Source organism: Candidatus Saccharimonadales bacterium (assembly GCA_035945435.1).
Classification (GTDB): Bacteria; Patescibacteriota; Saccharimonadia; order Saccharimonadales; family DASZAF01; genus DASZAF01.
In genome coordinates, this window is the sequence record DASZAF010000031.1 from 1 (window position 1) to 57671 (window position 57671).

Here is a 57671-nt window from a genome sequence, read left to right on the forward strand (position 1 = left end):
CTATCTACGCGACAACCTAGCGGGTGACACTGAACTACTTCGTCAGCGAGGACTTCACTTCGCGATCGTCGACGAGGTCGACTCAATCTTGATCGATGAAGCCAGAACCCCGCTTATCATCTCAGCCCCGTCACCTCGCACTCCTGAGAACTACCAGACGTTTGCACGTATCGCTAAGCGCTTAGTTCCTGATGACTATATCTTGGATGAGAAGAGGAAGCAGGTTGCCCTAAGTGACGTCGGTGTCGAGAAGGTTCAGAAGATTCTCGGTGTCGAGAACCTCTTTGCTCCTGAAAACGTTCACTTGGTCTACCATATGGACCAGTCTCTACGCGCCCAGACACTCTTTAAGCTCGACAAAGACTACGTTGTTGACTCATCTGGCGAGGTCATCATTGTTGATGAATTCACCGGGCGTTTACTGCATGGCCGGCGCTACAACGAAGGACTGCACCAGGCTATTGAGGCTAAAGAGAACGTCGAGATTAAGCAGGAGTCAATGACTCTTGCGACCATCAGCTTCCAGAACTACTTCAGGATGTACGGTAAGCTGGCCGGCATGACTGGAACGGCTATGACTGAAGCCGAGGAGTTTCAGCAGATCTATGACGTTGAAGTGGTCGCTATCCCGCCGAACCGGCCTGTTGTCCGCGATGATCGATCCGATAAGATGTTCAGAAGTGAACAAGGTAAGTTCAAGGCTCTTATCGAAGAAGTCGGGCGGCTACATAAAGAAGGGCGTCCGGTCCTTCTTGGTACCGTCTCTATCGAAAAAAACGAACTACTCAGCAGTCTTCTTACTAAGGCAGGTATCAAACATGAGGTTCTTAATGCCAAGAACAATGAGCATGAAGCGCTGATTGTTGCTAAAGCCGGCCAAAAAGGGGCCGTCACCCTCGCCACCAACATTGCAGGACGTGGTACGGATATCATTCTAGGGAAGGGTGTTAAAGAACTCGGTGGCCTCGTTGTTATCGGCTCTGAGCGACACGAATCCCGCCGCATCGATAACCAGTTACGCGGTCGTTGTGGACGTCAGGGTGATCCAGGTATGACCCAGTTCTACGTCTCGGCCGAAGACGACCTTCTGCGAATCTTCCAGGGTGATCGAATTGCCTCGCTAATGGGACGGCTTAAAATTGCCGAAGATATGCCGATTCAGAACAGAGCATTCTCAAGAACGCTTGAAGCTGCCCAGAAGAAAGTCGAAGGCTTCAACTTTGATACTCGAAAACACGTCGTTCAGTACGACAACGTCATCAACCGTCATCGCAAGGCAATCTACAGTACTCGACAGGAGATTCTCAAGAGCGAGGACATCAGCCCGCTCGTTAAAGACCTTATTGAGGAAGAAGTGCGCTCGCGAACAACTATCAGCCCGAAGCAGAACCGGCAATTTGCCGAAGAGTTTGAGGCGGTCATCCCGCTTGATAAGAGGGTAATCAAGAAAATCGCCGATGCCTCACCGGAAAAGGCACGTATAGAGTTGGCGATTAGGTCCGCAAATAACCTCTACAATGAGCGCGAGAAAGACTTCACATCTGAGCGTATTCACAGGGTTGAGCGTGAAGTTTACATGACCGTTCTCGACCAGCTTTGGATGCGTCACCTTGAGAACATGGAGCACCTCCGAGAAGGCATTGGCCTTCGTGGCTATGGTCAGAGAGATCCACTTGTTGAATACCGAACTGAGGCACAGCGCCTCTACGAGGCACTTCAGGGTGTCCTTCGTATGGAGGTCATTCGAGCGGTCTATCACATTCAAAAGAGCGAGGTTATCAAGGCCGAAGAGGAAGCCTTCGAAACCGAGCTGACAAAGGCGGCGGCCGGTGCTATAGACGTCGGTGTTAATGAAGTTGGTCAACCCACGCAGCATGCTGATTTCGAAAATCCAAACACTGTCATTTCTCAACAGAAGAAGACCATTCGCAAGAAACGAAAGATTCAGCGTCAAAACCGCAAGAAGAACACGAGAAAGCACTAAAGAAACAATGAAGCATTCAGTCGAAGAAGTCGTCCTGACAAATGGAATGCGTGGTTTGTTAGTGGATGTTCCCGATGCAACAGTTATGAGCTTTCGCTTTCACCTGAGGGCAGGCGATTACTTCGCACCGATTGACCAATACGAGTCGGCTCACATCATGGAACATATGGTGCTTGGGGCTAACGAACGCTTTCGGACCTCTCGCAAATTTAATGCAGAGTTCCAAAAGAATGGTGCATACAACAATGCGATGACCGGCTACGTCTCGATGTATTATGTGGCCGAATGCGCCGACTTCGAGTGGGAGCGCATTCTTGAGCTGCTAGTTCTATCTATTAGTAAACCCTATTTTACTCAGGAAGAGTTCAAAGCAGAATATGGCAACGTACATGAAGAACTGACTGGTTTTCTAAACAACCACAACAGAGTTCTTTTCAGTGAACTGAACAAAGCCTTCGACCCGACTGGCAGACTGAAGACTGATGCAGATCGTCTTGAGTTGATGAAGAATGTCGATACGGCCGCTGTTAAGACACACTACAAGAAGACTCATCGCAGCGACAACTTCCGATTTGTTATTGCTGGCAACATGAAGGGCCGTCGAAAACAGATCGAGCGACTGTTAGAGAGTGCAGACCTTGAGAGAGGGGAGCGTTTTGCTTTCCCAGGCGATACCATCAGATCGCTCGATTCGGCTCTCTACGTCGAGCGCAAAGAAGTTAAAAACCTCTCATTTGATCTGAGCACCTTTAAGATGGAGCGCATTAGCGAAGAAGAGCAGTACGCCCTACACCTAGTTGATACGATGCTGACAGCAACCCTTCACTCGCTAATCCTTGGTGAGGCGCGCGAACGTGGCCTGGCATACTACGTTTGGTCTACATTTGATATGGGCAGCAACAACACTTCCTGGGATTTTGGAGCGGAAGTTAGCAAGAAGAATATTGAACAACTTTTTGATATCATGACGTTCCAGCTTCGTAAGATTCTCGATGGTGATATTGATAAAGACGATATCGAGATGGCTAAACAATACCGACTTGGTGCCTTCCAAATGGGCGCGCAAACTGTCGGTAGTTTTGTGAGAAGCTATGGTTCACGCTACTTCTACGATGAAACAATCACCGACTATGACAACATTCCCGATCACATCAAGGCCGTCACCAAGACGCAGATGGTTAAAGTGGTCCAGGAGATGTTTGAAGACGATGTCTGGGGACTTGGCGTGCTTGGTAGTTGCGGTACCGAATACGCCGAAAAGCTGAGAGAGAAACTTCAAATCCTGTGGAGGTAGGTCTCGTGGAGAGCGTACAGCGCCAGGTTGAAGAGCTGTCAGGGAAGATTAGGGAAGCCATTGTCACTGCTAAGATTGGTCAGCTAGAGCAAGAGGACGAGCAACTCACTAAAGAGGCCAGTGACCCTCAGTTTTGGAACGACTCACTACGAGCGCAGGAGGTAACGAGACGACAGGTTAAACTGAAGACCCTGATTGAGCCGCTTCGACAGCTTGAAAAGGATGTCAATGATTTGAAGGAGTTGGCCCGGCTTGGTGATGCTTCGATGACCGAAGAGCTCGTAGGCCAAATCGGAGAACTCGAGAACCGATACTCAGAGATGCAACTGGCTGTCAGTCTGTCGGGTCAATACGATGATCACGATGCAGTAGTTGAGCTTAGAGCTGGCGCAGGTGGGACTGATGCTCAGGATTGGACTAAAATGTTAGAGCGTATGTATCTTCGTTGGGCCCAAGCTCATAAGATGAAGACCGAGATAGTTGATAAGTCCGCGGGTGAAGAGGCGGGCATTAAGAGTGAGTCGATCGTTATAAGCGGTCAGAATGCCTATGGTTTATTGAAGGGTGAGCATGGTGTACATCGTTTAGTGCGCCTAAGCCCGTTTAACGCAGACCATCTCAGACAAACCTCGTTTGCTATGGTGGAAGTACTACCACAAATCGACCGCCCTGAAGAGCTACCACTCGATGAAAAGGATCTTAAGATTGACGTCTTTCGGGCCGGTGGCCATGGGGGCCAGTCGGTTAATACAACGGATTCTGCTGTCAGGGTCACTCACGTCCCGACCGGGATTGTTGTCACGATCCAAAATGAGCGTTCCCAACTTCAAAATAAGGAAACTGCCTTAAAGATTCTACGTTCAAGACTGGCGCAACTTCAGCTTGTTCAGCACAAGGAGAGAATCGATGAGTTGAAAGGTCCGAACCAATCTGCGGAGTGGGGGAATCAGATACGTTCGTACGTCCTTCACCCGTACACTTTAGTAAAAGATAACCGCACTAAGCATGAAGAACACGATGCGCAGCGTGTTCTCGATGGTGATCTTGATCCGTTCATTAATAGCTATCTCACGAGCAGCACCAAGTAGACCTCCGTTAGCGTGATACAATGCGATTAAGCATGACAGAAAGGACGGATTCTTAAATGCAGACTAGCCTTGACCCTAAAGATTTTCAGACCTTTGTCTATAAGTCCTTTCAGTTTGATGATGGCTGTCATAGTCTTCAACTGCACTACGCGCTTGAAGGTAGCGGGCAACGTCTGAACTTTACTGAAAGTATAGGCATTCCCTCAGAAGATGGACCCTTCGTGAGTGATAAGTCGATATGGGATGGGGCGGATCGATTAGGTCGCCTTCTATTCATAGCCTGTGGCCTTAGCTACTTCAACCTTGCGGCCCCCAGAAACGTGCGCGTCGAAGTCCCGATCAGCGGTGTAGAAAATCAGTTTTTAACAACTCTTTTCTCCAAAGGGCTGACTGAGTTTGCCTATTCGAATAACTTGCCAAATGCCCTCCATCCAACTATAGAAGCTAGCCAGAGAATTGATCCGAAACCTGTTAAGTTAGCCAACGTGCTTAAAAAGAGTGATACACCAGTAGTTATGATAGGGGGTGGCAAGGACTCTATTGTGACCATTGAATCGCTACGAAGCTCCGGTCACGACAAGCAACTTCTTTTCTCGGTTAACACATTTGCACCGATGCAAAGAACAGCCGAGGTGGCTAGTTTTCCATACATACATGCAAAACGAACCCTAAGTCCTAATCTCTTTGAGCTCGACGAGACACAGCTCTACAAAAGACGACATGTCCCAGTGACCATCATCGTCTCATTGGTGGGCGTACTTACGGGTATCCTCAACGGCCACAGCACTGTTATTCTCTCTAATGAGCGCTCCGCTTCTGTCGGTAACGTCACTTGGGAAGGAGTCGAGGTTAACCACCAGTGGGCGAAGAGCCTAGAGGCCGAAAAACTACTGACCGATACACTCAAACAAGTCGTTTCGCTCGACATTTCGTGTTTCTCGCTGCTCAGACCGCTATCAGAGCTACGGATTGCGCGCCAATTTGCAAAGTTAACACAGTACCACGCAGTCTTTACGAGCTGTAACCGCTCATTTCGTCTTGACCCATCACAACGTTTCCACGATTGGTGTGACAATTGCGATAAATGTAGATTCGTTTTCCTAGCTCTCGCCCCCTACTTAAGTAAGGAAGAGCTGCTTGGCATTTTCGGCAAAGACCTACTGGCTGATCCGAGCCAGCTACGTGGGTATCAAGAGCTACTCGGTATTGTTGGCCATAAGCCACTCGAGTGCGTTGGCGAGCTCGAAGAGACTCGTTTGGCTCTCGAGCTAGCCAAAAAGACAGGGAACTGGGATAACGTTGCAACTTTCAACCAGCTTTTGAAAGACCTCCCTGAGAGCGTCATGCCGACCAAGACACAAGTGGCCGAAGTCTTTGAGACCTCATCATCACACCTGATTCCCGGACAGTTTCAGGGAGCATTAGATGAAATTGAGTGATCTCGCCGGTAAGAAATTTGCAATCTGGGGAGTGATCCGCGAGGGTACCATCATGGCTAACGTGGCTGATAAAGCTGGGGCTATCGTTAGTCTTGTTTCCGACAAACGAGGGGATTCCACACCGGATGAGCTGACCCTAGAAAGTGGTAAAAAGCTAACTGTCCAGAAGGGGAGTGATGCACTATCCGCTTTGCTTGATGCTGATATTGTCTGCAAATCACCCGGGATTACCATGCATCACCCATTTGTCGACAAGATTAAGGCCAAGAATATTCCGCTTACATCTGCTACCAAGCTGTGGCTTGATGAATATACAGACAAAACAATAGCCGTGACTGGCAGCAAGGGCAAAAGTACAACCGCTAGTCTACTCGCGCATCTTATGGAGCGTCTAGGCTTTGACGTCCAACTCGGCGGCAATATCGGCGTACCTCTCTTTGCGCTACCCAAAGGACATCGCTGGTATATAGCAGAACTTTCCAGCCATCAGACGTACGACATTGACAGATCACCATGGGGTGCCGTCTTTACGGCTCTCTTCCCGGAAAATCTCGACTGGTATACCAGTGTCGAAGAGTACTACAGCGCCAAGCTTAACCTAGCTGCCCATAAGCCACACTTCGTGGTGGCAAACGGAGATAACAGCGAACTACATAGACGACTGCCGGCTGCGATCACGGCACGAGTCGAGTGGGTCCCGTCGAACCAGCTTAAAGTAGATGAGAATGGCGCAGTTGTTTTTAAGGATGCAATACTGATACCTTCAGATAAGATTCCTCTTCTTGGCCGCCACAACCAGATCAATCTCTGCCTCTGTCTTCGTGTGCTTGAGATGCTCGATGTTGATCTGCGGGAAAACAGAGACCGATTGGCCAAAGCGGTAGCCGAGTTCGCACCGCTTGCATACAGGCTACATCCGATCTCACAGAAAACTGGGTTGCGATGGGTTGATGATGGTCTATCGACGAGTCCAGAAGCTACGATCGCAGCCCTAGAAACCTTCCCTAGAGAAGAGGTAACAGTCCTAGTCGGTGGGCATGACAGGGGGCTCGACTATACATCTTTGAAGAAGTATCTGTCGGAACGAAACCAGCCGGTCACAGTCCTTACCATACCTGATACCGGCGATGCGATTGCTGAGCTCTTAATGGATCTACCAAAACATACGATTACGAGATGCTCTTCACTAGAGGAGGCCGTCAAAAAAGCTGCCGAGGTGACACCAAAGAACGGCGTGGTACTTCTTTCGCCAGGGGCGGCAAGCTTTGGACGATTCAAAGACTACGAGGCACGCTCGGCGGCCTTTAAGAAATATATTGACGAGCTTTGACTTTTAACAGAGGTGTATTGCGCGTGTTATCCCTAAAACCTTATGGTAAAATAGTCAGGTGATCTTACTAGACCGTGTGACCAAGATATATGGTAAAAACATTACGGCCTTAAATCGAGTAAGCATACATATAGAACCACGCGAATTCGTAATCATAGTGGGGACTAGTGGGGCAGGAAAGTCAACTTTCCTGAAATTGCTTACTCGAGAAGAGAAGCCTACTTCCGGCAAAATCGTTGTCGGCGGTATTGACTATGACACGCTTAAAAACAGAGAGATACCCCTCTTGCGACGCAAGATAGGTACGGTCTTTCAGGACTTTAAGTTGCTACCGAACCGAACGGTCTTCGAGAACGTCGCCTTTGCTCTCGAAATCGCAGGGATGAGCAATCGGGAGATTAAACACACTGTTCCGAAGGTTCTTGATCTCGTCGGTTTGGTTGGTAAGGAGAGTAACTTCCCAGATGAACTCTCTGGTGGTGAGCGACAAAGAGTGGCGATTGCTCGGGCCGTTGTCCGCCAGCCGAAGATTCTGCTAGCAGACGAACCAACAGGTAACCTTGACCCAAAGCATGCTTGGGATATCGTCCGTATTCTCGAGAAGATCAATAAGTATGGGACGACTGTTGTCCTCACTACTCACAATCAGGATATCGTCAACAAACTCAAGAGGCGGGTGATAACCATCAGCCACGGCAAGGTTGTTAAAGACCAAGCTAGGGGGAGTTACACGCAGCAATGAGGCGTTCGTTCATCACTTTTCTGAGGATCGTACATACTGGAGCTAAAAGCTTGCTTCGCAACTCGTGGCTTTCAACGGCGGCGACGGCAATCATGGCAGTTACCCTGACAATTATTGTTCTAACATTCGTCGCCAACATGACGTTTAACGGCCTGATCCAATCATTCACCAGCAAGATAGATGTTGCAGTTTATCTCAACGACAACATTACACCTCAGCAGCTGGCAGGCTTCGAGAAGGAACTAAGAGCATCACCCAACGTCGCTTCGGTCTCCTACACCAGTAAGGCTCAGGCTCTGGCATCCTGGGAGAAAGCGAATTCCAACAATCTTAGTCTCCAAAACGCTCTGTCACAGGTTAGCAATCCTCTGCCAGCATCGATCCAAGTAACACCTAAAGATCCGAATCAGCTTCAGAGTATTGCCAATATAGTTGGCGAGCCTGCCAACCTAAATCTCCAGTCAGGAGAACCATCCTATTCGGGTGTACGTAAGCAGGCTATTAACAGAATCGTCTCAATAGCTCACTTCATCAGGATCGTCGGTATAGGGGCAAGTGCGGTTTTTGCTATCATTTCCATCCTGATCATCTTTAATACCATCAGAATGGCCATCTTCAATCGACGCGACGAGATTGAGATCATGAAGCTTATCGGCGCGAGTAAGTGGTATATCCGCGGGCCATTCATCGTCGAAGCTGCACTCTATGGTGTGATTGCGGGTGCTATAACGCTCGCTTTTACCATGGGGCTTCTTGATACGCAGGTGCCTAATATCGCAACGTATATACCGCAGATCAGTAGCACCAGCCACTATTTCTCAATACATCGGATCTGGATCATGCTAGCTGTTATTGGTGTCGGTATGTTGATAGGTATTCTCTCGTCTCTACTAGCTACACAGCGGTATCTAAAGATGCATGCCACACCGACTCGTCGCCGTTTTCTTGGACGCCGGCTGAGTGCGACCACTACTCGAGACGCCTAAAGCTTCTTGCCCTAGCTTGACTGGGGTAGACAGGATAGCCTATAATAAATGAGCACATGCTTCACTTGTTAGCAAGCGTAAAAAACAAACCCAAAAAATCTCTTCTCAACCAGATTAGGCACATAAGAGGGTACGGAGGGATACTCTTGGCTTTTGTCCTCGCTTTTTCACTTCCTGTGGCAGTCTATGCAGATCAATTTGATACACAGATCCAACAACTCCAGCAACAACAATCACAGGCTCAGTCCCAATCTGACCAGCTTGGACAAGAAGCGGGTAATATCCAGGCTCAGATAGATACACTAGAGAATCAGATCGCATCAGTGCAGGCTCAGATTGATGCTAATACGGCCCAATATAACAGTCTGACACAGCAGATTGCTGCTGCTCAAGCTGAGCTTCACAAGCAACAGGGGATCCTCGGGGCTGACATCAAGGCGATGTACCTACAAGGTCAAACTTCGACCATCGAGATGCTGGCTTCCAGTCAGAATTTAAGCTCGTTCCTTAATCAACAGCAGTACACCAGCGTTGTTAAAGACGAGATCGTGACAACGATGGGTAAGATTCGCCAACTTAGGGAGAAGCTATCCAGCCAGCAGCAACAAGTAACAATCTTACTCAATCAGCAGAAGCAGCTAGATGCAACATTGGCTGGTCAGGAGTCGCAGGCAAATGCGGACTTGGCAGCGACCAATCAGCAGAAGGCTCAGTTTGATGCAAGTGTCGCCAATCTCTCGGGTCAGATAGCTACGCTACGAGCCGAGCAGGCTGCAGCACTCGCCGCGGCGATGGGCTCGGGTGGCTCAAGCCCTGTCGGCGGAGTCATTACGTATACTGGTCTGAGCGGTAACGTCTCTGCTTGCGGAGGGGGCTACCCAGCCGTCTACTGCAACGCGCCGCATGACTCACTCGTTGACCAATGGGGCCTCTATAACAGAGAGTGCGTCTCCTATGTTGCTTGGGCCGAACAGTATGAATATGGCCATCAGGTCCCTGACTTTAACGGAGCCGGTAATGCTGACCAGTGGATTGGGACTTTAGCTGCCGACGGTGACGCTTATGCCGATGGCAACCCGACTGTTGGAGCAGCAGTGTACATGCCGATCGGTGGTGTCGGCCATATGGCGCTTGTTAATTCGGTATTTTCACAGAACGGTCAGACTTGGGTCTACGTCAGTCAATATAACTTTGATATGAATTTAAGTGGTGACTATAGCACTATGGACGTTGAGGTAACGCCGAATCTCCAGTTCATCCACTTCACGCACTAGAATTAGTGATTACGCAGTCTGTGCTTTGTTTTCTCAGCTAACTTCCAAGCTCGATATAAACCCATCTTGAGGGGTAAGTCATAAGTCGGCTGATAGCTTTTGACTTCGCCACCGAAACGGAGTTTGAATTCGGTGACACCCTGCAGGCCGGGATAGTTAGGGCTACCTATTCCCAAGAAATCATATGAAACGACCCCATCATCTTTGAGAGCTCGCATAATCTCAATATGCAACAGGTACGGAGCGCTCTCCTGACGAGCCGCTTCATTACTCGCTCCGTAGTAGTATGTACCGTGACGTCCGTAGATAGTAACGATAGCCCAAGCAATTGGGGTATCATTCTGAAAAGCTGCGTAAAAACGAACGTGTTCACCAAGATCTCCGAGCATAGAAGTGTATGTGGCAATAGGGTGGGCGAAAAACTGGTCTCGGGCCGCGGTTTCTCTCATGATTGCGTGGTACGGTTCAAAATGAGAGCTTGCCTCGTGAGTAGGTACTTCACGGATCGTAATACCCGCTTTCTGGGCTTTTCTCATCCCTCGCCGGGCGCCTTGGGACATACTGGCAAGTATCGTATCGAAATCTTGGGTAAGATCGACGACTGTCGTTCGCTCGAGGAGTGACTTTGAGTAAGCTGGCCTAACGCCGCCTTCTTTTGCCGGCAAGCTAAGGCGGATAAAGAGAGATGACTGGTTGACCTCGCGATTGACCAGCTGCTTAAGAGTAGCAACCAGTGAGGCTAGCTCGTGGCCCGATACTTTTTCGGTCAGCAATGTCGGGCCATTATTGATCCAGACGTAGCCGTACCCCTTCATCTTAAAGTGGAGTAAAGAGGCTGTAGCTAACTGCTTCTGGCCATCGTTTATAAGGTACGTTCCGATGTATGTCCGGTCAGGTATATGGTCTTGAAATCGGCCCCATTCTGGCGACTGTTCGACAGGGAAGACTATCTGAGGATGAGATTGAACAACATTTGTATACATTTGTTCATCTATTTTGCGATATTCCATAATCTGTTGGCCCATCACTATGCTTTTGTCACTTGCCATGATAGTATCATGAAAGCAGTAAGTCTTGGAGGGTGTGCAGTTGTCTATAGAAGCAGATAAGAGCTCTTTGCGTCGCTCAAATAGTGGAGTAAGCGGAATTTTTAAGAAGTTACATTGGGGTATGATCGTTTCCTACTTGATAGTTGCGATCATCTTTTTTGGTTTTGGTTATAATGCCGGCGGGAAGTTCTGGTTTACCAAGTCGACACAGAACAGCAGTCTGCCATCACAGCTTAACTACAGCTCCGTCAATCAGCTTTATCAGCTTCTTAAGAGCAACTATGATGGCAAACTAACTGAACAGCAGCTCGTCGATGGTATGAAGAACGGCCTTATCCAATCGACGAACGATCCTTACACTGAATACTTTACGGCCTCTCAGGCCAGCTCGTTCAATAACGAGCTGAACGGTAGCTTCAGTGGTATTGGGGCCCAACTTGGTTTGCGTAATAACAACCTGACCATTGTTTCGCCACTCGCAGGCTTCCCGGCCCAGAAAGCAGGCCTGCAGGCAGGCGACATCATCCTCTCGATCAACGGGGTGAGTACGACCAACATGAATATTGATGTAGCCGTTAACGATATACGTGGTCCGAAGGGCACGACGGTAGACCTGAAGATCCTGCGCGGTAATCAAAGCCTTGATTTCAAGATTGTTCGTCAAGACATAACGGTGCCGAGTGTTACTTGGAGCGTTAACAATGGCATAGGTGACATGGTTATCACTCAGTTCGCTAATGATACTGCCGGGCTTGCAAACAAAGCCGCACAAGACTTCACCAATCAGCACGTAAAAGGTATTATCCTAGACCTGCGTGGGGATGGTGGAGGTTACTTACAGGCAGGTGTTGATGTAGCCAGCCTCTGGCTGCCACAGGGCACTGAGATCGTTCAAGAGCGTGCTGGCAGCACTGTACTTAATAGTCTTACTTCAACTGGCGATGATACTCTCCATGGCATACCGACGGCAGTGTTGGTTGACGGTGGGACGGCTAGCGCGAGCGAGATCGTCTCTGGTGCACTCCGCGATAATAACGCTGCTACCCTTATTGGCTCACAGACATTCGGTAAAGGTGTCGTCCAACAGATCTTCAATCTGACTGGCGGGAGTGAGGTAAAGATCACAGTTGCCAAATGGTACACACCAAACGGCCAAAACATCAACCATCAAGGCCTTACACCGAAGATAGTGGTGCCTATGACTACGTCTGACGTAAATTCTGGACAGGATCCGCAAAAGGCTCGGGCTGTTGAATTTCTCCAGACTGGTAGGTAAGATAAAGAGGTTAGATTGAATCATCGTAGGGTACGAGCTGGGCAATGGATTCAAAGAAGAAGATTCTCTTAGTAGAAGACGACGAAGCACTGGCAAAAGTATATCTTGCCCGTCTTAATGTTGAAGGTTTTGAGGTAGAGCATGTTAGTAACGGAGAGGATGCACTCTCGGCTGCCATCAAGTTCAAGCCAGATCTTATCCTTCTCGATGCTATGATGCCGAAGATCACTGGTTTTGATGTTCTGGACATCCTTCGTAATACCCCTGAGACTATGAATATTCGCATCGTCATGTTGACGGCTCTTGGGCAGGCTAAGGATAAAGAGCGAGCCGAAAAGCTTGGTGTTGACGACTACCTCGTTAAATCACAAGTGGTTATCGGCGACGTTGTTGATCGCATCAAGTACCACTTAGGAATGAAATAAGAGATAATTACTCAACGGTAACGAGTGTTTTGAATGAACTCTTGCCGCTGTAGCTACGACTTTTAACTCGCTTGAACTGGACAATGCCATCTTTAGCAGCGTGGATAGTAAAGTTTCGGCTAAGAAAAGTGCCAGGACCGGCTTGCTTAGTAGAGCCAACCTGTCGTACGATAATCTGTCCAGTTTTAACAGCCTGGCCGCCAAATAGCTTAACGCCGAGACGTTGGCCTGGAGAATCGCTTAAGTTTCGGGCTGCACCCGCAGCCTTTACGTGTGACATAGTGGGTTCACTACTTTCTACTTATTACTAACAGTTCGCGAGCGACAACTTGATCATTTCTAAAGTAGAGAAGACCTCTGTTATCTGCATACGAAAAACTGTGCTGATTATAGCCGATTTCTCCCAGATGGTCAATAAGAGGTAGGTGGCGAAAATCTTGCTGCGTTTTCCAAGCTGGAACGGCAATAGTGCATCTAACACCTTCGGTGAGTTGCGGTAAAAGGTTGACCAGGAACTCACGCAAAAGCCCGTTACAATCTTCGACGATCTTATCTAATTTGGCCCGGTCTGGGGTATTTGCAAGTGGAGGGCCAAGATAAACCTCGGTTACTACATGGCCGACCGGCTGCTTCCATGTATGCGTCTTAGCGTCTGCAGTCGCAAGCTTGGCGGAAGTATTAATGTCCCCGCCATGGCTTGATAGCCATTCTAGATTGGCTTTCGTATATTCGATCATCTTAGGGTTAAGGTCACTTCCCTGAAGCGTGCTGTCTCGCAGAGAAGCCTCCATTAAGACCACGCCAGTTCCACAGAATGGATCTAAGACGAGAGAACCTTGTCCCGCCTCAGCTAGATTAAGCATGATTTGGGCTAGTTTTGGAGGTAGCATGCCGACAACCATATCCCTTCTGGGGCGACCAAAGTCCCTCGTGCTGTAGCTTTCAATGTCTTGGACTGCGACAGTCCATCCCAGAAAGGTCTTTTCCTTACCACCAACAACGACTAGTTCGCGGTTGTGGCCTTTTGTTAGGTCGTTGTGAATGATCTGGGCGCTGCTCAGTTCAATACCTTTCGTAGCGGTAACAAGACGAACAGACGGATAGATTGGACGGATATATTTCTTTAAGTCGAGGCCGAGCGCCTGTAAACGGTGAGAACTAAGAGCTAATCCATAGCAACTTATCCCAAAGTTAAACTTGCCTTCCTCAAGAGAGGAAGCGTATGCCCCAACCCAGTCTTTGAGCTCGTCGGCTATATTAACCACGTCAGTGGTTGAGAGTTCTTTGACAAGCTTGGCGATCTTCACTGTGCCGCCGAGGTTGTCTTGAACGAGCAGGTCCAGACTATCGTTAACAATAACAACCTGATCGTTGACCGGCTGCATATTTGCTGGGCCGAGAATGGATTCAAGCTCGGCAAGCGATAGTTCGGGTTGTCTACCAAGAATGCAGATTTTATTGTGCATTTCACAGATATTATAGCCTAATGGTCGTCTGTGCGAGATCAATGATTAAGGTATAATCGCAGATAACGATGAAACGCAAGATCCTGCTGAATATCATTACTCTTGGCGCGCTCGTGATCCTGATAGTGCTCATGCGGCACCAGTTTTCACAAGTCTATAGCCACTTAAGCAAACTTAGTCTCATCCCTCTTGCTTTACTGATTCCCTTGGAACTCAGCAACTATTGGGCTGAAGCCAAGATGTGTCAGGAGTACTTCTTCGTCCTTGGTGACAAGGTTCGTATATGGGAACTGATGAAGGCTTCGTTTGAGCTCAACTTTGTTAATATTGTCTTCCCGACTGGGGGAGTTTCAGGCTTCTCGTACTTTGCCCTTCGCATGAAGCCGCTTGGTATCAAGACAGCTCACTCAACGATGGTGCAGGGGGCTCGCTTTGTTCTGACCTTCATTACCTACGTACCACTGCTCTTTCTCGGTATGCTCCTACTCGCCATTGTTGGTAAAGCAAACTATTTAACAATCTTCATCGGCTCGTCGATTACGACACTGACAATTGTCGGCACGATTATCATGATCTATATCGTTAGCAACAGGCGGCGGGTACAGACGGTGACGGCTTTCGTCCCCAAGATAGTCAACTGGGCAGTTCGCCACTTCTATCGCAATAAGGAACACGAAGTCATCAGTGTTGAGAAAGTGGAGCGAGTCTTTGGTGAACTCCACGATGACTACCTCGAAATCACCAGTGACCTTTCACAGTTAAGAAAGACGTTCTTTTGGGCGTTGATGAACAATGTGACTGAGTTGGCGGTTATCTATATGGCCTTTGTCGCAGAAGGTCACTGGATCAACCCGGGAGCTATCATCATTGCCTATGCGGTTGCTAACTTTGCTGGGCTTATCTCGACTTTCAGCGGTATTGGCCTTTATGAATTTTTAATGACTGGTATCATGGCCTCCGCTGGGGTACCCGCCGCTTTAGCCCTTTCGGCAACCTTGGTCTACCGGGTAGTTAATATCGTGGTCTTTGTGCCTGTTGGCTACTATTTCTACCGTCAGTTTCTGAGAGAGAAGAATACGCTTTAAATGGAAGAGTTCGTCTTAACACCCGCCGAATGCCTGGCCTTAATTAATCAGACGCTAGAGATAGCTTACCCGACGGTTACCGTTGAAGGTGAGATTGCTTCGTTTAAGCTGAGCCAGGGTAAGTATGTCTTCTTTGACCTGAAAGACGATGAAGTGACGCTTAGCTGCTTCATGATGGCTTGGACACTACGACAACCTCTTGAAGATGGCATGCGAGTTCGGGTTCTGGCTAAACCTCGTCTCACTAAATGGGGCAAGTTTAGTCTCAACATCGACCAAGTGATGCCAGTCGGTGAGGGGAGTATCAAGAAAGCCTTCGAGTTACTCAAGGCCAAGTTAGAAGCAGAAGGCTTGCTAGACGAGAGTCGCAAGCGACAACTCCCACATTTTCCGCTCCGCATTGGCCTGATTGCTTCTGTTGAATCGGCAGGCTACGTTGATTTCATGAAGATACTCAACGCTCGTTGGCGAGGGCTAGAGATAGAAGTAGCTAACGTTCAGGTGCAAGGGTTGCTAGCAATTGACCAAAATATTGCCGCCGTTAAGTATTTCAACGAGCAGGCTCATCCAGTTGAAGTACTCGTTATGGTGAGGGGCGGAGGAAGTGCAGACGATCTAGCTGTCTATAATGATGAACTGTTGGCCCGGGCGATTGCAGCAAGCCGGATTCCGACTCTGGTTGGAGTTGGACATGAGGTAGACACTTCACTTGCGGACCTCGTATGTGACCTCCGCGCGGCAACACCGAGTAATGCTGCACAACTTCTGGTCCCTGACCAGAGAGAAGTGTCTCAACAGGTAAAGTACCTGCGAGACCAGATCCAACGAAATATGTCTCTCCACATCGATACCATGCGCAATCAGATAACGAATGCTCAACAGATCTTGATGCGTGCACTGCGCCTAGACGATAAACAGTTAGCCGTAACAGTATTAGTGGATAGGCTCGTGGCGGCGGAGGGCTACAAAATGGGTGAGACTAGGCAGAAACTACGTGGATTGGAACGAGTCCTTCGTCAAGTAGATCCGAATGTTGTTTTACAGCGAGGTTATGCGCTGGTGCGGGGTACGGGTGGTAAAGTAATTTCATCTGGCACTCATTTGAAAGAAGGAGATATGATACAAGTAAGACTGCGCGATGCGTCAATCGAAAGTGAGGTCAAAGGTGTCAAATTCGGATGATAAAAAAGGTAGCTTCGAGGAGAAGCTCAAAGAGCTTGAACTGATTGTCAGTTGGTTTGAATCTGAAGATGTTGATCTAGATAAGAGCATGAAAAAGTTCGAGCAAGGCATGCAACTCGCTAAAGAGCTTGAAAAAGAACTCAAGGAGGCCGAGAACAAGGTCGAGGTCATCAAGCGGAAGTTTGCTCAGAGTACAGAGTAGATGAGTCTTATCTGGGCAGTTGCGGCCGTCCTGGTAGGTTCTATTGGTTTTGTAGTCTTTCGGGGGGCACCATATTTACCGACGCATGGGAAAGATATTCGAACGCTACTCAAAGACCTTAAGATGTCGAAGAGTGATGTCTTTGTAGACCTTGGCGCTGGTGACGGTGCACTAGTCAGGGCTGCCTCATCAAAGGGGGTGATATCGTACGGTTACGAGCTGAGTCCAATCGTCTTTGCTATAGCATGGGTACGGTGCCTGCGCTTCAGTAAAGGTCACATGAGGTTGGCAGACCTGTGGATGGTCAGGTTGCCATCGGATACAACAGTTGTCTACACTTTTCTCCATACTCGGTTTATGGGAAAGTTTGATCGGAAAATGCGTAGTGAAGCAAAGCGGCTTGGCCATCCGATCACGGTTGTCAGTTATGCCTTTGAGATTCCGGGCAAGCGTCTAGTAAGACGAAGTGGAGCCTTATATTTCTACCGCTACACTTGAGCACTTTACAGATATTGCTGTGGTGCGTAAGATAAGGGTAATCATGAAGCATAATCACTCTCAAGCTGGTGTGATAGACTCACTGCTTATCCCGGTTATTGTGCTCTGTCTCTTGGTGGCCGGCCTGGCAGTCTTTGCGGTCAAGGAATACGGTAGCGCTCAAGATTATAAGAACAACGTTGATCAAAAAATTCAGGTGGCTGTTGCAGCTGCTGAAACTCAGCAACAAGCGCGACTACAGGCCCAGTTTGCACAAGAAGAGAAGCAACCCTATGTACGCTACACTGCTCCTCAGCAATTTGGGAGCGTTAGCTTCAACTTCCCAAGGACATGGAGTGTCTACGTCGGTGATGATGGCAGTACGGGTGATGGAACCTATACGGCATACTTCAACCCGAACTCGGTACCTCCAACAAGTAACAACGACCCCTATGCTCTCGAACTTTCAGTTAATACGTCAGACACCTACTCGAATTCGTTGCAATCTTTTCAAGGACAGGTTGGGAACGGACTCGTTGCAGCTCCTGTCAAACTAGCTAGAGGTAACGGCATGGAATTGAGTGGCGCCATTAGCAACACGATCACCGGCACTATGATTGTTTTCCCGCTGCGCGGGGGCACGGTTGAGCTATCTTCACAATCACCGTCGTTCCTAGCAGACTTTACCAACACCGTTCTACCCAGTCTGACTTGGAGCCCGTAACAGCTAACGAGAGATCGGTTATTGCTTCGCCTTGTACCACGCTGGACGTGGTACACTTGTTGTAGATCTATGGAGGAGGTGAACGTACAACAGCCAATCTCGCCGTTGATTGCAGCGGCCCATGAGTTAAAGACGCCCCTGCTCCTTATAAACGGCCTCTCAACCCATCTTCTTAATCACGGTAAGCTCAACCCGGACCAGCGCGAGATGCTCGAACGTATCCTGCTCTCGTCTGGATACAGCCTTCGTTTGGCCGAAAGCCTAGTCGATAGCTACCAAGTGGCTCAAGCGCAATTTGAATTTCCCCTCGAACCAGTCAACGTATCTCAGGTTGTCGAAGAGGTTGTCCACGAACTCACTCCATACAGCAAGAAAATCGATCGCGAGATTATTACCTCGCTTCGTCAGCGGAATGACATGGTTGTAGCTCATAAGACTTTCTTTGGTGAGGTTGTTTATAGCCTGCTAGACAACGCCCTTCGTCATGGCAAGGGCAAAGGTAAGATAGTGATAACCAACAGGCAACATCGCGAGTTCTCAAGACTTACAATCCGTAACGAGGGGGCTGTTCTAAGCCAGAGAGACCTGAGCCAGCTTGAACGGAATCTGGGAACATACTTGGAAGCCGCGCCAAGCTTAGGAGGCACTAGCGGCATCGGCCTCTATATCGCTCGCCAGCTAGTGGGTGCGATGAGCGGAAAGCTTGGATTAGAGCGGAAACCGAGCCACACTGGAGTATACGTTGACCTGCTCAGCTCACAACAACTATCATTTCTTAGCCCATGAAGAACAAACGCCGCGTTCTGATCATAGAAGGTGATCCGTGGCTTGCAGATTTGTACCGCGTCACTCTCGAATCGAAATTTGAAGTGGGAGTTGCTGGTGATGTTCCAGAGGCTATCGATGCAATCGAGGTCAAAGCTCCTGAGGCCATCGTTCTTGACCTAACACTACCCGAATATAATGGCGTCGCACTGTTACACGAACTCCGATCACATCCTTACTATTCAAAAATCCCGGTTATTCTGCATAGCGCTATACATCCAGAGCGCTGCGCCTTGAACCGAAACCAATGGCATCAGTATGGGGTTGTTGACTACGTCTACAAGATGGATTCATCGATGCAGACACTTGTGGTGGCGGTTGAGAGGCTCTTCTAATGCCGTATCGGCAGTACCGAACGAATGGCCTCGTCATACGTCGCGTAGATTACGGCGAAGCCGATCGAATTTTGACCTTATTGACGCCTGAACATGGCAAGGTGGGAGCGATCGCGAAGGGGGTCCGCAAGAGTAAGAGCAGACTAGCTGGCAGTATTGAGTTCTTTGCGGAGAGCATCTTCACACTCGTCGAAGGGAGAGGTGAGCTAGATGTTGTCTCGTCGGCGCGGCTCGAACACTTCTACGGTAACATCATGCGCGACTATGACCGTCTGGAGTTTGGCTACGAAGCGATCAAGTTACTGCATAAAAGTACGGAAGATCTTCTAGGGCCCGAATTTTATCAGTTGCTCAAACATACTTTCATCTATCTAGATAACACCAGAATCCCTCCGGGGGTCGTCGAAGTTTGGTTTAGGCTGCATCTCGAAGATATACTCGGGCGCTTACCCTCACTTGAACGTGATGCAGTGGGGGATAGGCTCCTTCCTGAGCAGTGCTACGTCTTTGAACCGAACGAAAGAGGTTTAGTGAGTAGCCCACGAGGTGATCTAACTGCCGATCACATAAAACTACTACGCTTGGCTGAGAAACACTCGCCAGCCGTGCTGGCACAAGTGGCAGACGTCGGCACACTTTTGCCAGCATGCTTAAACTTCGTTCGCCTTGCGAGCGCTCAGTAGTGTTCTGATAGATAATCAGTTATAATTGCCTTCAGAATGAATGCACTCAAAGTTGCAACTGGTTACGGGTCAGTTCGAGGTGTTGGCGAAAGCCTACGCTAAGTTTCTCTTATATTTCCGAACAATCAGTAACTTTGAAAGGTAACTTTTTATCATGAGTGACGTAAAAATGGACGACATTATCAGTCTGGCCAAGCGACGAGGTTTTGTGTACCCCGGAAGCGAGATATACGGCGGGATGGCTGGTATGTACGACTTCGGCCCATACGGCGTAGAGTTACTCAACAATCTCAAGAAGGCATGGTGGAAAGAGCAAGTCTACGACCGTGATGACTTTTATGGTCTCGACTCTGCAATATTTAAAGAGCCAAAGGTCTGGGACGCATCAGGTCACACTAGCGGTTTTTCCGACCCGCTTGCTGAGTGCAAGAACTGCCATATGCGTATCCGCGTTGATAAAGAGCTTGAGAGAGTCGGGGTAAAAGCCGATGAAAAGATGAGTGAAGAGGAGCTCAATGTGCTCTTTGATAAAAACCGTGACAAGATCCCGTGTCCGAATTGCGGCCACAAAGAATTTGGGCCGGTTCGTGCTTTCAACTTGTTGGTAAAGACTAATATGGGTGACTTGAGCGGCGATCCAGACCTGAAACATCCAGTATATTTGCCGGGTGAAGCGTGCCAAGGTATCTATCTTAATTTTAAGAATGTCGTTGATACCACGCCAGCCAAGATACCATTCGGCATCGCACAGATTGGTAAAGCATTTCGTAACGAAATATCTCCACGCAATTTCCTTTTCCGTACACGCGAAATGGAGCAGGCTGATACGCAGTACTTTGTACGCCCTCATGAGAACAAAGAGGCGTATGAGCGCATCAAAAAGGCTCGATTCGATTGGTATATCAAAATGGGTATCAAGGCCGAGAACTTACGTTGGCACCAGCACGATAATCTAGTGTTCTATGCGTCTGATGCATGGGATATTGAATACAACTTCCCATCCTATGGGTTTGATGAACTAGAAGGCGTACATGATCGCACCGATTACGATCTGACTCAACACTCTAAGTTCTCAGGGACCGATTTATCGTATGTCGATCCGGTTTCGCGAGAGAAGTACATTCCTTGGATTCTAGAAACGTCAGTGGGTATGGGGCGTATGTTCTTAGCGTTTCTGAGTGACGCATATCATGTGGAGGAATTGAATGGGGAGCAACGTGTTGTGCTCAAGCTCAATCCGGAGTTGTCACCTGTAAAGGTTGCAGTTAGCCCGTTACTGAAGAATAAGCCAGAGCTCGTTGAAAAAGCAGCCGAAATACATACCCTGCTTAAGGGAGAATTTGGGGCTGTCGCCTGGGACGACAACGGTAATATTGGGAAGCGTTATCGTCGTCAGGATGAGATTGGGACACCATACTGTGTCACTATCGATTTCCAGACACTTGAAGATGGCACGGTGACCGTCCGCGATAGGGATACTACAGAGCAGAAGCGGATTGCAAAGAACGAACTTGTCGACAACCTCAAAGCGGCAATTCGATAAAAGGAGTGGTAGTGCCAAAACACAGTGCCGGAGTACTTTTATTTAGGCGTGTAGGTGGGAATGTTGAGGTATTACTTGCTCACCCAGGTGGTCCCTTCTGGGCGAAGAAGGATTCGGGTGTTTGGTCTATCCCAAAAGGTGAGTTTAGCGAAGACGAAGATCCGAAGCATGCCGCACAGCGTGAATTCATGGAAGAGATTGGCCATCAAGTCCCAGCTAAAGAGCTTATTGATATAGGCGAAATTAAGATGAGTAGCGGTAAGATCGTGACTGCATGGGCAGGCGAAGGCGATTTGGACCCGAACATGCTCGTGAGCAATACTTTTAGCATGGAGTGGCCACCTCGCTCTGGAACGCAGCAAGAGTTTCCGGAAGTTGACAGGGCCAGATGGTTCACTCTCGTTACAGCCAAGAATAAAATCCTCAAGGCTCAGGTACCGTTCATCGAAAATCTAGCCACTCATCTTTCAGTTGATATTAATAAACCAGAAAAGGATGACCCTTCTTCTCAGCTGAGCCTTCTGTAGCACTGTGGTATGCTAGTCGTGATATTGCGAAAGTAGCTGAGGAGTCTGAGTTATATGTATAAACAGATCATCTTCGCGTTATGGGTCTTTATACCCGCTGGTCTCGCAAACGCAACACCGGTCTTCTTGGCCAAGTTCAGAGTACTAAAATTTCTGGATAAGCCAATGGACTTCGGCAAGAAGTTGAGGGGTAAGCCAATATTGGGTGCCAATAAGACGTGGCGTGGCCTACTCGGAGCGATGGTAGTTTCGAGTCTTGTTTTTTGGCTCCAGAGATTCGCTTATATGCATCATCATTGGGCGATTACAGCTTCTAGAGGTATTAACTATGCGCATCTCAACCCTTGGGTCGTCGGTCCTGCTTTTGGTTTTGGCGCTCTTGTGGGAGATGCCATCGAAAGTTTCTTCAAGCGTCAGATAGGTATTGAATCCGGGCATACTTGGTTTCCATTTGACCAGATCGACTACGTGATTGGCGGCCTTCTGGCGATAAGTCCGTTTATCCGGATGAGCTTTTATGAATATCTCTTCATCCTTCTGGTCTGGTTCTTGCTTCATCTCGTCACAGTTTGGGTGGGCTACTTGACCGGTTTTAGAGAGCGACCGATATAGCTACTTTACTGGCCTTATTGGGTATAATGAGTACAGCCTATGAGCCGATCAGAACCAGTACTTACATTCCCCAAACGTTTTTTCTGGGGAGCGGCCACTTCAGGACATCAAGTCGAGGGTAAAAACCGAGATCAATGGACGATCTGGGAGCTTGAAAACGCGCCAACGCTTGCACAGCAGGCCCGTTATGGGTTAAACACCTTACCTGATTGGGATGAGATAGAAGAGCAGGCCACCAATCCTCGTAACTATATATCGGGTAAAGGGGTCGACCATTACAACCGATACGAAGAGGACTTTGATATTCTTGCCAAGCTGAACATGAATGCTTTTCGCTTTAGTATCGAGTGGTCCCGAATTGAGCCGAGAGAAGGTGAATGGGACCCGCTTGCTGTCGAACACTACAGGTTGTACATACACGCTTTGAAACGACGTAACATCGAGCCGTTTGTTACCCTGTGGCATTGGACAATGCCGGAATGGTTTGTCCAAAAAGGGGGGTTTGAGAAGCGAGCGAATGTTAAGTATTTCGTGCGCTTCGCTACAAAGATACTGGACGAGCTGGGTGAAGAGTTTCGCTACGTGACGACAATCAATGAGCCTGAAGTCTACTCGGCGCTGGGCTATTCGACAGGTGAATGGCCGCCACAGAAAGAGAGTAAACTTCTTACCCTCAAAGTCTACCTAAATCTTGGCTATGCTCACCGTAAAGTTTATAAAGCCGCAAAGACAATCAACCGTAAATTCATTGTTGGTCTGTCGACCAATATTGCCCACAACTATGCTGGGGATAACGCGATCGTAAGTAAAATTACAGCCAGGCTTGTGAAGTGGAGCACGTCTCGTTTCTTTTTAAACCGAGTTCACCGCCACCTCGACTTTATCGGCCTCAACTACTACTTCTCAAACCGCTACTATGGATATCGTGTCCATAATCCAAACGAACGCATCAGTGACTTGGGCTGGGATATGCAGCCGCAAGATGTTGAGCATGTCCTTGTCGACCTCTGGTATCGCTACCGGAAGCCGATCATTATCACCGAGAGTGGAGTGGCAGATAGAAAAGACCAGTATCGTAAGTGGTGGATAGCCGAAACGGTTGGTGCTATGCATCGAGCTATGAAGCAGGGAGTTAACCTTGATGGTTATATCCACTGGAGCTTGCTTGATAACTTCGAATGGGCCTACGGCTTTTGGCCGCGGTTCGGATTAGTAGCCGTTGACTACAAGACTGGTGAGCGGACAGTACGACAGAGCGCCATTCTATACGGCAGGCTGATTAAGCGAGTGCGAAAGCTATAAGGAAATCAAATGTCGACAGTGGTTAAGGGGGTCAAAATAGTTGTTATTGGAGGAGGGACTGGCAGCTTTGTATTACTCGACTCTCTGAAGAACTACGTTCAAGACTTGGCCGCGCTCGTTAATATGGCCGATGATGGCGGCTCAACCGGCGTTTTGCGTGACGAACTGGGGGTTTTACCGCCGGGAGATGTTCGACAGTGCCTAGTGGCTCTCTCAAAGTCATCGTTAACAATGCGTAATCTCTTTAACTATCGCTTTCCGACGGGAAGTTTCGCGGAAGGACATTCATTTGGCAACCTGTTTTTGACAGCAGTGGAGAAGATGACTGACAACTTTGCTGAAGCAGTCGATCTTGCTAGCCAGGTCTTAAATATTACAGGTCAGGTTATTCCGATTACTAACGAAAAAGTAAAACTTGTCATGAAGTTAGGCGATGGGAGAGTGGTTAAAGGGCAATCCGCGGTTGATGAAACTGACTTTAAAGGAAGCGTTAAACCTAGCATGTCACTTGAACCACATGCCGAGATAAACCCGGCTGCCAGGAAAGCAATACTAGAGGCTGGGATGGTCGTCTTCGCTCCAGGTGACCTCTATGGTTCGCTCGCACCTGCACTTGTCGTCAAAGGCGTGGCCGAAGCAGTCAAAGAGTCTCGTGCCAAGAAAGTCTATGTTTCTAACCTCGTGACACAAGCTGGTCAGACCGACGGCTTTATGGTGCACGATTTTGCCGACGAGATTGAGCGCTTTCTCGGTGTCGGAGACGTCCTCGACTATGTCTTATATAACACCCAAAAGCCAAGTCCCGAACGGCTACATGCCTATCTAAGGGAAGGTGAGTCGGCAGTTGGATCGGACAAAGTAGCTTTCGGCGAGGCGCGCTATAAGCCGGTCGGGGCCAAACTGGTCTCGTCTGCCACACCACACCAGAACCCAAGTGATAAGCTGAGGCGTTCCTTTATCCGACACAACGGTGACAGAACAGCGCGGCAGCTTCTGAGGATTTACTTAAATGATGACTAGGCGCTCACAGATTAAACGTCTTTATCTCGATCTGGATCGGACCCTCTACATGACTGATAGAGCGCTCAAGCTAGTGGCAGAAGAGTGTGAGAAACTGTGGCGTGACAAGGGTATAACCGCGCAGCGCTTAATTCAGGAAGCCCCACGATATTACTCGAGTGAAGATCCAAATGCGCTGCGAACTCACGAATTCTTCCGACAGATGTTGGCATATGGAGTTGATCTGAGGACTGAAGGAGGTCGTCTCCGAGATTCACTAAGTAAATATGATCTGCTATTTCCCGACGCTCGTGATTTGCTCGACTATGTCGATACTCTAAATGATCTTGAAGTGAAGATCATCACCTTTGGAGAAGAAGATTTTCAAAAGTTTAAGTTATCACTTCTGCCAAGGCTTGCAAAATACCCGGTGATTATCACTATGGGTGAAAAGGCTACTTATATACGTCGCCACGAGAAGAAAACCCCATCTTTAATTGTTGATGATAAGACAAACCCATCACTACCAGCTTGGTGTGAAGGAGTGCTGCTCGACCGTACGGGCAATACCTCTAGTAAAGACTTAGATCAAGAGAGTGGAGAACTAGTTGTTAACGGGCTAGATGCTATCAAGTCTCTTATCACATCTACAAGAAGTGTTGATTTGATATAAAAGTATCACCCAGTCAATAGCAGTTAAGACTTACTGTATCTGTAAGTATATTGACTTATCATTATTTTTATGCTTAAATTTATTTCATAGTATATAACACCAAAATAGGCAAAAATGGACACCCTCAGACTACCCGTACAGCACGATGATGAGCGTCAACAAGAGCGACAGACGCCTGAGTGGTTGGCGACTTCGGAGTTTGATCTTGATCGTATGACACCCCCTGGAGTGCTTCATGTGAGTTTGAAGGGCGCAGAGCATCGTCGTCGAATCTGGGAGTCGGGAATAGGGCCAATCAATCGCCGGTTTAATTTGAGTCGGTGGGAAGACACTCCTCTTTTAACAGGGAGAGAGGCACGCCATAGACTTGGCTTCCCAATTGGAGCGTTGCTCGGTGTTATTGATCTACCAGAGACAGACCGGGATATACTTAGGACCCCACGCGAGAAAGCTACACTTGAAGAGCAGCTCAAGGTCTATCTTTTCGCTGGACCAGATAACCGAGTTCTCGTTATGGGTGGCCATGAGATCCGCAGATTGAGGGATTATCGACGAGCATTCAGGGGTCGGGAACACAAAGAAGGCCCACAGTTCGGCGATTCAATCGTTTCTCTCGGTGTTGGTGACAAGTTGGTTATAGGTCGTGACTGGTGGCTCCCTGGCATGGGCTATCAGACTAACATACTACAACTTGACGAAAATCTTGCTCGGACGTTTGGATCAGTGTCACGCGAGCACGCGACCGTTGAGATCAACGATAACGACGAGATAATCGTCAACAATGTTAGCGCGATGAACGACATAGAAGTAGAATTTGGCACTCCTGCCTCCGGAAGCCATGCAAGCGAAACGCCTCTTCCAGTGAGCGAGGTACTTCGTCGTACGGTTTTGCCACGAGGTGGGCGACATACTGCTGAATATGTTCGCAGGCATAGGTCTCCAAGTCCCCACCGATCACTCGACGAGACTATGTTATTTGGTCCCCAAGGCCTTACCGAACGTTTTGTTCACTTTTATCGGACTGCTACATTCGGTAAGCTAGGTGGCCAGCATCGATAACAGTAGACGTTATGGATAAGCAGATAAATACCGCTATTATCATGACTGCAGGATGGGGAACCCGCTGGCTCCCTCTAACCAAGGCAGTTGAAAAATACATGGTTCCTCTCGGTTCTCGCCCGGTTATCGACTGGAAGGTACAGGAATGTGTCGATGCAGGGATCACGCATATCATCTTTGTTGTTAACGAACAACATGCTCAGCTCAAACGATACTTCTCGCCACGCCCTGTTCTTGAGAACTATCTTGAACAGAAGGGCAAGAACAAATGGCTCGACGAAATACGCCAACCACAATATAAAGGCATTAAGTTTGACTATATTGTCCAACCATCAGTTGGAATTTACGGCACAGCCGTGCCCCTGAATATCGGATACGATCTCGTATCGGAAGGTGAGACTATAGCCGTATTTAACGCTGACGACACTACTTTCCGAACCGATGGCACCAATGAAGTTACCGACTTCTTCAAGTCGTGGCGGGAGAGCGAAGCATCAAATGCCATTATGGTTACCAAACTGGATATCGAAGATGCTCCCAAGTACGGTGTAGTTGCTCACACTGATGACGGAGACTTTATTGAGATCGTTGAGCAACCAACCGTTGAAGTTGCCAAGACCATTCAAAATCCGACCAAGAACATTAACGACTTCATCTTTGGACCTGAAGTTCGAAGGATCTGCAAAGAATATATCGAAACTAAGGAAGACGACGGTAAAGAGTACCGCATAACCGATGTTCTGACTCAGGTTGCTAAGGAAGGCCACGGCGTCCATGTCTACACCATGAAAGGGGAGTGGCTTGATTGTGGTAACCCAGGTGACTGGCTCCGCTCCAACCAAGTAGTCGTCGGTGCAAAAGAACGTTAAAGATATACACAGTCCTGGTAAGATCAGTGTCGTCTCTCTTATAGTTTGTCCACTAATCTGTGGATAACTCACTGCTTGAGTGGGTATAGGTGTGGGTAAAGTACTTGTCAGTGGGTAAACGTGGGTAGTAGACTAGATCCAGTGGGTAAACGTGGGTAGAACTAAACAGGCTACCTCCATAAAACAAAAACCACTGCACAATAACAAAACAAAATATACGTCATGACCACCGTGGACTACTTCGAAAGGAAACTCGACGACAAACGTCGGCTGACCATTCCAGCCGAACTCAGAGGAGAGTTTGCCAAAGGAGTGGTGATTACGCGTGGATTTCGAAACGACTCCATCCACATCTATTCAAAAGAGGTGTGGGAGGAGCAAGTCGAACCTCAACTGAAGGGATCTATCCTCGATGAGCGGGTTGCGGATTTGAATGTACAGTTTCGAATGGGCAAGAGTGAGTCATCACTCGACGTAAAACAGGGGCGCATCGTCATCGAGCAGCACCTCTTGGATTACGCAGGCATCACCGGTGACGTAGTAGCAGTGAGAGGCGGCTCGTTCTGGATCATCATGTCCAAAACGAAAAGCCAAACGTTTCGCCCAAAGCACATTAACAAATAGGGAATAATCGGCGACTCCGAGGTCAACTACCTGGCAGTCAGTGGACGGTCCGTGAACAGCCGTCAAAGTACGTGTTCAAGTACCTAAGATGTTTTTAAGAAAACACCTCCCAAAAAACTCCACCTCACACATAAGTCTCTCAAGTAATAACTTTTACAGTAATGGGTTATTAACAGAGAATCCGCAAGGATTCTCCTACCACAACAACTCCATTAGTATAGAGTTCCATTACAATACAAAAACAAAAACTATACACAAAAACAAAAAACACTGACGCCAGATAGGTGACCTCGAGTATGAAAAATAACACACCACAGCAACTCCATCAGCCGGTCCTACTTGAGCAGGTCATATCGCTTCTTGCCCCGAAGAAAGGTGAATCATACCTTGATTTGACGGCAGGTTACGGTGGGCATGCAGAGGCGGTCCTGGCCACTACTGGAGAGCCTAAAGAGATTGTTCTTGTCGATCGTGACAATGATGCTATTGCCTCATTGTCTTCGTTCGCAAAACGTGGAGCGACTGTTATGCACTGCGATTTTTTTAGTGCAGCTCAGAAACTCCATGAACAGGGTAGATCATTCGATATGATTCTCCTCGATCTCGGTGTGTCGTCACCACAGTTAGATAGAGCAGAGCGGGGCTTCAGCTTCAAGTATGCAGGTCCTCTGGATATGCGTATGGATGAGCGAGAGACCAAGACTGCTGCTGAACTGGTTAATCACGCCAGTGAAGCAGAGCTCGTGCAGATTCTCAGCCAGTTTGGTGAGGAACCAAGGGCACGAAGGGTCGTGAAAGCGATCATCGAAGCCAGGCCGATCCAAACGACAGATGAACTCGCCACAGTCATTGCTCAAACTATTCGTCGAGGGAAGAGTAAGATTCATCCAGCGACGCGCACCTTCCAAGCAATACGCATCGCCGTCAATCGAGAGCTCGAGCTACTTGAAGCGACACTCAAGCTGTTGCCAGAACTGCTGGCACCAGAGGGCAGAGTTGTTTTCATCAGCTTTCACAGCCTCGAAGATCGCTTAGTGAAACGGTTCCTACAAGATCATTCAGAGGGATACGAAGCCGACCTGAAGATCACGACCAAGAAACCGATTAGCGGTGCAACTGAAGACGTCCACAACCCGCGAGCCAGGAGTGCTAAACTCCGAGCCGCAGTGAAAATAAACATGAAAGGGGCACACATCTATGCGCATTAAAGTCGTAGATCGCTCCCCGGAAGTGACGCGAATCGTCGTTAAGAAACGCGACTAGCTGATCTTAAGGGTGGACAGCTCAACCACGGATGAGTCTGTCTACCCGAAAATAAAAACAAAAAGGTACTACATAACAAATGTCCTACGAAACAGCCGCAATCGAGTCACGTATGTGGCGACGCAACCAAAATACCGTTCGTCATCAGATCTCAGCAGCCTCTCTCGGGCCTGTTGCACAGATGGTGATCATCGCTATGCTTCTGGCCGTCCTTGGCATGATCTATCTCACTCAGATCACAAAGACGAGCACGTATGGCTATCAGTTACAGAGTCTTGAAACTCAAAAAAGCCAACTAACAGAGCAGAACCAGCTACTTCAAAGTGAAGCAGCACGTCTGCAATCGATGGGCCAAATCCAGAAGGGTAGCAGCAATCTGGTTACTCCAAACCAGGTAAGTTACGCTCAATGAAGCTCAGTTAGGCTTCGGGTGGTCTGAGTATGAAACCACAATCAGCCATCACAAATCGTATCAAAATTTTATTCATTCTGATGGCAGTTTTTGGTGTCATCTTCATCGTGCGCCTCTTCTATCTGCAGGTGTTCGAGTATAACTACTATCAGAATCAAGCTGCTGCTCAGCAGCTTAAAGAACTGACTATCCCCGCGACGCGCGGGCTTATTTATGCCGAAAACGGGGCAAACAGCATCACGCCCATGGTCCTGAATCAACCGGTCTACACTCTCTATGCAGACCCTAAGTTCGTCCAGAATCCTCCACAGACGGCCGCCGCCATCAACAAAGTTATCGGTGGTGATACAAGCACATACGCGAAGCTACTATCAGATACAAAGCTTGGCTATGTAGTCCTGGCTACCAAGCTTAATGTTGGCCAGTACAACGCCATCAACAAACTCCAGCTCTATGGGGTAGGTCTGCAGCAAGTTTCTGAACGAGTCTACCCGAATGGGGGTCTCGGCTCTCAGCTTCTAGGTTTTGTTGATGCCGATGGAAATGGTCAATACGGAGTAGAAGGCTATCTCAACAGTATGCTGGCAGGTACAAACGGTCTCTTCAAGGCGGTAACTGATGTACGAGGTATTCCGCTGACAACAAGTAAGGAAGACGTTCTAAAGCCCGCTAAGGATGGCTCTAACATCCTGCTTACCATTGACCGTAATATTCAGTGGGAGGCCGAACAGGCGCTTGCACAGGGCCTCAAAAACGCCAAAGCCACGTCAGGAGGACTCGTCGTTATGGACCCATCGACAGGACGTGTTCTCGCGATGGCAAACGTGCCGACCTATAATGTGGCAAACTATCAGAATGTCAGCAACTACTCGGTCTTCCAGAATGGGGTAGTCTCACATCTTTACGAGCCGGGTTCAGACGTCAAACTCTTGACCATGACTGCAGGTATCAACCAGGGGGTTGTTACCCCTGACACGACGTTCAATAATACGGGTTCGGTGTCGGTTGATGGCTATACAATTAGTAACGTCGAGACACATAACGGACCAACAACCATGCAGGTCGTCTTGAACCTGTCGCTGAATACGGGAGCCGTCTATGTTCTACAGCAGCTTGGCGGGGGTAATCTTGACCTGCAGGGTCGCAATACGCTCTACCAGTACTTCACGCAGCGCTATGGCTTTGGGCAGAAGACCGGGATTGAACAGAGTGGGGAAGAGCAAGGCATCATCTTCTCACCGACTAACGTCCAGGGAAATGACATCCGTTACGCTAACATGAGCTTTGGCCAGGGTATGGAGGCAACCATGCTTCAGGTCGCCTCTGCAGAGTCGGCTATCGTGAATGGTGGTACATACTACCAACCTCAATTGCTCGCAGGAACGGTTAATAACGCGGGCCAAGTTGTAACGGCGACCAAACCGAAGGCATTACGAACAAATATCATCAGTAGCACAACAGCTTCAACGATGCGCCAGATGGCTTACACCGCGCTTCACTCAACGACGAACTTTACGTCTAACAACACTGCCGGTTTCTACACCGGTGGCAAGACGGGTACCTCGCAAACAATCGATCCGCACACAGGTCAGTACACCAACAATAATCCAATCGGAAGCTATCTTGGTTTCAGTGGTGGTAACGGTAGTAATGGGACCCCTAAGTATGTGATAATGGTACGTGTTGATGACAACAAACTTCCAGGTTACGCAGGCAGCGTAGCCGCCGAACCAATCTTTGCCACTATGTCGAACTGGTTACTTAACTACTACGGGCTGGCACCATCTAACTAGGGGGCGCAGGAAGGAACTATGGGCGCACTACTCACCACACAGCAGTTCAGCGGAGACGTTACTTCGGGCTTAGCACTGGCGTTTCTCGGGTTCGCATTTGCCATGCTCCTAACGCCTATCTATACGCACATTGCCTATAACTGGAGGCTTTGGAAGAAGCAACGTGAGTCAGCAACTACCGGTGAAAAAGCGAAGGTCTTCCAGAAACTCCACGGCGAGAAGCATATTCCGACCATGGCCGGAATTGTCACAATCATTGCCGTTGCAGCTGCTACCTTCCTGTTCAACTTGAGCAGAAGCCAGACATGGTTACCACTTGCGGCTATGTTCGGGGCGGGTATGGTCGGTTTTGTCGACGACATCATCAACCTAAGAGGAGTTGGTCAGGGTATTGCGGGCTTAAATGCCAAACTGAAGCTGCTTCTCATCACTCTGGTGGCGGCTGCTGGTGGCTGGTACTTCTACTTCAAGCTGGGCTATAACATGATCTACCTGCCGTTCTTTGGAGAATGGCACCTTGGCGTATGGCTCATACCGCTCTTTATCATCGTCATTATCTCGACATCTAACGCAGTTAACATCAGTGACGGGCTTGATGGGCTGGCTGGTGGTCTGTTGACGATTGCCTTCGGCGTTTACGCCGTTATCGCGTTTATGCAACACAATCTTGGTATTGCAGGCTTCTGTGCTACGCTCGTCGGGGCATTACTGGCGTATCTCTGGTTCAATATCTACCCAGCTCGCTTCATGATGGGCGATGTAGGCTCGTTTGCTCTCGGTACGGCGCTTGGAGTGGTGGCTATGCTTACCAATACTGTAGCCTTGTTGCCGATCATAGGTATAATCTTCGTGGCTGAAGCCGGATCGAGCCTTATCCAGATTGTTTCTAAGAAGGCCTTTCATCGAAAAGTCTTTATCTCTGCACCAGTTCATCATCATCTTGAAGCTATGGGCTGGCCCGAGACCAAGGTAACAATGCGTTTCTGGGTTCTTGGTCAGGTTGCCGCTGTCGTCGGCCTCATAATCGCTCTCACGGGAGGTTACGTTAAGTAATGGCTTTTCGGTCCAAAAAGCGTACGCCGACCCCGAATCTTCAGTTCACCAGTACACGCAAATCACAGAGAACTCCTCAATCGGTAGGGGAGGGGACAGTGTATCTGCGTCGACATAGGCCAGATTACATTATTACGTTGCTGATGATTGTTCTCGTGCTTCTGGGTATTGTAGTTATTTATTCGGTGAGCCCGGCCTTGGCCGAGGGTCTTAGCAGTATTGCCGGAGGGAAGTCAACCGGCATTAATATTAACCAAGTCGTCTATCGCCAGTTCGGTTATGTCGGCTTGGGTATTGTTGCATTCTTGATTACGGCATTCATTCCCCTGGAGTTCTGGAGCAGGATTAAGAACTGGCTTATCGGCGGTTCTCTTATAGCTTGTCTGCTCCTTGAGGTTCTACCAAAGGGTCTGACTCTGAGTGTCAACGGAGCAACGAGATGGCTAAACCTAGGGTTTGTCTCGTTCCAGCCCTCTGAACTACTCAAGTTCTCTCTGGTCATCTTCCTGGCAAGTTTTCTGGCATCACGTATTAAAACCAACAAGGTTAACGATAGTCGTGATACATTTTGGCCGCTAGTGCTGCTATTTGGCGTTGTAGCACTTATCGTTGCTATCTTCCAGGATGATCTCGGGACGATGTTCCCGATCATGGCTATCTTCCTCCTGATGTATTTCATAGCAGGCGTGAATCGAGCCAATTTGATCAAAATCTTTGTCGGGCTAGGCATAAGTAGTGTTGCCCTGATTGCTCTCTTTCCCCATCGAGTTGCTCGCATTCTTACCTTTCTGCACTCAAACACTAATGTCGCCGGGAGCGGATATCAGATTCATCAGGCACTCATTGCTGTCGGGAGTGGGGGATTGACGGGCACTGGTTTAGGGCAAGGTGTGCAGGCATTCGGCTATCTGCCAGAGGCATCAAACGACTCGATTTTTGCCATAGTCGCTGAGAAATTCGGTTTCATCGGCACGGTTATCGTGTTAATCCTGTTCGCTATCCTGTTTGTACGCATCATTCAAGTTATGGAGCGAAGCTCCAATGAGTACATGAAGCTTGTTGTGGCCGGTGTCTTCGCGTGGGTCTTTACTCACACAGTCGTAAATATAGGTGCTATGTTGAGCGTTCTACCACTTACAGGGGTAACATTGCCATTTATTAGCTATGGTGGCACAAGCCTGCTCTTTATCATGGCAGCAGTCGGACTCGTTATTAACGCATCGCGCTATACTGATCATCAAGCAGCTGTAACAAAAGAGGAGACGGGCAGTGAAGATTCTGGTCTGCGGCGGAGGTTCAGGGGGGCACATAACCCCAGTCCTAGCGGTTCTTGAGGAGCTCTATAAGAAAGATCCACGGCTTGAGGTCTGTTTTGTATGCGACAAGAAATTTGCCCCTCAAGCTAAGACGATTCTTGAGCAGAGTAAGGTCCCGATTACTTTCAAGACCATAAATGCCGGTAAGCTGCGTCGCTATCACGGTGTATCTTTCGCTAAACAGATTGTAGATGTTCCGACAGTTGCCAAAAATGTCAGAGATGTTTTCTTGGTTGGTGCCGGCTATACACAGAGCTTAGCTCTTCTTAGGAAGTTCCGTCCCGACGTCGTCTTTACAAAGGGCGGGTTCGTCTGTCTGCCCATGGGCCTAGCCGCCTCACAGCTGCGGATACCCTTGGTTATCCATGATTCCGACACCTTACCTGGTTTGACGAACCGGATTCTAGCTCCACGCGCTAAGTACATTGCAACGGGTGCACCACTCGAGAACTACAACTATGACAAAACCAAAACAAGCTATGTAGGAATCCCTATAAGCTCGCTTTTTTATACCAACACGGCGAATCAACGTGCAGAGCTTAAAAAAGAAGTCACGGTCGATCCGACGCGCACTCTCATCTTCGTAACGGGTGGTGGGCTTGGTGCTCAACGGATAAACGATGCGGTAGTCAAATCAGCTAAAAAACTTATTAAAGAGCACTGCGAGATTATCCATATCTCCGGAGTAGTAAACGAGAAGGACGTTAGAAAGAAGCTCGAGTCTACCTTGAGCGTAGATGATCTGAGATACTACCATCTGGAACCGTTTGCCAGTAATACCGATATGGCAAGGTACCTAAAAGCAGCGGATCTGGTCGTTAGTCGTAGTGGAGCAACCGCACTTACAGAGATCGCTGCACTTGGTAAACCTACCATACTCATTCCCAATCCACAGCTTGCAGGGGGCCACCAGCTTAAGAATACGCAGATTTACAGTGACGCAGGTGCGGCGGTAGTGGTGGATGAGACAGAATTAGAACATAGACCCGACATACTCACATCCGAACTGCTTAAACTTGCGCGCAACTCACAAGCACGACGTAAATTAGGTGACACGATGCACAAATTTGCCATGCCGGATGCAGCTGCGGATGTAGCGGCATTGCTTGTAAAAGCTGCCGGGTAGAAGCTACTATTAGTACAGAGTAAATGTGGTTATGCCAAAACTAAAAGTTCCATTCTTAAAACCGAAAAATCCCGAGATTCGTCCTCGACGCACAAGTCAAGGTGGTGTAGATAGTGGGGGAGAGGTCTTTCGTCGAAGCAGTACTCTAACGGGTACTGTCTCAGAAAATATACCTGCGGGCGCGCATGATCGTGCCCAGTTGCAGACACCCCGGATCGAAGCGCAGCAGAAGAGTCGAAAGCGCCGTAAGACGGCTAAGAGCGCCTTTTGGATTATCGTTCTGATCGTAGCTGCAATCGCAGTCTTTCTCGATAGAGTTACAGGGTACCAGGTTGTCATTCAGAATGCTTCACAGCTAAAGACAATTCCAAACATTGCGACTTATGAACAGAGTGCAGCGAGTGCGAATAATCTTGATCTTGCTGAGCATTTCAGCGCCACCCTAAATCCTTCGCTAATAGCCAGTACTCTTGAGTCGCAGCACCATGAGATAGCGAATGTTGTCGTCAAGAAGAGTCTCTTTGACCCGCATCCACAGGTTTTCGTTACTCTTCGCCAACCAGTCCTGATTTGGAAGACGAGTCATGACCCACAAGCTTACTATGTCGACTCCTCCGGTGTTACGTTCACATATAACGCCTATGGGAACGATAGTAAGCTTGTACAAGTCAATGATGAGAGCAATGTCCCAACGACGGTTGGATCGACTGTCACATCGAGCCAGCAGATTGCTTTTCTCGGTGAGCTAGTGGGAAGTCTCCAGTCGCTATCAAGTGGCTCTGTCCAGCTAAGTAGGGTAGTCTTCCCGCAGACCTCAACCAGAGAGATAGATGTCTATCTCGTGGGGCGCAGCTTCTACGCTAAGGTTGATCTGGATAGTTCGCCCGTCCAACAAGCGGGGGAGATAGTCCAGGCAGTCGACTACCTGCAGACCCACAACTCCCTGCCCTCGCAGTACATCGATGTCCGAGTCGATGGACGGGTTTTCTATCAGTAGATCCCGAATTAAGCTGCTTTTCTCGTGTGCGGGAACTGAGCTGCAGCCCGGGCTTCTACCTGGGGCAAGCTGCCTTGGAAGCCGACTCTACCGACTACCATTGGAGCGTCCCACTGTGTCGGGCCGGTCTTATAGCGGCTTGCTCTGACCTGAAATGCTTTCAGCTCACCGCTGTAGCGCGTATCGATACGCGCTACCTGGCTGGCTGCAACTGTTGCGAGATAGCCGCCGGCGAAGAAGCCGTATCGCTCGTTTTTACCTGAACCAATAATCAGTGGATCCTGTACTTCTGCTGAGGCGGTTAGTTTGCCATCCGGGTTTTCGCCAGGTGTCTGGCTTGGCGTGAGTGGTGAGTACGGGTGAGTAGCGAACGGTGAGTCAACTAGTTGATATCTGGTGCCTCGAGCAAGCACAATCACCCCGTCTAGCGCAGCTTGAGTCGTAACATCTAGCGGAGCTTCGCCGCTAGCCTGTTCCATCTTATGAGCCTGAGCTCCTGCCTGTTTAAAGACTTGTGTGTCGCCGATCGCTTTAACAACTGAGGGACCTACGCCAATTAGAACTGCAATGGCAAAGAGCCCAAGTCCACCAACACGTCTCCGACGGCGACGTACCTCTGGACTTGGTCCAGTGACAGGAGGAAGAGAGGTGGTACGGAGCCCTCTGGCTCTTTGTTTTCGCTGAGGTTCGCTTTCAGACATATTATGCCTATATTAACATAAAACGATCTGTAATTCAAGATCCTACCCCTGTTGGAAGTGCTTTAAATCGATGGTCTCGTATCTTAGAACAGGGGATGCCACAGAGGGTAGAGCAATGCAATGCCCTATAACCGTGGGCAGGCTGCCAGCGTTGAGTTAACGTCTAGTTGCCATCTGTCCACAGGAGGAGGCTACCCTCACCTACAGTTCTAAATATGTTCTTTAAAACTAGCACAAACTATTTCGAGTAAAAAAATATATGAAAATAGGAAAGTCGTGAAAAGTCAAATATACATATTGCGCAAGGGTAGGGGGGAGAAGTCAAATTACCATAATCATACTGTGGAAAAGTCAAATGGATAGTCCTGAAATACAACGGTGCATATATAGTAAGTAAAGATATAGAAGCCCTCGGTACAGCAGAATGATATAAGTACTGTGTAAGGTAGCGTATTAGATGAGTACTGGCTAATTTGGCAGTAGTTTCCCCCTACTCCGGGTGAGTAGGACGATATATCAACCATCTGCCGTGGATATCATTAGCGTCGTAAAAGATATATTGTACGACCTAAGATCACACCCCCACATCCCGACTTGATATCCACGTCCAGCCGGTCTTTTTGTTATCATTGTCTTTTATTTTTTGTATGACCCTTCCCTCCCGCTGCCATTACTTCGCTTCTACTTGGCTCACTGTCACTTTTGCGCTACGAACACACGAAATTACTAGTGTTCTAATTCCGTATTATTTTTGGTAGAACAGAAACTCTCGATTCCTAGAGTTCTATATATGTTCTTTCTACTTCACGTACGGAACGTGACTAATTGGAGATTGGTTCTGACGAAGGTGCTTAGGTTGCGGAGGGCGTTCAAAGAGCTGTTGCCACTCTGTTGGCACTCTATAGACTGGCCCGAGGTTTAGTGGGGGCTTCTTGTGCTTCGGCGGGCCCATAACATACTCTGCAAAACGATCTGAAATGTACTTACCGAACTGGTTGCCCTCATAGATGAGCAGTGCTGATAACGGCAACGTAAACGCCAGCGCAACGCTAGCTAATCTGACGGCTGCCTTAACGGGGTCTCGACGTTCAAGCTGGTCAAACGCTTTCTCGCCGCGTTGAAGCTGTCGGCCGATGGGTCCACGCGCAATGAGCGGTGGTTTTCTTTGTCCAACACGGGCCAATACTTTTGCGCGATGTCGTTGCACGAGGCTCATGGCCCCCCACTCTGCCCTCGTGTAGCCCGCTCTAAGTCCGTCTAACTCGATGCGAGGAGACCCACCATCGAGCAGCCTTAGTTGTTCTCGTAGCTCAGCTTGTTCGGCAAAATATGCTGCATCATCCACCTCCATGGCATCGTATTGCGCATTGACCTCTGCTGCTCCTTCGATACCTTCATCCTCGCTATAGCGCCACCTAAATCCAAATGGGTTAAGTGTTCGACTCATATTGTGTATAAACGCGTTATTACTAGCCACCGTTTGGGCAATGCGTTCGCTCTGACGTGCTTCGTGTAAGCGCCTGATGCTATGCTCAGCGAGGAGCAGTTCGGCATCCATGCTTTCTTCTGCAGATTCGGCCAATTCACCCAATCTCGCGGCTCTATCAAGAGTATGTGCGGCCTCCTGTCGGGCCTCTACGGCTGCCTCAAGAACTGAGTCGGCTTCAGCAAACGCCTGTGGAGCGTTCCTTTCTACAAACGGTATAAGAGGTATTCGCTCTCCTCGGCGTTCGATTTCATCTAGCCGGGCTTTTTCTGCGATCTCTTTACCGACGATATAGTCCCATTCCTGCTCGGGGTTTTGTTGATCGATCATCTGGTACCTAAGGAGGACTCGCTGTAGGTGCATGGGTATCTGGAGATAGAGACGGAAGTTCATCTTGCCGATTAGCCGATCTTCGATCCAGTGAGCTCTATCCCTCTTCCCCAAGAGATAATCACTCCTGCCAATGACCTGTCTACCATCGGGTTCAAGGAATGTTGGGAATAAAAGATTCTCTATTGCGGCTTCGACTCGAGCAAGTCTATATGGACCATCCTCCAGATCGATCACCCGTGTTTCGTTAAGGTCATCTGGGTGGTTCGTCGACCTCTCGGAGAGCATCTCGACTGTGACTGGGGGCACCTCCTCCATAAGAAGGGTCATCTTCGGATCTCCGTTGAACCGTGTGTCCTTGCGTGGTGGTGGGGGTGTACTTGACCGCTGACGGCAGGCTGCGGGTTGCCCTCTCTCCCCTGGACATAGAAACCAAGAGCCTCGACGCCTATAACGGACAGGGCTACTGTCGCGATCGTCACTCCAACCCACAGTCTTGATCTGTTTTCAAAGTCAAACGTGTAGTCGGACCACTCCCCTATCTTGTCGTATAGGCGATGTGCCCATTTCCCGATCCGTCCAAAACGTACTTTAGCTTCAGATGCCTTCTCTGCTGCGACTATAAGATCTCCCCTGTTTATCCGCAGAGCGGGTTCTTCTAGGGGGATCTCAGAGGCCAGTAAGTCTAAATCGTATACATCTAATCGGTCTCCTATCATACCGTACCGTCGAAGCGACCTCTGTTGGTCATCTGTTAATCTGGCAAGCAGATGCCCGGGGGTGTTGCTCTGTATACTAAGCGCGAATGCTCTCTTGCTATGTGCATAATCTAGCTGACTACGTTGTCCCGGGAGGGTCGGCATACCTGAAAGTATTCCAGGAATGTCGAACAGGGCGCGTGTAAGTGTGCGCAATTTCAATTGGAGATCATCCCATGCATGTATTTCCGAAGAAGCCTGTCCTACCTCGCACGAGGGTGCATACGTGTCCATATGTCAACTACATTTTCATAATGTGGTTGTGCTGTCAATGTTACAAAAACAGAACCCCTAGGCTTCGAGGGTTCTGTTTCAGTCTTTTGGCTTGTATTTTACCTTACAGCAGCACCGCGCTTTGGCAAACCTGCAGATGTTAACCCGCTGACACGGGCAAGTTCACTGGCGTCCTGCATGTGCGCACCATGGCGACGCCTCACCTGCTCACTTAGAGGGACCTCAGCGTCAGGATCTGGGGCATTAGGGTCCTTCTCTCCTACCTCGAACCAGTCACGGAGTGGTGCGCCATCAGCAGCGCGTACTCGTTCGCGAGCGACGAGCACTGCAGCTTCCTGTTGGGTGCGGATTTTGGGACGAAGAGCGTGCTCTATAATTCTCCTAAGAGCAACCGAGCGCGTGAATAGATGTTCTGCGGGAATAGTCAGGAGAGCCCTTACGCCAATCTCGCGCTGTACCGCAAGGTCACCCGAGCTATGCGCCAAAGCATAGAATTCAGCCTCCGTCATCGCAGGCGGAAGGTCAGTTGCCATGCCATGCCATGCAGCTACGTTAAACGGTGATGGCTCGCAATATGCAGCTCGCAGTGTCGGAGATTCAGCTGCTAGCAGCTCTGGTAAGCCTTCGACTCTCTGATAATCTTGGCTATCTAATTTCGCGTGTCTCATAAACGATACAATATTCTACTTATAATGTATATATTAGCATATTAGTTAATCAGTGTCAATACAATGGCAGGTTACACCGCTGACGCGTTTCTCAATTGGCTCACGCAATCTCGACAAAATCCTGCATTTGGTCTCCCGCCTAGTGCTTTCGCTACCGCAATTGCTCCACCTACCGTATATATCTGCCCCATAACGCAGTCGTTGAGGCAGTGATGTACGTCGTGGCCTTCTCGTGTATCTTCGTTAGGGGCCCCTTCGTCAACCTCCTGAGGAAAGCGACTTCCCCTTCAAGACGCGCGAACAGGCGTTTCTGAACTAATCAGCACCTCAACTTTATGTCGGATAATATCTCGTGCTTTTGCTGTAAGCTCATAGCTAATACCCTTGGGGTCATCGACGTCCCAGTAGAGATAGTTGGGGGCGTGTATAAGCCAGTCTGGGGCGTACTGCTCGGTAACCATGCTGACTACGAGGTCGTATTTATCTAACATCTCTTGGGTTAACTGTGTGCTCTTATTGTTTCGTACGTCTATTCCAATTTCATCCATCACGTCGATAGTGAATGCTCGGTCTGGCAGCTCTCTCTTCCGCTCTAGCAGTGTCTGGCCAGGTTTCTGAACTGCGGTACCGGCAGAGTCGGCATCATGAGTGTGGGCCAACTTGTTGTAGAGAGCGGCAGCCATCTGGCTACGGGCAGTATTGCCAAGGCAGACGAATAAGACTCTCATCCTTGACAGTATACTCCCCCAATGAGTGAAAGCTCATTCGTATTAACAGAGTAGAGCGTTATATACACACATAATGTATATATTGACATAAGAATAATAAAGTTATAGAATATATAAACCATGTGTGCGGCAGGTAGAAATCGTAACCATGTTGTTATGGCTGGCGCCCCGTTCACCAAAGATATTCTTCACGATGAAGTTGGTAACGGTGGCGAGAGCTTCGCGCGCCTCAGATTAGTCGTGGGGACTATTGGTGCTGGCGCAGTTGCCGTAGCGCTAGATGGCATGACCGAAGAAGGACAGGCCGATCGCCGTGAGCTCTTATATGGCCCAGACCCCAATCTTTATGCCAACTGGGCTATTAGGGCGGCTTCCGCCGCCCCTGATATCCGTCTGGCACAGGCCACCTCTGAGGGTGAGTTGTCTTTCGACTTACACGAGGTCCGCTACAGGCTTGGTAGGAATTCACTTCTAGCTGCTATAAGCCTGGAGCGTGACCTCTTACTTGAGAGAGCAACTCGTGAACTTGATCCTGAAACCCGTGGCACGATGGGGCCGATCGAGAACTGGTTAACCGGTACGACCATCTTTGATAGGGCTGAGGATGGTAGGATCGGTAACCTACCTGACGATCTAGCCGCTGGTCTGCCAGTGGAATTTAAGGGTCTACGTCGAAGCCAACTTGCGTGGCAGCTGCTCCAGGCCCGCTCGCACCAGCGGGTGCAGACCGCAAACGGAGACTTCATCGGATGCCAGACTTCACGGCCAGATGGTCTCCGCTTGGTCACTCAAGAGGGAGATCTAGAGGCGGGTTACGTCGCGGCTGCATTCCACGATCTTCTTAAGATGGGTATCGGCTTCGATCCCGATCGCCTTGCGTCGGAGTATATCCCCATCCTACGACCCGAAAACCCCAAGGAGCCCATGGGCCTTATACTCGCCGAGAGCAAGACTGCTCTCGAGGTCGCCATACAGGCTGCAGGCTTTATCCTAGACGGCAGAATTGCTCCTCAGTTAGACGAGTTAAAGATGTGGACCGGTCTTGGGAGGAAAGCTGAGGGTTTGCGCAGGCTGATCCGAAAACACGATAACAATTTAACCGACATGTTCGATAAGGCTCAGAATGGCGAAGTGGCCTATAAACCGGCCAATGATTACATCGATAAGCGTGTCAACGACCTTGCTGCAACTGCCTGGTCGCAAGCAGCTTGGTGGGACCTTGTCATACGCGAGCACCGCCGGCTCTACGGCCGAATGGCCGAGAACGCCTTCAGACCGAGCGATATTATTGAAAAGATGGGCTTCTCGCTTATCGTGGCCAAATTCGATGTCAGTCATCATGGGGATGGAGTCAGGTTGAGCGACGAGGAGATGCAACTGCCGCTCGGTCACGACTATGAAACCGATCCTCCTCTCGAATTTGTAAGGGTACCAACGCACGTTCCAATCACCGTTCGCAGCATACATCCGAAGACGTTGACAGACAGGTGGGCTACTTGGGAGGCGACTGCCGATCAGAAGCTCAGGGAGAAAGAGGCGGCCATGGCAAAAGCTGCCAGGTTCGTCGTTAGGTTACGGACTGCGAAAGCGTCGTAAGTTGCTATCTATCTAGGGCTTCTCTATAATTCAAATCACAAGCACTTAAAACAGATAGCAACCGTGGTCTCCAAGAAGAGAAACTCCTCCCGAAACAGTATCAAGACCCTCAAGACTTATCTGTTATCTCATACAGTACTGCTCCCCGTTGTCTTTCTAGTCATGTTTGGGCTAACGGTAGCCTATATTTTAACGCTCGACAACACACCAACGGCTGCTGACTGTGTTGCTCATCAATATAACGACTCATCATACCAGCAGACCCACTACTCTGTATGCGTGAAAGATGTCCAGGGGATCCTCGACGGCGTTACAAGTGACCTGAAGAACAGTTACGGTGGCAATAGATATAGCGGCACGCAGATTCCGGCAAACGGATACTTCAACGCAAAAACGGCGACTGAGATCGAATACTTCCAAAGCAGTCCACTCTTCGCCAAATATGCTGGTGCCGCCAATGGTGCGGTCGGGCCCCAGACATGGGGTGCGCTCTGCTTTGCTGCCTATAACTACATTGCCGTTGGCAATTTCGGTTCAAACGATTTCTATTCCTTGGTGAGCTGCCATAACCATAGCGGTTCACCTGAGCACTGAGATCTAGCGTCTGATCTGGAAGACCATCTCTTGGTCGTCGCCATCTCCCACCCTGTGCTGTGGCATCTGACGGTGTTGCCAGGAAGCCTCGACGGTACGAGTCTTCTTCTGAGCTGGGCGTTGTCGAGTGGTTGACTGGGCCGCTTGTGAGACCCGTCTGCCGACTGATATCTCTCTCGAGTGTAACTGGGGTCGTTTCGTATAGTCCTCTGTCAGCCGCCTCTGGGTGCTCGCTTCAACCTCTTTACGGGACCTACCATAGGCAACGCGGGCCCGTTCCATGATATGGGCTAGATAGTCCTGGTGAATGGGTGGCAGCGTTAACACCCGTCCTGAAAATGCACTTGCCCGCTGACCATCAATAAACATCGAGACGACGAAGTGACGTTCCGGCAGTTCGGTTAACTCGCTTTCGTCGAAGTTCAGACTAAAATACTGCTTCAGCAAGCTACTGTCGTTACCGAAGAGTTTGAAGGCAATGACGGTGTTAAAGTTACCGAAAACGGCTTCGCGAAAGACGGGCGCGACCTGCGATGGACGTGGGTTGCTGATCGTCATGTATGTACCATGAACCGCTCCTTCGGCCAGGATCTCAGCGAACGAGTCGGTGATGAAATATTGAAAGTCGTCGATGTAAACGTAGAATGGTCTCGGCATAATGCCATGGCTGTTTGCGAACCTCGACATACTGGCGATATGCATATGAGCGATTAGGAGAGCTCCAAGAGTTGAAGCGTTCTCCTCGCCGAGCCAGTTGACGGCAAGATTGGCAGCGAAGATCTGCCCACCGTCCATGATCCGTCTGAAGTTGAAGGAGGTTTTCTCCTGGCTGACGATATTGCGGATCATCGGGTTGGAGGTAAATGCCCCCATCCTACTGATGATCGGACCGATAGCGTCGCTTCTAAACTGGCTATCCCACGTAACAAAGTCTGTCTTCCAGAAGTTGACGACAATAGGATCGGTGACGTACTCGAGAACGTGAACCCGGAACTTCTCGTCGAATAGCATGCGACTGACGTCCAGCAGAGTGCCTCTGGGGTACTCGAGAAGTGCCAGAATCGTACAGCGAAGTATGTACTCGAGCTGTGGCTGCCAGTGGTCTTTAAGGAGCGTCTTCTTAAAGACGGCGATCAGCTCGGTTGCCATCTGGCTTTTCAGGGCCGGTTCGGTGAGATCGAAGGGGTTGAAGGCTATCGGGAATTCACTGTCTGCCACATTAAAGTAGACGACCTCGTTGATTCTTGAAGATGGGACATACCGCAGACTACTATCGACCATTCCCCCATTGGGGTCGAAGATGGCAAAGCCTTGGTTGTGGTAGAGATCTGAGAGCGCCAGAAGTTCGAGAAGCTTGGTCTTCCCCCCGCCTTTCAGGCCGGTCACGTAGATATGGTGCATTCGGTCGGATCTGTTGACGCCAAACTGAATGTCGTGCGTCTGCGAGCGTGTGATGCCGAAGAGACTGACGTGACCACCAGATGCCTCCTCATCGTTCACTTGGGGCACTGAAGACGGCAGCTTGACTGCTTTCATATCCGCCCAGCTGATATTGGCACTGTCGACCTCTGAATATGGCAGATGGAAGAGAGTGGCCAGCTCCTCGCTATTAAGTAAGAAGCCTCTATCTAGAAAGAAACGCGCCCGATAGGCCGCTAGCGCCTCTATATCGCCTGTAAGCGCCTTCTGACTGAAACCGTTACCATCGAGACGGTTGAACTGTTTGAACGCACCTATGACGTCCTGGAGGCGCTGTCTGGCCATATGATGATGGCGTCCAACGTAGAGTATCCGTATCTTGACCTGAAAAGCAGGTTTGGAGCTCTTCTGCTCTGCTTCAGCGATTCGGGTCTTGTCTTTCTCGGATGGCTCAGACGGTCCCTTGTGCTGGGGTGGCTCCCAGAGCGTTTTGAGCATACTCATCAGGAAGTTCATCACCTCCTCCCCACCAACGTGGGTCTCAGAGCGCAGATGATGGATGTACTTGGCGCTTCTGCGTTCCAGGGTGTCCCCGACCGGTTTAACGAGGGTCTGTATCCAAACCTCCTCATCCTTGTCGATCTTGGATAGCGCGTTATGGAGGGCATTTAAAGGATCCTCCTCAAAACTACCGTAAGTCTTGATCGGCAGAGCGTCGTTGTGTATAAGGTTGAGTTCTGCAACTCGTACGGTCTGACCGTTCGTGCTCCTGCTGGCGTAGTCCTCATCCTGGAGGCGTAATGTTGCCTCTGGATATGCAGCTCCGATCTGGCTTTCGACGAAGCTCTGCAGATGGGCTGGGGTCCAGATCAGATAGCGAAGTTGGTCACCAACAGAGACAATTTCGAAGCTGAGGTGGTCCTGAGTACCTCCGTCGGCAACCAGCTCACGAGTGGTTCGGAGCATGTTATGGAGGTTGGCGAAGAGCTCTTCGGCAGCTGGTCCTTCTCGCCCGTGACTTTTAGGTACCTCGAGAGCCAGCAGAACATGTTCAGTATTACTGGCGTGTTTGATTCGTCGATGGTTCTGTAGGGTCAAAAAGAGCAGGACAACAACAACTGGTAGCCAGACCCACCAGGTGCTAAGAACGCGCAGTAGCCAGTCCAGAACTTCATGTATCATGCCCTGGATCTCTCCAACTCAAACAAAGCAGCAGGTTCGGTGACGTGCCTACTTGGCGAGTGTGTAAGTTGCTTTGGCGACACGCTTGAACTGCGGCTTGCCCTGGAGGTTCAGAAGGATGGTAGTCTCTTTTACTTGGCGGTGCTTAAGCACGCGACGTACGATCTCATCTCGGTGCAGGGGTTCGCCTGCCTCTTTAAGTACATCTGCAATGATATCAGCAACGGTTCCCTTTTTGTAACCCCACTCCTTGAGAGCGTAGATACCACGGCCAATCAGGACGAAACGACCATCTTTGATCAGTTCGTTGTGAATAGCCTGAACGGTAACGTCTTTGCGCTTGAAGTCTGAGGAACGGATAGCCTTGGCGATCTCCTCGAAGTGCATCGGCTTACCAGCTTCATCCAAGATGACGTAGATCTTGTCTCGGATGTTCTTGGGATTGACGCGTGGCCAGCGGACGAGACCCCAATGGTCCTTCAGATTAGCCAGCTGCTTGCTGATACTTGCGAGGGCCCGGACGTGATCCGGGTGCTCGTGATTGAGCTTCTCGTGGAGCTGTTCGACGGTAACCGGCTGACCGTACTCTTTGATGGTTTCGACGATCTCGTCGACATACTGCTTGATCTTCTTCTCGTCGTGATGCTCAGCGATACCGACGGCATAGTAGTAGTCATCGTTCTCTTCGACGACAACCAGGTTAGGAGCCAGTGTTGCCAGGAAAGCAACATGTGCCTTGTGCCGCTCGGTTGGGTTCTCGATGATTCGAGCGGTTAGATCGCTCATGCGGGCTACTCGGCCCATCTCGTGTAGCTGTCGGATCAGGTACTTTTCGATCTGGGCGGTGTGAGGAAGGTCGCTTGCAGCAGCTATTCGGAGGCGGATCATAACTGCCTTCTCAAGCTGCCGGACACGCTCACGGGTGATACCGAGCATCTCCCCTATCTGTTCGAGGGTCTCTTTGCGGTCGTAGAGGCCAAAGCGTCGGGCAACGATCTCTCGCTCGCGTTCGCGCTCAATGACAGCCAATATATCTTTGACTGCTTGCTCAATATCAGGCTCAGTAGTTGTGGGTGTCTGCTCTTCCATCTCTAGAGGAAATTCTTTCTCTCAATAAAACTAAATTGATTATAAAACATATTCCCTCCAGAGTCAAGAACTTTATGCATACAATTATAGCATTTATTTTGTTACTTGCCTACAAAATCTTGGAATATAAACTAACAGGGTAGAACAGAGTGAAAATTGTCAACTTGCCTGTTGGCAAAATCACACCCACCCCTGTTTAGTGAAATGGCGAAGTGACGCTATACCTGATCTTATTTTTTAGATTTGGTAGTCGATTTGGCTCGTCTGCGGGTTCTCTTTTTAGGAGCAGCTTTGGCGTCTTTGAGAAGCTCAGCGGCTTCTTTTTCGGTTATCTTCTCGGGGTCGGTCTCTTTGGGGACGTGAGCGTTCTTGGTGCCGTCGGTCACGTAGGGGCCGAACCGACCTCTGAGAATCTTGATCTTGCCGAAGTCGGCGATGACCCGTTGGGCCTGAAGCTCCTCTTTGGCTTTGAGGTGCTCGAGGACGGTCTCGAGGTCAACGGTGTAAGGATCCTCGTCTTTAAGAGAGACAGTCTCCTTGCCGACTCGCGCATAGGGACCAAACCGGCCACTTGTGACGATCACATCGTCGCCTGACGGACTCTTCCCGACGGTCCGCGGCAGAACGAGTAGCTCGAGGGCCTGCTCGAGAGTGATGGTGTCGACCGATAGCTCGGGCGGAATAGAGGCAAAGTGAGGTTTCTCTTCATCCTCGCTCTCACCTGCCTGAACCATTGGCCCGAATCTACCAAGCCGAGCGGAGACGATCCTCCCTGTTTTAGGATCCTTGCCGAGTTCGCGTGTCTTGGTCGTTTCGGCGCGCGTCAGTTCTCCTGCTGCTTCTATGGTCTTATGGAACGGTCCGTAGAAGGCCTTCAGCATAGCCTCTCGTTTCTCTTTGCCGTCGGCGATCTTGTCGAACTCCTCTTCGACGTCGGCTGTAAAGTCGTAGTCGACGATCTTATCGAAGTGGTCGTTTAGGAAGCCGTTGACGATCGATCCGCTGGCCGTTGGGATCAGCTTGCCCTTGTCTGAGCCGGTATTCTCGACTTCGGTGGTAGTTGTGACGGTGCCGTCTCTGAAGATGAGTTGTTGGAACGGCCTCTCAACCCCCTCGCTGATCCCCTTGGTAACGTATTCACGAGTCTGGATGGTCGAAATAATCGTCGCGTAGGTGCTTGGTCGGCCGATACCGAGTTCCTCGAGTTTTTTAACGAGGCTTCCTTCGGTGTAGCGGGCCGGAGGTCGGCTGAAGATCTGTCTTGAGACCGCCTCTTTCAGGCTGATCTTCTCCTTGACCTGAATCTTGGGCAGAAGCACCTCTTCTTTCTTGATGATGTCACCGTAGACCTTTAGGAAACCGTCAAATAGAACTATCTCGCCCTTGGCTTCGAAGAGTTCCTTGCGGGTTGAGATGGTGATAGTGATGGTCGTTCTCTCGAGCTGCGCAGGGGTCATCTGAGACGCCAGTGTGCGGCGGCGGATAAGGTCGTAGAGCTTCTGCTCTGTCGCATCGTCGCTGGCGTGTGTAACTTTGACGTCTACTGGGCGGATGGCCTCATGGGCCTCTTGAGCATTGATCGACTTCGTCTTAAAGACGCGGGTCTGCGAGTACTTCTGACCGTACTCTTTGGCGATGTACTCCTGCATGGCCTTGATAGCGATCGGGCTCAAATTGACTGAGTCGGTGCGCATGTAGGTGATCTTACCGGCTTGGTAGAGCCGCTGGGCGGCAGTCATGGTCCGTTTGACCGAGTAGCCGAGGCGGCTGGCCGCTTCCTGCTGCAATGTCGAGGTCGTAAACGGCGCGTTCGGATTGCGAGTTCCCGGCGTGGTGGCGATGTCACTGATAGTAAAGGTGGCTCCTTTGAGGGCCTCCAGAAATGTCTGGGCTTTCTTCTCGGTGTCGAACTTGGTGTTGAGCTCGGCAGGCAAAGCGTCCTTGGTCTTCAGGACGAAATCGGCGGTCGTCTTATAACTGATCTCTGGTTTGAAGTCCTTGATCTCATTTTCGCGTTCTACGATCAGCCGAACGGCTGGCGACTGGACGCGTCCGGCCGAACGTCCGCCCGGGACTTTTCGTTGAACCACCGGAGAGAGCTCAAAACCGACAAGTCGGTCAAGGATACGACGAGCTTGCTGAGCGTCAACCAGATCAAAGTCGATCGTCCGGGGGTGTTCAAGGGCCTCTTCAATAGCTGGCTTGGTAATCTCGTGAACAACGATACGTGGTGTCGTCTTGGGATCAAGACCGAGTACCTGGGTAAGATGCCAGGCTATCGCCTCTCCTTCACGGTCACCATCAGTTGCTAGGTAAACTTTCTTGTTACCCTTGATGGCCTTCTTCAGGTCGGCGATGATGGCCTTCTTCTCGGGGTCAATCTCGTAAGTTGGCTCAAAGCCGTGGGCTATATCGATCGGGGGCTTCCCGCCCTTAGTCTTCTTGGTGGGGATGTCCCGAATATGGCCCACACTTGAGAGCACGTCGAAGTCCTTACCCAAGAACCGTTCAATCGTTTTTGCTTTTGAAGGTGACTCAACAATGATTACGTTTTTCGCCATAAGCTTATATTAATGTACCGATTTTTGCTCACATTGCAATGCTGTCTCTGATAATCTTTCAAAATTAGCCTTGCAAAAAAGCAAATGCATCTTGATTTATACACATGTTAGGTGTACAAATAGCAGTAGTTATTGTCTGATATGGTGCTCGTCATCACACGAGTGGTATCTAAAATGGTAACGGAGCGTGGAATGATTGCCCCCTTTCAAGAAACAGCGATGGTAAGTGACAGGCACAATGTAGCCGTGTTCTCTGTCACTGAAGCGCGAGATGTTGCCATGGGACGTGATGTGCTCCGTTGTCTGGGCGCCGGTGATACGAGCCGACTTGTCTTTAGTGAGTTGGCGACAAATGCACTCGGAAAGCCTGATGAGCTCGGTGATGCCCAACTTGCTGCAGAGCTTGCCTCTCTCGGAATCGAAGCACCCGTGCCTCCTCTGCCCAGAACGGCTACTGAAGCCTCCACTCAACTTGGCTGTCTTGTAACCGCCGATGTTATTAGGCCTCCTGCGGCCATTACGACTATGCAGGTTACCAGCCCACTTGATGAGAGGACGCTGCGACGCCTGCGTTCTGATCTTGCTGCTGCTCGGAGAGCAAAGCTCGAAAGACAGACCAGGCCTGCTGTTAAGCCTGCTGTTAAGAAAGATGACCCGGAAGCTGACAAGCGGGCTCAATTAGCCGGCGAGCAGCTTGGTCGCCGTGGCTTGAGGCTTGTCGTTGAGTTGAGTCACGAGGTGACCACCCGTGCTCTACGAGGCCCGGACGGCCAAGTGATTGGAGTTGTCATAGATGTACTAGTCTTTGACCCCGTGGACGATGAGCCCGTTGCAGCTGCTAAGAGTGCACAGACTATGATGCCGGTTCGTGTCGCAGCCTAATCTACGCATTACTTACACATCTATAATGCAATCGTATCTCAGTATTACAAGTGACATTCGACTTCTGTAAAAGTGCTTAACCTTACTATATTCAATATTGAATTTGTCTAATAAATATTCAAATAGTTATTGACATAAATAGAACACAGTGTTAATATACACGCGGTAAGCACGATTTAAGTTGCTTATGCACCTTATACCCCCCAATTCTAACTTATGTTAGATTGCATGCAACGTGCGCTCGACAAAGTATCCCTCCACTTATCTTGCGCGGTAGGTACCTCTTAATTGAGATGCCAAACATGCGTTGCTTGCAAACTAACCCCTTTAACCAAACGATCCTATTATATCGAGTATGAGGTGGTCGTCATGCCCTACATGGGTGGGTTAAAGGGTCTAGAGTGCCCAGTAGTGCCCACCCCTACTGGGCACTTTTGATTTCTGACCTCAGCTGATTCTCACCAGTCGGCTATATAATGGATCCTTGTTGCATATGACGCGGGATGCACAAGAACAGCTATGGGCACGAGAACGTCTTCACGATCGAGGGAGACTCTTGCGTGGCGATATCAGCATGCAGGATGGCCCATACATTTTCTACGCGATCCCCCATACGCAGCACGAAGGGTTGGAGATTGCCCTACGACGCATAACGGCCCACCATGTACTAGGTTCAAAGGCGACTCGTCTCCGGGCCGCACTTCCGCCAGATGTGTGTGAGGTTACGAGTGACTTTGACGCATATGCTGACCCGACACCCGCAGGACGACTGCGAATCTTCTGCAATTATCTCCTTTTTGGACCTGACGGCGACTACATGAGAAGTAAGCGGGATGTCATTGATTTGAGCTCAATGACCGATCTGGTAGGTGGCAGGACAATCTGGTTTAGCGTCCAGCGCCCCCAATTTGATTTAGGGATTAGATTCCTATATAAATCCGAAACCCAAGCTCTAACCAGTCTACAACGCGCTCTTGTTGATTTAGGTAGAACTGTTACACGAGCTGCTTAGTTTAAACTTTGGCCGTATCTGCTAGCAGTGAGTCGTTAAGGAACTTATCTATCAGTGAAGCCACATGGCTTTTTATACTATCCATCTGCTTCATCTCTTCGGGGTTAAAGCGCGCCAGGACGAACTGCTCAGCCGGCTCAGAGCTACTCTGTTCATTGGCTATGCCGCAGCGGATACGCAGAAAGTCTTCCCCGATAGATTGAGATACAGAGAGCACCCCCTTATTGCCGGCGTGCGATCCTCCTAGACGGGTTCGGATCGTCCCGAATGGGAGGTCAAGTTCATCGTGAACGACTAAAATCTGGCCATTATCTAACTTATAGAAGTCTTTAATTGCCCTTACGGCCTTGCCAGAATTGTTCATGTAGGTCGTTGGCTTGATGCATACAAGACGGTTGTCATCTTGCTGGGTCTCGGCTACGAAGGCATCAAACTTCGGCCTCTCCTGCCAGACTAGGCTATGTTCGGCGGCATACTCGTCAAGACAGATGAACCCGACATTGTGTCTCGTCCCTTGATACATCTGACCTATATTGCCAAGACCGACTATGAGCTTAATCTTTTGCGGCACGATACGGGTGCTCCTTTTCGTCTTTGGTGTCTCTAAAGAATAGTTTAATGGGTGTGCCAGTAAAGTCGAATGCATCTCGGAGCCGTCTTTCGAGCTGACGGCGGCTGCTCCAGTGTAAGAACTTGGTATTATTGCCGAAGATGCTGAAGTATGGAGGCCCAGTATCCGTCTGCGTTATGTAGCGAAGACGAGGTGGCCGGTTTCTGAAACCGACGGGGCTGTGCGCTTTAGTGGTTTCCTGTAGTATGCGGTTTAACTGGGAAGTTGGGATGACACGCTTGCGTCGCTCATCTATCTCTGTAGCTATGTCTAGAAGCTTGGTCACGTTTTGACCTGTAACTGCACTGGTGAAGATGAGTGGTGCCCAGGGTACAAAACTGAACTCACTACTTACCTTCGCGGTGATCGTGCCGTGGGTGTGTGTATCTTTCTCGAAACTGTCCCACTTAGTCACGACGATGATAAGCCCTCTGCCAGCTTCCTTAATGATGCCCGCTAACTTCTGATCGAGGGCAACATTCAATTCGTTGACATCCATGAGAAGAAGACAGACATCGGCTGATTCTATGGCTTGCAGGGTCCTCAGAACGCTAAACTTCTCAATCCCCTGCTCTATCTTACCGCTTCGTCTGACTCCGGCTGTGTCGAGAAGCTCGACTGTTCGCTGGTGATACTTAATATCTACATGGCCGATATCCCGTGTGGTCCCCGCCTTTTGTGAGACCAAGGCCTGCTGTTTACCAGCCAGCGCATTAAAGAGGCTTGATTTACCAACGTTAGGACGGCCGATGAGGGCAATACTGAGGGTATTCGTACGATCGATTGCTTGCTTCTTGGGAATATGCTCGACGATGGCGTCACATAACTCGCCAGTACCCCTGTTGTGATGGGCTGACGTTCGGATAATCACCTTGACACCAAGGCGTAGGAACTCACTGTTATCAAGCGCGCCACCCTTATCTACTTTGTTGATAACAAGGATGACGGGCTTTCTCGACTTAAGGGCTTGTTTAGCGACTTGCTTATCCTCATCACTCGGATAGAGATCTGCCTCAACCATTACTAAGATGACGTCCGCATTCTCAGCGGCGTCAGTAATCTGGTCCTGGATGGTGGCTTCAAACTCATCTTCGGCTCGCTTGAGCCCGGCAGTGTCAACCAACCAGAAGTGGTAGCCATCGTGCTCAACCTGCCCAACGACAGGATCACGCGTGGTCCCCGGTTCCCTAGCGACAATAGCCTGCTGACCTCCTACGAGGCGATTAAAGAGGCTTGATTTACCAACATTGGTACGACCAACGATTGCAACAGTGGGCAGTGTCGTTGCCATAGCGTCATTATATCTGAAAATACATCTATTAACAGTGGTCGGACCCTATTTGGCCGAACTATGGTCGATCTCTTTGAGCTCGTTGTCGACAAGGACGTGGAAGGTGCGACCGTGAAGCTGGTCAATTGACCAGGGCCCAAACTCAATACGGTGGAGACGGACAACCGTATAACCAAGTGCGGCAAACGTCCGTCTGATCTGCCGATTACGTCCTTCACTCATGGTAACCCGCCATTCACGCCGATCACCTCCAGGCATTTCTTCCAGGCCCAGTACGCTCTGGCCGTCGGCCAGTTCGACCCCGTTAGTAGTGATAGTTTTCTGATGAGCTGGGTCTAGTGGCCGATCCAATAGCGTGATATATGATTTCTGCTTTCCAAAACGGGGATGTGTCAGCTGGAGCGCCAAGTCACCGTCGTTCGTCATAAGGAGTAGACCCGACGTATCTTTGTCGAGCCGCCCGACAGTCTTGAGGTGTTGGTATTCATCTGGCAACAGTTCGTAGACGGTTGGCGTATCACCCTGCTTTGCCCGGCTGCTGACGTAACCGATCGGCTTATCCAGCAGCACATAAACGAGTGGCGCCTTTTTCGAGCTGATCGTCTGCCCGTCGACGATAACACTGTCGAGCGCACTGACCCGCTGGCCGAGTCGTGCCTGTTCGCCGTTGACTTGGACGTGCCTGCGTTCAATAAGCTCATCCGCTTGGCGTCTACCAATGCCGAGGTGGGCGGCCAGCATCTTGTTTAAGCGTTCTGAGCTATCTTGGAGATCGGTGTCAGACATTTGGTACGACTGGTGGTGCGGGGGCGGCTGGAGCGACGGCTGCGGCCGGTGTTGGGAGATTAGGAATGACAGGCGCAGAGGGCTCACCTCGAGTAGGAGTGCCTGCAGTAACAGGGCTTAGCTCTGAGGCAGACGGTGGTGCCGATGGGGCAGCTGGTGGCGGAGTGGTGATCGGAATAGGAGTTGCACTGGCCCCACCCTCCTTCTGCTCTTCCTTATCAAGTAATGCCTGAATATCAATCTTGCTCTTGCTTATGTCGTTAAGTGGCTGGATGATCCGTTGTCGTCTCGATGGCGGTTCCTCATCCTCATCGTCATCGGAGGAGTCAGTCGGCGGTGGGACTGGCGGCGGCGTAGGGATCGGTGTCACGGCTGGTGGCGGAGTTGGTGTAGGTGTCGGCGGAGTGACTGGAGCTGGGTCTGGAGTGGGAGTGGCCGGTGGAGTTACGGGACCAGGCGTAGCGGGTACGGCTGGAGCAGCGGGAGTACTTGGCGGAGTTGGTGTAGGTGTCGGCGCGGGAGGCGTAGAAGGTGCAGCCGGGGTTGCTCCTTGTGCTGGCCTATCACCAAGGACTTCATGCACAACGTGGACAACATCCTCAATCCCCACCTGTGACTTGACAAGGTATCTGTCAGCACCGAGTCGTTCACCGCGGGTCTTATTCTCTTCTGAGCCGAGGGCACTCATCATGATCACCTTGATGTTCTTCGTCTCAGTTGTTGAGCGCAAGATATCGAGCATATCAAAGCCACTGATCTTGGGCATCATGATGTCGGTGATGATCAGCGTGGGCCGTTCTTTAATGGCCATGGCTAGGGCTTGTTCGCCATCACCGGCGGAGACGATGTCATAACCCTCGGCCAGAAGGCGTACCCCATAAATTTCCCGGAGGCTTGTATCATCCTCGACAAGCAATATTTTTGTCATTGAAGCTCCATGGATATCTTGATACCTAGCATAACATACTGGTTATGGTTTAGCATTAGCGGTCGCCAGTTGTGGCGCGGCCTGCTGGTTACTCTGGGCCACGGCGGCCTGGTCGTTACTGACTCTTGGGATCTGCAAGAAGAAGGTACTCCCCTTACCAAGTTCACTCTCAACCCAGATCTGCCCACCACTCTGCTCCATGATTCGTCTGGCGATGTAAAGCCCCAGACCGGTTCCCCCGATCTCTCGGGTGTCTGAGCTGTCGACCCGGTAGAATTTCTGGAAGAGATGTGGGATATCCTCTTTGGCGATACCAAGGCCGGTGTCCTGGACTGAGATAGTAATGTTAGCGTCGTCAGCGTTAACGTCGACCGCCACTCTCCCCTGCTTGGTGTATTTGATGGCATTGTCGATCAAGTTGTTGATGACTTCTCGCAGATGGTCGGGGTCGATGTTGGCATAGTAGACCGGCAGGACCATCTTACCGCCATCGACTGCCTTGCCGAGGGCCGGGATGAACTGGTAGTCGAGCTGCTTCTGAGATGCCTTTGTCTGCTGCCCTTCCCAGAGCTGCTGGATGAGGGCAACGAGATCGATAATCTGCGGGTTATTGGTCAGGCGGCCGTCATCGGCGCGGGAGACAGTCAGCAGATCACCGAAGAGACGCCCCAAGTGGTTGGTGGCTTCATGTGCCTTGGTGATATAGTCGCGGGCTTTATCGTCGATCTGGGCTACTGCAGGGTTGAGAGCCAGCGAGAGGTAACCTTCGATCGTGGCAACTGGAGTGCGCATTTCATGGGCGGCCGTAGAGACGAATTCGGCTTGCTGCCGCTCCTCGGCCCTCTCCTTGGTGATATCACGGAAGATGACGATGACACCATTATTCGTCCCATCCTGATTAGTGATCGGTGCAGCTACGAGCGAGACGAGTAGCTTCTTTTCAGATCGGGTCGTCAGTGTTAGGTCAATTGGTTGTCCAGGCTTGTTGGTGGCTAGGACCTGCTGGACCGGATCACTGCCCGCCATTGCCTTGTCGAGTGCGGTCGTCAGCTTGATGATCGACTTGTAGTCGAGATCGAGTGCTTCCTTCTCATCCCAGCCTGTCATCTGAGCGGCTGCCGGGTTGAAGACTTGAACTCTACCTTGGGTGTCGACAACCATGACACCGTCGGTGATCGACTGGACGATGACTTCGGACTGTGATGAGACGTTGGTGAGACGGTTGGAGAGGTGTGAGATGGTCGCCTCAGCATGGGATGAACTCTTCTCGATGTTCTTGAAGACATTGCGACGATGTGCCGCATAACCTATCAGGAACGGCACCTGAGCGACAGCTAGCAGAACGATCACCCGTTCGGTCGTTCCGAGGAACCAGTGGAGCATGACGGCAAAGACGATGTAAACTGCGTTAGCCATGAACGGCAGGAACATGCCGGCAAAGCCTAGTGGTGCCCCCATGAGTTCAGTCACAAACCAGAGGCCGATGAAGGGCGAAGCAGCCCCACCGGTCGTTCCGACAAGGGTGCCTATTGTTACGAGGACGAGTGGATAGATGTACCATCCCCCAGCTACGCCTTTCTTTGGCTTCAGAAGGCGGAAGATGATTCCAAGAAGTATTGTTACTCCGCCAAGGACCAGGATTGGCATTGGCAGAAGTGAGTTGTTCTGGTGTTTAACGTTCGACAATAAGAGGTAGATAAGAACGATCAGGATGCCCAGAAAAATGGCCATCTCACAAAGACGGCGATACCAGAAGAGACTCGTTGTTGTATTTGAATCGTCCACCCAGTTCCTATCGCGTTTATCCTATTATGGCTGGTCGCCTCAAGAGAAGCAAGTGGTCAAACGCTCTCTCCCCTAGCCTAAACATGAGCATGTTGTGATTTAATATATACATACAGCCAACAAGGAGGACACGATTGTGGTAAACATTAATATTAGCAATTCCGCGCTGACCTGGCTGATCGTGCTAGCCATCTGGGATCTATTCTGGCGAGGCCTGGCTCTATGGCGAGCTGTCAAGCGAGGCGATAAGCCTTGGTTCGTGGTCATGCTTATCATTAACAGTGTCGGTATCTTACCGATTCTCTACCTGCTCTTTACCGAACCAAAGACCAAGAAGAAGAACTAAAAGTTATCTAGATAGAGATCCTGAGGGGTCGAGACGATCTGTGCACGCAGACCCTGCTCGTTAGCGATCAGAATGTGGTTGTCTTCGAGGCGGATCAGCCCCAATTTGACGAACTTGGCCAGCTCACGGTTAACGCTCTCTCGTGTCAGGTTAACCGTTCTGGCCATCCGGTGATTACTTAGTTGCGGCAGCAGGACCCCATCCTCTCTCTTAACACCAAAGCGACGTCCAAGTAGCAAGATTCGGTAAGCCAGGCGCTGACTGGCGTACTGGTATTCGAGGTTGTCGAGCCTCGCCTTATAAACCATCGACTGCCTAACGAGTCGGCAGAGCACCATAAAGGTTGCCTCGGCGTTAGTCGTCAGGAGTTTTTTGAACTTCTCGTCCGGATAGCGCTCTAAAACACAGTCTTCAAGGACCTCAAAGAATGTGCTGACAGTCAGCTTGCCGACGAGCCACTCCATGGCGAAGAACTCGCCCGGCCCGTAGACGACAAAAGAGTTTTTGTCTCCCTTATTGACGGAGAACGCACTGATAAGCCCGCTGACTATTCTGTAACTATAGCCGGAGTGTGCGGGTATCTGTTGAAGCTTTTTGTATTGAATACGTTCCGAGATCTCTGAGAGGCCAGGTATGTTGAAGTCACCGGTA

The 57671-nt window shown here is 49.8% G+C and carries 56 protein-coding genes (1 of these 56 running past the window's edge); 39 read left to right on the forward strand and 17 right to left on the reverse strand.

Going from position 1 to position 57671, the window contains the following annotated elements; all coding sequences use genetic code 11:
- From VGS28_04390 to VGS28_04425, 8 genes are all read left to right on the forward strand, one after another.
- The coding region (locus tag VGS28_04390) for a preprotein translocase subunit SecA (GenBank protein HEV2413008.1) at positions 1 to 1984 on the forward strand (1984 nt) is incomplete at its 5' end.
- 7 nt (positions 1985 to 1991) lie between these two features.
- Entirely contained in the window at positions 1992 to 3278 is a 1287-nt protein-coding gene (locus VGS28_04395; GenBank protein ID HEV2413009.1) for an insulinase family protein, read from the forward strand.
- A 5-nt stretch (positions 3279 to 3283) separates the two neighbouring features.
- Positions 3284 to 4366, forward strand: coding sequence for a peptide chain release factor 2 (gene prfB, locus VGS28_04400; GenBank protein HEV2413010.1), 1083 nt, complete (start codon positions 3284 to 3286; stop codon positions 4364 to 4366).
- 56 nt (positions 4367 to 4422) lie between these two features.
- Positions 4423 to 5805 carry a hypothetical protein gene (locus tag VGS28_04405; protein HEV2413011.1) on the forward strand — a complete coding sequence of 461 codons (1383 nt, stop codon included), beginning with the start codon at positions 4423 to 4425 and terminating at the stop codon, positions 5803 to 5805.
- Complete coding sequence (gene murD / locus VGS28_04410; protein ID HEV2413012.1) at positions 5792 to 7135, forward strand: UDP-N-acetylmuramoyl-L-alanine--D-glutamate ligase; 1344 nt, start codon at positions 5792 to 5794, stop codon at positions 7133 to 7135. The genes VGS28_04405 and murD overlap by 14 nt, the downstream gene beginning before the upstream one ends.
- A 58-nt stretch (positions 7136 to 7193) precedes the next feature.
- Positions 7194 to 7877: a cell division ATP-binding protein FtsE gene (gene ftsE, locus VGS28_04415; GenBank protein HEV2413013.1), complete on the forward strand. Its 684-nt coding sequence runs from the start codon at positions 7194 to 7196 to the stop codon at positions 7875 to 7877.
- Entirely contained in the window at positions 7874 to 8863 is a 990-nt protein-coding gene (locus VGS28_04420; protein HEV2413014.1) for a permease-like cell division protein FtsX, read from the forward strand. The genes ftsE and VGS28_04420 overlap by 4 nt, the downstream gene beginning before the upstream one ends.
- A gap of 56 nt (positions 8864 to 8919) precedes the next feature.
- Positions 8920 to 10137 (forward strand): CHAP domain-containing protein, encoded by a 1218-nt coding sequence (locus VGS28_04425; GenBank protein ID HEV2413015.1) that lies wholly within the window; start codon positions 8920 to 8922, stop codon positions 10135 to 10137.
- A gap of 2 nt (positions 10138 to 10139) precedes the next feature.
- Here the strand turns inward: VGS28_04425 and VGS28_04430 are convergent, their stop codons facing one another.
- On the reverse strand, positions 10140 to 11186 hold the full coding sequence (locus VGS28_04430) for a peptidoglycan bridge formation glycyltransferase FemA/FemB family protein (protein HEV2413016.1): 1047 nt from the start codon (positions 11184 to 11186) through the stop codon (positions 10140 to 10142).
- A 121-nt stretch (positions 11187 to 11307) separates the two neighbouring features.
- Here VGS28_04430 and VGS28_04435 point away from each other — a divergent pair, with 121 nt between their 5' ends.
- Entirely contained in the window at positions 11308 to 12462 is a 1155-nt protein-coding gene (locus VGS28_04435) for a S41 family peptidase (protein ID HEV2413017.1), read from the forward strand.
- 44 nt (positions 12463 to 12506) lie between these two features.
- Positions 12507 to 12887, forward strand: a complete 381-nt coding sequence (locus tag VGS28_04440; protein HEV2413018.1) for a response regulator — start codon at positions 12507 to 12509, stop codon at positions 12885 to 12887.
- A gap of 7 nt (positions 12888 to 12894) precedes the next feature.
- Here VGS28_04440 and VGS28_04445 read toward each other — a convergent pair whose 3' ends face one another.
- Both VGS28_04445 and VGS28_04450 read right to left on the reverse strand, forming a co-directional pair.
- Positions 12895 to 13167, reverse strand: a complete 273-nt coding sequence (locus VGS28_04445; GenBank protein HEV2413019.1) for a 50S ribosomal protein L27 — start codon at positions 13165 to 13167, stop codon at positions 12895 to 12897.
- 10 nt (positions 13168 to 13177) lie between these two features.
- Positions 13178 to 14353 carry a hypothetical protein gene (locus tag VGS28_04450; protein HEV2413020.1) on the reverse strand — a complete coding sequence of 392 codons (1176 nt, stop codon included), beginning with the start codon at positions 14351 to 14353 and terminating at the stop codon, positions 13178 to 13180.
- A 68-nt stretch (positions 14354 to 14421) separates the two neighbouring features.
- On the opposite strand from VGS28_04450, the gene VGS28_04455 reads away from it, so the two are divergent.
- The 24 genes from VGS28_04455 (at position 14422) to VGS28_04570 (ending at position 36034) form a co-directional block, all read left to right on the forward strand.
- On the forward strand, positions 14422 to 15438 hold the full coding sequence (locus tag VGS28_04455) for a lysylphosphatidylglycerol synthase transmembrane domain-containing protein (GenBank protein ID HEV2413021.1): 1017 nt from the start codon (positions 14422 to 14424) through the stop codon (positions 15436 to 15438).
- Positions 15439 to 16620: an exodeoxyribonuclease VII large subunit gene (gene xseA / locus VGS28_04460; protein ID HEV2413022.1), complete on the forward strand. Its 1182-nt coding sequence runs from the start codon at positions 15439 to 15441 to the stop codon at positions 16618 to 16620.
- Entirely contained in the window at positions 16604 to 16822 is a 219-nt protein-coding gene (gene xseB, locus VGS28_04465; GenBank protein HEV2413023.1) for an exodeoxyribonuclease VII small subunit, read from the forward strand. The genes xseA and xseB overlap by 17 nt, the downstream gene beginning before the upstream one ends.
- Positions 16823 to 17320, forward strand: coding sequence for a hypothetical protein (locus tag VGS28_04470; protein ID HEV2413024.1), 498 nt, complete (start codon positions 16823 to 16825; stop codon positions 17318 to 17320).
- A gap of 43 nt (positions 17321 to 17363) precedes the next feature.
- A complete protein-coding gene (locus VGS28_04475; protein ID HEV2413025.1) occupies positions 17364 to 18023 on the forward strand; it encodes a hypothetical protein in 660 nt (219 codons plus the stop codon).
- 78 nt (positions 18024 to 18101) lie between these two features.
- The gene (locus VGS28_04480; GenBank protein ID HEV2413026.1) at positions 18102 to 18809 is read left to right on the forward strand and encodes a HAMP domain-containing sensor histidine kinase; all 708 of its coding nucleotides are present in this window, start codon (positions 18102 to 18104) and stop codon (positions 18807 to 18809) included.
- A complete protein-coding gene (locus tag VGS28_04485; protein ID HEV2413027.1) occupies positions 18806 to 19183 on the forward strand; it encodes a response regulator in 378 nt (125 codons plus the stop codon). The genes VGS28_04480 and VGS28_04485 overlap by 4 nt, the downstream gene beginning before the upstream one ends.
- Positions 19183 to 19866, forward strand: a complete 684-nt coding sequence (recO, locus tag VGS28_04490) for a DNA repair protein RecO (GenBank protein HEV2413028.1) — start codon at positions 19183 to 19185, stop codon at positions 19864 to 19866. Before VGS28_04485 ends, recO begins: the two co-directional genes overlap by 1 nt.
- 154 nt (positions 19867 to 20020) lie before the next feature.
- Positions 20021 to 21409 carry a glycine--tRNA ligase gene (locus VGS28_04495; protein ID HEV2413029.1) on the forward strand — a complete coding sequence of 463 codons (1389 nt, stop codon included), beginning with the start codon at positions 20021 to 20023 and terminating at the stop codon, positions 21407 to 21409.
- 11 nt (positions 21410 to 21420) lie between these two features.
- Complete coding sequence (locus VGS28_04500; GenBank protein HEV2413030.1) at positions 21421 to 21936, forward strand: NUDIX domain-containing protein; 516 nt, start codon at positions 21421 to 21423, stop codon at positions 21934 to 21936.
- A 54-nt stretch (positions 21937 to 21990) separates the two neighbouring features.
- Positions 21991 to 22548, forward strand: coding sequence for a CDP-archaeol synthase (locus tag VGS28_04505; protein ID HEV2413031.1), 558 nt, complete (start codon positions 21991 to 21993; stop codon positions 22546 to 22548).
- Positions 22549 to 22587: 39 nt separating this feature from the next.
- Complete coding sequence (locus VGS28_04510) at positions 22588 to 23850, forward strand: family 1 glycosylhydrolase (GenBank protein HEV2413032.1); 1263 nt, start codon at positions 22588 to 22590, stop codon at positions 23848 to 23850.
- Positions 23851 to 23859: 9 nt separating this feature from the next.
- Positions 23860 to 24870: a gluconeogenesis factor YvcK family protein gene (locus tag VGS28_04515; protein HEV2413033.1), complete on the forward strand. Its 1011-nt coding sequence runs from the start codon at positions 23860 to 23862 to the stop codon at positions 24868 to 24870.
- Complete coding sequence (locus VGS28_04520; GenBank protein HEV2413034.1) at positions 24863 to 25522, forward strand: hypothetical protein; 660 nt, start codon at positions 24863 to 24865, stop codon at positions 25520 to 25522. Before VGS28_04515 ends, VGS28_04520 begins: the two co-directional genes overlap by 8 nt.
- Before the next feature lie 114 nt (positions 25523 to 25636).
- Positions 25637 to 26581, forward strand: a complete 945-nt coding sequence (locus VGS28_04525) for a hypothetical protein (GenBank protein ID HEV2413035.1) — start codon at positions 25637 to 25639, stop codon at positions 26579 to 26581.
- An 11-nt stretch (positions 26582 to 26592) separates the two neighbouring features.
- Complete coding sequence (locus VGS28_04530) at positions 26593 to 27450, forward strand: sugar phosphate nucleotidyltransferase (protein ID HEV2413036.1); 858 nt, start codon at positions 26593 to 26595, stop codon at positions 27448 to 27450.
- 222 nt (positions 27451 to 27672) lie between these two features.
- Entirely contained in the window at positions 27673 to 28074 is a 402-nt protein-coding gene (locus VGS28_04535) for a hypothetical protein (GenBank protein ID HEV2413037.1), read from the forward strand.
- 296 nt (positions 28075 to 28370) lie between these two features.
- On the forward strand, positions 28371 to 29282 hold the full coding sequence (gene rsmH / locus VGS28_04540; protein HEV2413038.1) for a 16S rRNA (cytosine(1402)-N(4))-methyltransferase RsmH: 912 nt from the start codon (positions 28371 to 28373) through the stop codon (positions 29280 to 29282).
- Between the two features lie 134 nt (positions 29283 to 29416).
- Positions 29417 to 29749, forward strand: a complete 333-nt coding sequence (locus VGS28_04545; protein HEV2413039.1) for a hypothetical protein — start codon at positions 29417 to 29419, stop codon at positions 29747 to 29749.
- Between the two features lie 29 nt (positions 29750 to 29778).
- Positions 29779 to 31542 (forward strand): penicillin-binding protein 2, encoded by a 1764-nt coding sequence (locus VGS28_04550; protein ID HEV2413040.1) that lies wholly within the window; start codon positions 29779 to 29781, stop codon positions 31540 to 31542.
- Positions 31543 to 31560: 18 nt separating this feature from the next.
- Positions 31561 to 32595, forward strand: a complete 1035-nt coding sequence (gene mraY, locus VGS28_04555) for a phospho-N-acetylmuramoyl-pentapeptide-transferase (GenBank protein HEV2413041.1) — start codon at positions 31561 to 31563, stop codon at positions 32593 to 32595.
- Positions 32595 to 33929 carry a putative peptidoglycan glycosyltransferase FtsW gene (locus tag VGS28_04560; GenBank protein ID HEV2413042.1) on the forward strand — a complete coding sequence of 445 codons (1335 nt, stop codon included), beginning with the start codon at positions 32595 to 32597 and terminating at the stop codon, positions 33927 to 33929. Before mraY ends, VGS28_04560 begins: the two co-directional genes overlap by 1 nt.
- Positions 33865 to 35037 carry a UDP-N-acetylglucosamine--N-acetylmuramyl-(pentapeptide) pyrophosphoryl-undecaprenol N-acetylglucosamine transferase gene (locus VGS28_04565; GenBank protein ID HEV2413043.1) on the forward strand — a complete coding sequence of 391 codons (1173 nt, stop codon included), beginning with the start codon at positions 33865 to 33867 and terminating at the stop codon, positions 35035 to 35037. The genes VGS28_04560 and VGS28_04565 overlap by 65 nt, the downstream gene beginning before the upstream one ends.
- 31 nt (positions 35038 to 35068) lie before the next feature.
- Entirely contained in the window at positions 35069 to 36034 is a 966-nt protein-coding gene (locus VGS28_04570; protein HEV2413044.1) for a hypothetical protein, read from the forward strand.
- An 8-nt stretch (positions 36035 to 36042) separates the two neighbouring features.
- Here the strand turns inward: VGS28_04570 and VGS28_04575 are convergent, their stop codons facing one another.
- From VGS28_04575 to VGS28_04595, 5 genes are all read right to left on the reverse strand, one after another.
- Entirely contained in the window at positions 36043 to 36735 is a 693-nt protein-coding gene (locus VGS28_04575) for a hypothetical protein (protein HEV2413045.1), read from the reverse strand.
- 799 nt (positions 36736 to 37534) lie between these two features.
- Positions 37535 to 38881 (reverse strand): hypothetical protein, encoded by a 1347-nt coding sequence (locus tag VGS28_04580; protein ID HEV2413046.1) that lies wholly within the window; start codon positions 38879 to 38881, stop codon positions 37535 to 37537.
- Positions 38878 to 39270 (reverse strand): hypothetical protein, encoded by a 393-nt coding sequence (locus VGS28_04585; protein ID HEV2413047.1) that lies wholly within the window; start codon positions 39268 to 39270, stop codon positions 38878 to 38880. Before VGS28_04585 ends, VGS28_04580 begins: the two co-directional genes overlap by 4 nt.
- Before the next feature lie 371 nt (positions 39271 to 39641).
- Entirely contained in the window at positions 39642 to 40211 is a 570-nt protein-coding gene (locus VGS28_04590) for a hypothetical protein (GenBank protein ID HEV2413048.1), read from the reverse strand.
- A 287-nt stretch (positions 40212 to 40498) separates the two neighbouring features.
- A complete protein-coding gene (locus tag VGS28_04595; protein ID HEV2413049.1) occupies positions 40499 to 40939 on the reverse strand; it encodes a low molecular weight phosphatase family protein in 441 nt (146 codons plus the stop codon).
- A 156-nt stretch (positions 40940 to 41095) separates the two neighbouring features.
- On the opposite strand from VGS28_04595, the gene VGS28_04600 reads away from it, so the two are divergent.
- Positions 41096 to 42535, forward strand: a complete 1440-nt coding sequence (locus VGS28_04600; protein HEV2413050.1) for a hypothetical protein — start codon at positions 41096 to 41098, stop codon at positions 42533 to 42535.
- A gap of 162 nt (positions 42536 to 42697) precedes the next feature.
- Entirely contained in the window at positions 42698 to 43129 is a 432-nt protein-coding gene (locus VGS28_04605; GenBank protein HEV2413051.1) for a hypothetical protein, read from the forward strand.
- A gap of 3 nt (positions 43130 to 43132) precedes the next feature.
- On the opposite strand, the gene VGS28_04610 is transcribed toward VGS28_04605, so the two are convergent.
- The 3 genes from VGS28_04610 to topA all read right to left on the reverse strand — a co-directional run bounded on the left by VGS28_04610 (position 43133) and on the right by topA (position 49380).
- Positions 43133 to 45730 carry a hypothetical protein gene (locus tag VGS28_04610; protein ID HEV2413052.1) on the reverse strand — a complete coding sequence of 866 codons (2598 nt, stop codon included), beginning with the start codon at positions 45728 to 45730 and terminating at the stop codon, positions 43133 to 43135.
- A 48-nt stretch (positions 45731 to 45778) separates the two neighbouring features.
- A complete protein-coding gene (locus VGS28_04615; protein HEV2413053.1) occupies positions 45779 to 46819 on the reverse strand; it encodes an HTH domain-containing protein in 1041 nt (346 codons plus the stop codon).
- Between the two features lie 230 nt (positions 46820 to 47049).
- Complete coding sequence (gene topA, locus VGS28_04620; GenBank protein ID HEV2413054.1) at positions 47050 to 49380, reverse strand: type I DNA topoisomerase; 2331 nt, start codon at positions 49378 to 49380, stop codon at positions 47050 to 47052.
- A 246-nt stretch (positions 49381 to 49626) separates the two neighbouring features.
- Here topA and VGS28_04625 point away from each other — a divergent pair, with 246 nt between their 5' ends.
- Complete coding sequence (locus VGS28_04625) at positions 49627 to 50262, forward strand: hypothetical protein (GenBank protein ID HEV2413055.1); 636 nt, start codon at positions 49627 to 49629, stop codon at positions 50260 to 50262.
- Between the two features lie 493 nt (positions 50263 to 50755).
- Positions 50756 to 51274, forward strand: coding sequence for a hypothetical protein (locus VGS28_04630; protein HEV2413056.1), 519 nt, complete (start codon positions 50756 to 50758; stop codon positions 51272 to 51274).
- A gap of 1 nt (position 51275) precedes the next feature.
- Here the strand turns inward: VGS28_04630 and pth are convergent, their stop codons facing one another.
- Genes pth through VGS28_04655 form a run of 5 tightly spaced genes read right to left on the reverse strand, consistent with a single transcriptional unit; the run spans position 51276 to position 56674 of the window.
- Complete coding sequence (pth, locus tag VGS28_04635; GenBank protein ID HEV2413057.1) at positions 51276 to 51845, reverse strand: aminoacyl-tRNA hydrolase; 570 nt, start codon at positions 51843 to 51845, stop codon at positions 51276 to 51278.
- Positions 51829 to 53175: a ribosome biogenesis GTPase Der gene (der, locus tag VGS28_04640; protein HEV2413058.1), complete on the reverse strand. Its 1347-nt coding sequence runs from the start codon at positions 53173 to 53175 to the stop codon at positions 51829 to 51831. Before der ends, pth begins: the two co-directional genes overlap by 17 nt.
- Positions 53176 to 53220: 45 nt before the next feature.
- Entirely contained in the window at positions 53221 to 53961 is a 741-nt protein-coding gene (locus VGS28_04645; protein ID HEV2413059.1) for a pseudouridine synthase, read from the reverse strand.
- A complete protein-coding gene (locus tag VGS28_04650) occupies positions 53954 to 54889 on the reverse strand; it encodes a response regulator (protein HEV2413060.1) in 936 nt (311 codons plus the stop codon). The genes VGS28_04645 and VGS28_04650 overlap by 8 nt, the downstream gene beginning before the upstream one ends.
- Positions 54890 to 54931: 42 nt before the next feature.
- Entirely contained in the window at positions 54932 to 56674 is a 1743-nt protein-coding gene (locus tag VGS28_04655; protein HEV2413061.1) for an ATP-binding protein, read from the reverse strand.
- Between the two features lie 136 nt (positions 56675 to 56810).
- Between VGS28_04655 and VGS28_04660 the strand changes: the two genes are divergently transcribed.
- Positions 56811 to 57020, forward strand: a complete 210-nt coding sequence (locus VGS28_04660; protein HEV2413062.1) for a DUF5652 family protein — start codon at positions 56811 to 56813, stop codon at positions 57018 to 57020.
- Here the strand turns inward: VGS28_04660 and VGS28_04665 are convergent.
- Positions 57017 to 57671, reverse strand: the 3' portion of a protein-coding gene (locus VGS28_04665; GenBank protein HEV2413063.1) for a Crp/Fnr family transcriptional regulator. Its footprint extends 47 nt past the window's final position; 655 of the gene's 702 nt are visible here — the last part of the coding sequence; its start codon lies beyond the right edge, outside the window; it ends in the stop codon at positions 57017 to 57019. The two genes, VGS28_04660 and VGS28_04665, sit on opposite strands and share 4 nt — an antisense overlap.

What these genes read in the sequence shown, in the direction of transcription:
- VGS28_04630 (HEV2413056.1), top strand. Translation starts at nt 50,756, where the DNA reads ATGACGCGGGATGCACAAGAACAGCTATGGGCACGAGAACGTCTTCAC.
- VGS28_04530 (HEV2413036.1), top strand. Translation starts at nt 26,593, where the DNA reads ATGGATAAGCAGATAAATACCGCTATTATCATGACTGCAGGATGGGGA.
- VGS28_04590 (HEV2413048.1), bottom strand. Translation starts at nt 40,211, where the DNA reads ATGAGACACGCGAAATTAGATAGCCAAGATTATCAGAGAGTCGAAGGC.
- VGS28_04605 (HEV2413051.1), top strand. Translation starts at nt 42,698, where the DNA reads ATGTTTGGGCTAACGGTAGCCTATATTTTAACGCTCGACAACACACCA.
- VGS28_04495 (HEV2413029.1), top strand. Translation starts at nt 20,021, where the DNA reads ATGAGTGACGTAAAAATGGACGACATTATCAGTCTGGCCAAGCGACGA.
- VGS28_04510 (HEV2413032.1), top strand. Translation starts at nt 22,588, where the DNA reads ATGAGCCGATCAGAACCAGTACTTACATTCCCCAAACGTTTTTTCTGG.
- VGS28_04560 (HEV2413042.1), top strand. Translation starts at nt 32,595, where the DNA reads ATGGCTTTTCGGTCCAAAAAGCGTACGCCGACCCCGAATCTTCAGTTC.
- VGS28_04515 (HEV2413033.1), top strand. Translation starts at nt 23,860, where the DNA reads ATGTCGACAGTGGTTAAGGGGGTCAAAATAGTTGTTATTGGAGGAGGG.
- VGS28_04600 (HEV2413050.1), top strand. Translation starts at nt 41,096, where the DNA reads ATGGCTGGCGCCCCGTTCACCAAAGATATTCTTCACGATGAAGTTGGT.
- VGS28_04570 (HEV2413044.1), top strand. Translation starts at nt 35,069, where the DNA reads ATGCCAAAACTAAAAGTTCCATTCTTAAAACCGAAAAATCCCGAGATT.
- VGS28_04395 (HEV2413009.1), top strand. Translation starts at nt 1,992, where the DNA reads ATGAAGCATTCAGTCGAAGAAGTCGTCCTGACAAATGGAATGCGTGGT.
- VGS28_04485 (HEV2413027.1), top strand. Translation starts at nt 18,806, where the DNA reads ATGAAGAACAAACGCCGCGTTCTGATCATAGAAGGTGATCCGTGGCTT.
- VGS28_04445 (HEV2413019.1), bottom strand. Translation starts at nt 13,167, where the DNA reads ATGTCACACGTAAAGGCTGCGGGTGCAGCCCGAAACTTAAGCGATTCT.
- VGS28_04450 (HEV2413020.1), bottom strand. Translation starts at nt 14,353, where the DNA reads ATGCACAATAAAATCTGCATTCTTGGTAGACAACCCGAACTATCGCTT.
- rsmH (HEV2413038.1), top strand. Translation starts at nt 28,371, where the DNA reads ATGAAAAATAACACACCACAGCAACTCCATCAGCCGGTCCTACTTGAG.
- VGS28_04585 (HEV2413047.1), bottom strand. Translation starts at nt 39,270, where the DNA reads ATGATAGGAGACCGATTAGATGTATACGATTTAGACTTACTGGCCTCT.
- VGS28_04575 (HEV2413045.1), bottom strand. Translation starts at nt 36,735, where the DNA reads ATGTCTGAAAGCGAACCTCAGCGAAAACAAAGAGCCAGAGGGCTCCGT.
- VGS28_04405 (HEV2413011.1), top strand. Translation starts at nt 4,423, where the DNA reads ATGCAGACTAGCCTTGACCCTAAAGATTTTCAGACCTTTGTCTATAAG.
- VGS28_04505 (HEV2413031.1), top strand. Translation starts at nt 21,991, where the DNA reads ATGTATAAACAGATCATCTTCGCGTTATGGGTCTTTATACCCGCTGGT.
- VGS28_04610 (HEV2413052.1), bottom strand. Translation starts at nt 45,730, where the DNA reads ATGATACATGAAGTTCTGGACTGGCTACTGCGCGTTCTTAGCACCTGG.
- recO (HEV2413028.1), top strand. Translation starts at nt 19,183, where the DNA reads ATGCCGTATCGGCAGTACCGAACGAATGGCCTCGTCATACGTCGCGTA.
- VGS28_04535 (HEV2413037.1), top strand. Translation starts at nt 27,673, where the DNA reads ATGACCACCGTGGACTACTTCGAAAGGAAACTCGACGACAAACGTCGG.
- VGS28_04595 (HEV2413049.1), bottom strand. Translation starts at nt 40,939, where the DNA reads ATGAGAGTCTTATTCGTCTGCCTTGGCAATACTGCCCGTAGCCAGATG.
- VGS28_04435 (HEV2413017.1), top strand. Translation starts at nt 11,308, where the DNA reads ATGATCGTTTCCTACTTGATAGTTGCGATCATCTTTTTTGGTTTTGGT.
- VGS28_04580 (HEV2413046.1), bottom strand. Translation starts at nt 38,881, where the DNA reads ATGACCCTTCTTATGGAGGAGGTGCCCCCAGTCACAGTCGAGATGCTC.
- VGS28_04550 (HEV2413040.1), top strand. Translation starts at nt 29,779, where the DNA reads ATGAAACCACAATCAGCCATCACAAATCGTATCAAAATTTTATTCATT.
- VGS28_04645 (HEV2413059.1), bottom strand. Translation starts at nt 53,961, where the DNA reads ATGTCTGACACCGATCTCCAAGATAGCTCAGAACGCTTAAACAAGATG.
- murD (HEV2413012.1), top strand. Translation starts at nt 5,792, where the DNA reads ATGAAATTGAGTGATCTCGCCGGTAAGAAATTTGCAATCTGGGGAGTG.
- xseA (HEV2413022.1), top strand. Translation starts at nt 15,439, where the DNA reads ATGGAAGAGTTCGTCTTAACACCCGCCGAATGCCTGGCCTTAATTAAT.
- VGS28_04525 (HEV2413035.1), top strand. Translation starts at nt 25,637, where the DNA reads ATGGACACCCTCAGACTACCCGTACAGCACGATGATGAGCGTCAACAA.
- VGS28_04440 (HEV2413018.1), top strand. Translation starts at nt 12,507, where the DNA reads ATGGATTCAAAGAAGAAGATTCTCTTAGTAGAAGACGACGAAGCACTG.
- VGS28_04615 (HEV2413053.1), bottom strand. Translation starts at nt 46,819, where the DNA reads ATGGAAGAGCAGACACCCACAACTACTGAGCCTGATATTGAGCAAGCA.
- VGS28_04475 (HEV2413025.1), top strand. Translation starts at nt 17,364, where the DNA reads ATGAAGCATAATCACTCTCAAGCTGGTGTGATAGACTCACTGCTTATC.
- VGS28_04420 (HEV2413014.1), top strand. Translation starts at nt 7,874, where the DNA reads ATGAGGCGTTCGTTCATCACTTTTCTGAGGATCGTACATACTGGAGCT.
- VGS28_04430 (HEV2413016.1), bottom strand. Translation starts at nt 11,186, where the DNA reads ATGGCAAGTGACAAAAGCATAGTGATGGGCCAACAGATTATGGAATAT.
- topA (HEV2413054.1), bottom strand. Translation starts at nt 49,380, where the DNA reads ATGGCGAAAAACGTAATCATTGTTGAGTCACCTTCAAAAGCAAAAACG.
- der (HEV2413058.1), bottom strand. Translation starts at nt 53,175, where the DNA reads ATGGCAACGACACTGCCCACTGTTGCAATCGTTGGTCGTACCAATGTT.
- VGS28_04520 (HEV2413034.1), top strand. Translation starts at nt 24,863, where the DNA reads ATGACTAGGCGCTCACAGATTAAACGTCTTTATCTCGATCTGGATCGG.
- mraY (HEV2413041.1), top strand. Translation starts at nt 31,561, where the DNA reads ATGGGCGCACTACTCACCACACAGCAGTTCAGCGGAGACGTTACTTCG.
- VGS28_04545 (HEV2413039.1), top strand. Translation starts at nt 29,417, where the DNA reads ATGTCCTACGAAACAGCCGCAATCGAGTCACGTATGTGGCGACGCAAC.
- VGS28_04425 (HEV2413015.1), top strand. Translation starts at nt 8,920, where the DNA reads ATGCTTCACTTGTTAGCAAGCGTAAAAAACAAACCCAAAAAATCTCTT.
- VGS28_04470 (HEV2413024.1), top strand. Translation starts at nt 16,823, where the DNA reads ATGAGTCTTATCTGGGCAGTTGCGGCCGTCCTGGTAGGTTCTATTGGT.
- VGS28_04650 (HEV2413060.1), bottom strand. Translation starts at nt 54,889, where the DNA reads ATGACAAAAATATTGCTTGTCGAGGATGATACAAGCCTCCGGGAAATT.
- VGS28_04455 (HEV2413021.1), top strand. Translation starts at nt 14,422, where the DNA reads ATGAAACGCAAGATCCTGCTGAATATCATTACTCTTGGCGCGCTCGTG.